This is a genomic window from Streptomyces sp. NPDC090442, from assembly GCF_044769405.1.
Classification (GTDB): Bacteria; Actinomycetota; Actinomycetes; order Streptomycetales; family Streptomycetaceae; genus Streptomyces.
In genome coordinates, this window is sequence record NZ_JBIVXW010000027.1 from 57,672 (window position 1) to 113,901 (window position 56,230).

Consider the following 56,230-nt stretch of genomic DNA (forward strand, 5'->3'; position numbering starts at 1 on the left):
GACGAAGTGGCCCGCGTACGCGGGGTCGTCCCGGGCCGTACCGTCGTCTCGCCGCCTGGGCACCCGGACTGCGCCACCCCAAGGAGCCTGGTGCGGTTCGTCGCGCGACTGCGCGAGCTGTCGGGAGGCAAACCCGTCGGGATCAAGCTGTGCGTCGGATCGCGCCTCGAACTCCTCGCCCTGTGCAAGGCGATGCTCGAAGAGCACTCTGCCCCGGACTTCATCGTGGTCGACGGTGCCGAGGGCGGGACGGGCGCAGCGCCTCTGGAGTTCACCGATTCCGTGGGCATGCCTCTGACGGACGGGCTGACCACCCTGCACAACGCACTCGTGGGCAGCGGTCTGCGTGACGGCATCAAGCTCGGTGCCAGCGGCAAGATCGTCGCCGGAAGCGACATCGTCACCCGCCTCATCCAGGGCGCCGACTTCACCAACTCCGCCCGCGCCATGCTGCTCGCCCTCGGCTGCATCCAGGCACAGCAGTGCCACACCAACAACTGCCCCACCGGAGTTGCCACCCAGGACCCGAGGCGTGCCAGGGCGTTGGACGTCGCGGACAAGGCCCAGCGCGTTCGGCGGTACCAGGAGGCGACGGTGCGCAGTGCCCGGCAGATCATGGCCTCGCTGGGCGCGCAGCACCCCAGTCAGTTGCACACCCTCATGCTCCGCCGCCGACTGCCGAACGGGCTCACCTGCTCCTACAACGAACTCTACGAGTGGCTCCACGAGGGCCAGCTCCTTGCCAACCCGCCGTTCGACTGGGCGGTGGACTGGACCCAGGCCGATCCCGATACCTTCGCCCCCGTTCCCCACCCGCCTGCCCCCACCTACCTCCGTCCGCCCCGCAGCCAGCACGCTGAGGGGGCCTGACCGCCTCACGCCCCGCGACACCCTGGCCCTTCCGCGCGCGGGGAGCAGCCAGGGTGCTCCGCGCACGCGGAGCCGTGCGCACGACCTGATCAGCCGAACAGCCCGGAACCGAGCGGGTGTTGACGATCGAAGCCGGGGAGGATCAGGAATGTCGCGCTGGCGGTCGTGGTGGTGAAGGGCAGCAGCGCGTCGGAGATGTCCATGTAGGCGAGGGTGGCGGTGAAGGTCCGCAGGTCGTTCTGGAAGCTGACGAAGAGCAGGCCGGGGGCGGGCTCGTCGGTGCTGTAGGAGCGGCGGAGCATGAGGCCGACCCCGACCACGTTGGCGTGCGCCCTGCGGGCGTGGGCGTCGGCGGGGATGAGGTAGCGCCCGTCTGGTGTCTTGGCGCCGAGTTCCGGGCCCGAGGCGACGGTGCCGCCGGAGAGGGGGACGCCGCTGGCCCTTCGCCGCCCGAAGACCGCTTCCTGCTCGGCTACGGACAGGGCGGCGAACCGCGGCAGGTCGAGTTCCATGCGCCGCAGTACGGCAAGGGTGCCGCCGGCGACCGCGGGGGGTCCGGCGAGCCACAGGTCGCGCTGCTGTTCGACGGTCGTGTGCGGGCCCACGATGCCGTCGACGAACCCGAGCGGGTTTCGTGGCGCGGTGAGGCCGTTGCCGACGGGCACGTTCGAACCGCGGCGCCCGGACTGCCGCCAGCGTTCGCGGATGCGGTCACCGGCCTGGGCAAGGAGAGCGGCGGAGACGACCGGAAGGAGCAGCGCGTCGCTGGCGCAGATCTGTAACAGCAGGTCACCGCCGCGTGCTTGGGGGGCGATCCGCTCGCGGGAGAATCGCGGGAGGTCGACCGCGCCGGGCAGCGAGGCACCGACCGTGCGCACCAGTCGGGGGCCCACGCCGACGGTCACGGTGAGGTCGCCCGGCGGCAGGCCCAGCAGCCGCGGGTCGGCCCCCGTCGTGAACGCGCCGATGGCCTGGCCGAGTTCGGCCAGTAACGGTCCGGCAGCCACGGAGGCTCCGAGGTCGGCCACCACGGCGAGCAGATGGGGCTGGGCGGGCTGAGGGAGCGTGATGCCCGCCTGATGCCGGCCCGTCGCCACCACCGGCACGGGCGCGGCCGCCGCGGAAGGGGTGTGCCGGCCTGACCGGGCAGATTGCGAGGTGCACCCGGCGGTCAGACCGGCGGCCATCATGGCGCCGGTGACATCGAGGAACGTGCGGCGCGACGGGTGGCGGTCGGCTCGGTGCATGGTGTGCAGAGTGCCACACCTGAATCGCACCTTCATGCCAACTTCCGGATTCTGGCGGGGAATTGGGCGACATGCCAGACTGGGATCATGCCTCGATCAGCTCTTCGCGCGTTGGCGGCGGTACTGGGCACACTGGCACTTGCGGTCGGCTGTAGTGGTGGCGCCGGGGGATCGGGCCATGGCCGGCGACCGGCCGGTGCGCACGTGACGATCCGGGTACCTGCCGATGCCCCGACGATCTCGGATGCGGTGTCGTTGGCCCGGCCCGGTGATCTGGTGCTGGTCGCTGCGGGCGTGTACCACGAGTCGGTGAAGATCAACACGCCTCGCCTCACCCTCCGCGGCGCGTCCCGGGAAAAGGTCGTCATCGACGGGCGGTTGCAGCAGCCGAACGGCGTGGTCGTCGCGGCACCCGGGGTGGCCGTGGAGAACCTGACCGTGCAGAACAACACCCAGAACGGGGTCCTGGTCACCGGTTCGGCGAAGGTCGCCGCCGGGCTGCCGGGGCGTTCCGGGGGCTACGACACCGGCGACGAGCCCGCCACCTTCCTGAAGTCGTTCCTGGTCTCGTACGTGACCGCGACCCGGAACGGCCTGTACGGCATCTACGCGTTCTCCGCGCAGAACGGCGTCATCGAGCACACGTACACCTCCGGCGGCGCCGACTCGGGCATCTACGTCGGGCAGTGCAAACCGTGTCACATCGTGGTGCGGGACAACGTCGCCGAACTCAACGCCGTTGGTTACGAGGGCACCAACGCCAGCAACGACATGTACGTGGTCGGCAACCGCTTCGTCGGCAACCGGGTCGGCCTCACCACCAACTCCGACCACCAGGAGAAGCTGTTGCCGCAGCGGGGTGCCGTGGTCGTCGGCAACCTGATCGCGGCCAACCAGCAGAAGGCCACCCCGGAGCAGGCGGACGGCGGGTGGGGCATCGGCATCGGCGTCGACGGCGGCAGCGACAACCGCTTCATCCGCAACCGGATCTCCGACAACGTCAACGCCGGGCTGGAGATCACCGCGAGGGCCGACATCCCGCCGAACGGCAACCAGGTCGTGGACAACCTCTTCGCCGCCAACGGCCTCGACATCGGCTGGACCTTCCCCGGCGCCACACGAGGAAAGGGCAACTGCCTACAAGGCAACAAGCTGGGAACCACCGCGCCCGCCCAGCTCGCGACGACCGCGCCCTGCCCGGCTTCCGCCAACTCGCCTACCCCGTCCGGCACATGGACGGCGCCGAAGGCGCCCGGCGGCATCCCCTTCACCGAAGTGGCCGCGCCCGGCCCACAGCCGCAGTTCCCGAAGGCCACCGCCACCGGCGCCACCACCGTGCCCGCCGTTCCAGCCCTACCGGACACCGCAGGCATCCCGCTGCCGACGAGGTTACTGCTCGCCGACCACGCCCGGGTGCAGACGCCCTGAGCGCGGCGCCCCGCGCCAAGCGGCGGCTACGGCGGGGGAGCAACTCCCGGCAGCGGCCGCACCGGTGCGTACTTCTGGGTGTCGAAGTCGATGACGACCGGCTGCGGTTCGGAGGCCACACCGGCCTGAACCCGGTACATGGTGCCGTCCGGGCCGATCCAGTAGCGCACGGTGCCCGACGTACCGGCGCCGGCGCCGGTGTGCGGCCCGAGCATGATGTCCACGCCACGGCCGCGCAACTGGCCCTCACCGGCCCAGGCCGCGCCGTTCTGGGGCAGCAGCTCGGCGTTGTCCGGCCGGTTGCTGCCGAGCCCGAGCGCGATGGCCAGCGCGCTGTCCAGCGCACTGCCGGACGGTTGCGACGGACGACCGTACCAACCAGACGCGGGGGGCGATGCCGGCGCCACCGCCGGAGTGTTGGCCATGGGGTGCACGAGCACGGTGCCGGCCTTCCACTGGATCAGCCCGTCACTGGACGTATCGCGCCCCGTGCCGTGCACCACCCCGTAGCCGACGTTGGCGCGGTAGTCGACGGACCCGGCGATCGACAGCCCGCCGGTCGCGCTCGGCACGCGGATCGTCACCGCGCGGCCGTGCGCCTGGTAGTTGCGGAACCTCGTGATCGCCAGTCGGTTCACCTCGTCCGAAGTCAGCGCGCGCGGACCGTTGGGCCCGGAGCCGCCGCCGACGACCAGGAACACGGCCGCACCGACGGCCACAGCACCGATGACGACTGCCACCCAGCCTGGCCGCAGCCAACGGCGTCGGTTGGCAGCACCGCCTGGTTGAGCTTGCTGGATTCTCACGCTCCGCACGCGGCTCGACGCTGACACTCTGCTGTTCCACCCTCTCCAACTGCGCTCTGCCGCAGGGCAGTTGCGGTCACGGCGACACTCGACGGTCCAGCGACAGAACGACGCCAAGGCCGGCCCTCGTGGACCGGCCGAGACGTGATCCGCCCGACCGCGCCATCCGGATCGCGGGCGGGCAGATCACTGTTGTTCGGTTCGTTTCAGTGTTTCTGGGAGCGGTGCTTCCGGCTCATGAACACGATGGCCAGGCCCGCACCCACCAGCAGACCGACGAGGGCGATCGCCCCCGGCAGCCCCGTCATACCGGTGTGCGCCAGTGAACCCGTCCTCCCGCCGGCCGGGGCCGGGTTGGCGGGCGGCGCAGGTGACGGCGGCGTCGAGGCCGGTGGCGAAGTCGGGGAGGGCGTCGGTGTCGGGGTAGGCGTCGGTGTTGCCTTCGGGACGTACACCCCGGCGTCGATGGTGTGATCGACCCCTCCCGGCTTGTCCGGTGCGGTGACCGGCGCGTAACCGTTGCACAACCGCCCGGTGGTCGGTGGGATCACATTGGAGTCATGAGCCCGGTCGCTACCGACATGCGGGCGCGTGAACCGCAGTTCGCTCGCCGCGGGTTGACCCGGCACCTTGCTGGTGTCCGCGGTACAGACGTCGAACTGCACCGTGTACTTCGCACCGGGCGTGAGCTGGTACGCGGCGCCGACGCCACCGAAGTAGTACTCGCCGGCGGCATCGGTCTTGGTCGTGGCGACCTTCTTGCCGTCGGCGTCCAGCAGGTTGATCGTCGCTCCAGGCAGCAGCGGTTTGCCCGGGTCCTGGATCCCGTCGTGGTCGCCGTCGAACCACACGAGGTTCCCGATCTGGACCGGTGCGTTCGCCGCCGCGTACGCGATGTCACCGAGCCCGCCGGCCTTGCCGAAGCCGTTCTGTTCCTGTCCGACGAACTGGTAGGCGTTGGCGGTCGGGTTGTTGCCCGGGCCCCGACCGGTCGTGATGTCGTAGTAGCCGGTCCCGGCGGTCTCGATGTTGACGGTCGGGTCGAACTCCGTGCTCACGACCCACTGTTGCTGCGGAATGTAGGCCACCGAGCCCAGCGCGGTCTCCTGGTGTCCGCCCGCGAAGAAGCCCCCCGGGAAGTATTCGACGACGCTCTTGTCCTTGCCGCCGTCGGTGGCGGGGTCGGCGTGGTTGGGGCAGTTTCCGGTGCCTTCCCACGCGTATCCACCGGTGGGACTGGCGCAGGCCATGGCGATGCCACCGCCGGACATGCCGAGTTCCGGCTCGATGCTCGTCGGGCGGGGGTCCAGCCCCTTCGCGCTGAGCACGTCCATGAACCGGTCGCGGAAACCCAGAATCATCGAACCGTCGCGGGCGAAGGCGAGGGAGGCGAGCTCCGGCTGCGGATCGATGAAGGCGCCGCCCACCTTGCGTTCGTCCCACGTGGCCAGAGAGGTGTTCCACGGGTTCCAGTGGGTGGCCTGGTCGACGTTGCCGGCGCCGACGAAGACCGTGCCGCGCTTACCGGTCAGAGAGTGGGCGAGCACCTTGGTGAACCGCTTGCCGTCGTAGGTGTAGACAACGGCTTTGAGATCCGCGCGCTGCTGCGTGCTCTCCGCGTTGCACACGCCGCCGACGTACAGCGTGTTGTCGTGGGCGGCAACACCGAACGGCCGCCAGTCGCTGGGTTTCGCGCACCCCGGGTCCGGGATCCGCACCGTCGCCTCGGGCGCCGAAGCGGTGGCCCCTGTCGCTTCGAAGCTCACCAGGCTGCGGGTCAGCAGGTTCACCGTGTACAGCGTGGAGCCGTCCTCGGACAGGGCCAGGCCGCCGATGCTCTCCTTGCCCGGTGCGTTGGTGAACCCGGGATCCTTGATCATGTTGGCGGTGTCGTGCGGCGTCACCGAAGCGTTCGGCACCTGCGCGAACAGCCTTGGCGCCCCCGAACCGCTGACCGGCACCGTGTAGATCGCACCGGCGCCCTCGGGCCCGTACGGGGCGAACCGGCGGGCGAACGCGCTCTGGAACAGCCGGCTCCGGTACTTGTCGTACGTTAACCCGAACGTCGTCCCCACCTGGGCCTGGGTGTCCAGCGTGGCCGGGCACGACACATCGGTGGGACAGGTGCCTCGGACCTTCGTCCCGAACGCCACCAACGCCCGGGTGTCGGTCCCCTTGGCGCCGTTTTGAACGGGCACGAAATACCGCGAGTCCGGCAGCGTGTAGTCAGCCGGATTCCACACCCCCGTCACCACTGAGGCGTTCTTTCCGCCCGACACGTCCACGAACGACGTGAAGCTGTCGAAGTGGTTCCCGGCCGTCGACGCAGGCGCCGCCCGCAGATAACCGCTGTACGGTGCCGGGACACTGACGTCGACGCGGTATCGACCGCCGCTCAGCACGGTCGACCGCGACACCACGACCTTTCCCGTGGCATCCGTGACGGCCGTGACCTCGTGCCCGGCGGGGTCGGTGACCTTCACCTTCATGCCCCGCTGCGGCACGTCCATCGTCGTGTTGATCACGCCGGTTCCGAAGAAGTCGCGCAGCACCTCAACCGTCAGCGTGCCGTCGGTGGTTGAAGCGGCGGCCGGTGCGGCCATCGCTCCCACGGTGCCGCCCGCCAGTAAAAGCACAGATATCCCGATGCGCGCCAGCGGTTCCACGGGCCTCCAGGCCAACCGGCGCGAGTCTCTGCCGACTTGGTTCACCGCATCACACTCCACATTTCTCTCGTCGTCAAAACGAAGGCCCCGCTTCTCGCCGCATGTTCACACGCTGGTCGCGGGCGCCGCGGAAAGGAAACGGGTCAACTGCTGTTACGTGGGCCGCTTTGTGGTGATCGCCGAAGGGTATTGCCGGCGAGCTGCAAGCGCTGCAAGCACCAGGAAAAGCGAACGCGCGTTCGCGGCCGCTGCGGGCAGGACTGCCCTGAGTTGCGGTTGCGCGTTTTTGCAGCTCAATCACGGTGCCTTCGCCCCCACTGCCAGCCTCGCCGACCGCCAGCGCGAGCAGCGCGCGATATCCTAGCCGCCGAAGTCTCGCCGCAACCAGCAATCCCTGACATTCATCGGGATCCGCGAAAGTCCCTGGGTGTTCAAGGGATGGTGATCTCAAAGAGAAAGAGCGACAGTGAATTGATTGCCTGATGGGGTGCCTGGGACGCGTGCGTCATGCCCAGGCGTTGCGCAGTCGAGATGGTTCGGTTCGCCTGCTGCACGATTGACGTGGCGTGATATCCGATATGCGGATAGGGGATCCGGAACGGCGATGCGAGAACTGCCGTTGATGATCCAGTGGTTGTCGCGCCAGGCGCCTGTCGGTGTCCGACTCTGCTTTGACTCCACCAAGATCATTCCTGGTGGGGCTTGGTGTCGATGGTCGGGTGGGTGAAGACGGCCACCTGGGATCCTTTTGTTCGTGGATGAGTGCCAGGGGCACACCCAACGGGGGTCGGGAGCACGAGCGCCGGTGACCGATCTGCGCGGAGTCGCAGTCGCGGGGATCGGGTGGCGTGCGACGCCAACGTGGGGGACAGGCGGGAGGAGTGGACCGCCGGGTACAGGCTGGCCACGGTGCTGATGAGCAGCGTCGCGGCGGGGCCCTGCGCCGGTGGCGGCCGCGTCGACGTCGACGCCGACCTTCGCGAGAGTGAGCCCCGCTCAACCTGTTGCACAGATCAATCACGGCGGTGGAGGCTGGAGCCATGGCAGCAACACTGCAGGACCGTCAGGACATTGCCGACCTCATGACCGGCTGGATCCATCGCGACCTCGGTGCCTGGGACCGGCTCCGGGACCTGTTCCATCCGGACGCGCGGATCGCGATCACCTGGTTCGAGGGCCCGGCCCACGAATTCGTCGACGCCTCCGCGAAGATGAGTGCCTCCGACCTCCGCTCCAAGCACCTGATCACCGCCCCGGTAGTGACCTTCTCCGCCGACGGGACGCGCGCGGTCAGCGAGACCAACGCGGTCATCATCGGCGAGAACATCCGAATCGGCCTGGGCTGCAACTGCCACAACCGGTTCATCGACCAACTGGAGCGCCGGGACGGGGTATGGCGCATCGTTGACCGCAAGAGCGTCTACGACTTCGCCTCCTTCACCTTTCCCACAGGCATCGTGGACATCGACCGTGAGGTCATCGCCGCGTACCCGCGTGAATACGCGGCCCTGGCCTACCTGCTCCAGGAGAGCGGATATGCGGTGCGCCGTGCCTTCCCCACCAAAGGCAGCGAACTGGAACGGGAGATCAAGCAGTCCGCCCTGACCTGGCTACGGGGCGCCTGATGCCCGACCCCGCCGTCACCACTCTCACCGGCGTCGCGGTCTTCGACGGCAGCGAACTGCTCACCGGACGCTACGACATGAGCTTCGACGGGAACGCGATCACTCAAGTCGCCCCCGCGGGTGCGAAGGTGGACGTGGCGCGGTTCGAGGTTCGGCTGGCCGTGGAACGAGTGCGGCGTTCGCGTAGCGGGGAGCTTTTGGCGCCGTCTGCAGTCGGTGCCGGTCCCGGCGGGGCGGCGGCGGGTGTCAGACGGCACTTTGGCGGTGCCGCTGGTAGTGGCGGGCGGAGCGGGCGCGATTGCCGCAGCCTGCGGAGCACCATTCCCGGCGGGGATGAGACTTGAGGAAGTAGAGAACACACCCCGGTGCCAGGCATGCTCGCAGTTGGCGACGGATGTCCTGGCTGAACAGCGCGATGGCTTCCCCGGCGATGGCGGAGACGGCGGCGGAGGCCGCCTGTCCACCGCTTCGGGCGTGACGCGACGGCTCCTGGCCGGGCGTCCAGGACAGCACCAACCAGTGCGGGGTGTCGCCTGCGGCCTCGTTCAGCACGGTTACGGCTTCGTCGAGTTCACGGGTGCCGGACCCAACTGCCGGGCGGGGGTCCCCGGTGGCCTCGGCGGCGAGCCTGCGCAACGCGTCGCGCAGGCCGATCAGTCGTCCACGGAGGCGGTCGAGGTCGGGCGTGCTGAGGGCGTCGAGATCGCCCGCTGTTATCAGGTCGGTACGGGTGGAGACGGCACGCAGCCAGGCCCGGGTGCCGTCGGGGTCGCGCAGTGCGTCATGCACGCCGTCCCGGTCGGCCCAGATGGTGTTCATCAGCTCCACGGGTAGCGGCTCGCCGAGCAGGGGGGCGGTGGTGTCCATGCCGCCGAGGCTACCGCACTTCTAACGGTTGCAGGCTCATCTATCCGTTGACAGGGTGAATGGCGAGTGTCATGGTGGCTCTAACGGTTACTGCCGCACCCAAGCGTCAGAACTGGACGAGTCGAAGGAGTGCTGCTCTCATGACCGGATTCGCCCCCGTCGAGCCCGCCACCGCCACCGGCAAGGCCGCCGAACTGCTGGCCGACGTGCAGAAGACCCTCGGCCTGACACCGAACATGACCAAGGCGATGGCCAACAGCCCCGCCCTGCTCAAGGGCTACCTGGCCCTGAGCGGCGCCCTGTCCGGCGGCGCGTTGCCCGCCCCGGTGCGCGAGCGCCTCGCGGTGGCCACCGCCGAGTACAACGGGTGCGAGTACTGCCTGTCCGCGCACACCTACATCGGCGCCAACCTCGCCAAGGTCGACACCCCCGAGCTGGAGGCGGCCCGCGACGCCAAGTCGTCCGACCCGCGCATCCAGGCGCTGCTGACCCTCTCCGATGCCGTCGCCCGCGGCCGGGGACAGGTGGACGACACCGTCCTGCAGGCCGCCCGGGACGCGGGGGCCACCGACGAGGAGATCGGCGAGGTCGTCGGCCACCTGGCCCTGAACGTCCTGACCAACTACTTCAACACCCTCGCCAAGGTCGACAACGACTGGCCCGTGGTTCCGCTGCACGCTGCGGTCTGACCCGGGCCGAGCCCGCTCCGTCGGCCCGGCCCCACCCCCGACCAGGGGCCGGACCGGCGGCCACAACCCCGACCATCCATCGGCGGCACGTCTCCGGCAGCTGTGGAAGGAGCACCATGACGAACCCGGTACGCAACGCTCCCGCGGGCTTCCACGAGGGGGAGCTGGCCGTGCAGCGCCGGGCGGGCGTTGCACGGGACGCGGCCCGCCTCACGGGCATGCTGGCCCCCGCCCGGCTGCACGGCGGCGTGAGCCGGTTCCTGGCGGAGAGGAGTTTCGCGGCGGTCACCGCCCGCGACGGCGACGGCGCGCTGTGGATCTCCCCGCTCGCCGGCCCGCCCGGATTCCTCCAGGTCGCCTCGCCGACCGCACTCGATGTGCGAGCCCTGCCCGCCGTGGGCGATCCGCTTCAGCACCTGGCGGCCCACCAGCCGGTCGGGCTGATCGTGGTCGAATTCGCTACCCGCCGACGGGTGCGGCTCAACGGCATCCTGTCCGCCGTCAGCCGTGACGGGCTGCGCATCGAAGTGGAGCAGGCGTACGGAAACTGCCCCCAGTACATCCAGCGCCGGTACCTCCACGCCACGCCCGTCGGCGCGCACGGCGCCGAGCCGGTGCGACACGGAAACATCCTCACGCGGGACGACATCGACCTGATCGGCCGGTCCGACACCGTCCTGGTCGGCACCACCCACCCCACCCGCGGCAACGACGCCTCACATCGCGGGGGACCGCCGGGATTCGTCCGCGTCGAGGACGGGCACCTGTGGTGGCCCGACTACCAGGGCAACAACATGTTCAACACCCTCGGCAACCTCAACGCCGATCCGACGGCCGCGCTGATCTTCTGCGACTTCGGCACCGGACGGACCCTGCACCTGTCCGGCCGGGCAGTCCTGGAATGGACCCGCACCGGCATCCCCGGCGACGACGACCGCACCGGCCGCCGCGTCCATTTCCTCCCCCGGCACCTGGTGGCCGGCCGCCTCCTGCCGCTGCGGGCCGACACCGTCGCCGCAGCCTCCGACAACCCGCCGCTGACCGACCGGTCCTCCGCACCGTGAAGGACGGTTCCGCCATGACCGACACCCGCCCGCCCTTCCCGGCGCGCTTCGGCTCGGGGGTGCGCTCCAGGATCGGCGCCTTCGCCCCGACCGAACCCGAGCCGGGCCAGCGTCGTCAGCCGGTTTGACGGCACCTTGTCCACCTTCACCCGGCCCAGTGGGAAGGCCGAGATCTCATCCACCCGCCCCAATGCCTTCGCCATGCCGGTGCCCGTCGTCCGGGTCGGTGGCCGGCGCAGGCGCTCCAGCTCCGAGATCCGTAGCGCCATTGCCGGGCGGCACTTTGAGCCGCGTAAGGCGGCAGCCTGCGGGCGCTATACGGGGAAGACCGCCAGCGCGCGGTCGAAGTGGTCGACGGTGTCGGCGTGGCCGAAGAGTCCGGCCAGCCCGCCGGTGTGCCAGAACACGGTCGTGTGCCCGGGGACGACGGTGCCGTCCTTGACCGCGGCGATGAGCCCGGCCATGGCCCGCCCGGTGTAGATGGGGTCGAGTGCGATGCCCTCGGTGCGGGCGGCGAGTTCGAGCGCGGCGGCGCTGGAGTCGGTGAGCTGACCGTAGCCGGGGCCGACCTGGTCGGTGCGGATGCGGAGCCGCTCGGCATCCGTCGTCGCGAGCTCACGGGCCATGGCGGCGACGGCGGCACGGGGATCGGCCATGGCTCCGGTGTCGACGCCCAGTACACGCTCGGGACCCAATGCGGCGACCAGCCCTGCCATGGTGCCGCCCGACCCCAGCGCGACAACGGCCGTGTCCAGCGAGGGAACTTGGTCCAAGAGTTCGTGGCCCGCCCGCTGGTAGCCCCGGGCCCCCGTGGCGTTGGAGCCCCCGAACGGGATCAGCGCCGGACGAGCCCCTCGGCGCTGCAGTAGCTCGGCGACCTCTTGTGCGGCTTCGATGAGTTGGGGCAGGCCGACGTCACCGCTCCAGTGGACCCGGGCGCCGAAGAGCGCATCCAGGGTCAGGTTTCCAGACCGGGATGTGCCCGGCCGGCCTGGGAACACGAGCACCACGTCCAGGCCGAGCTTGGCTCCGGCCGCGGCGGTCAGCCTGGCGTGGTTGGACTGCGGAGCCCCGATGGTGACCAGAGTGTCGGCTCCAGCAGATAGCGCGGCGCCGACGGTGTACTCAAGCTTGCGGACCTTGTTCCCCCCTGCCCCCAGCCCGATCAGGTCGTCCCGCTTGATCCACAGATCGCTCTTCCCCAAGCCGAGCGCGGCAGCCAGGCGAGGCGCCGCCACCAGAGGCGTCGGCCAGTCTCCGAGCGGAACGTGTGGGGCAAGCTCGGTCACGACTCCTCCAACGAGGCCGTTCCTGATCAGTCGACACAGCTTCGGCGACGTCATCGTTCTTTGTCCACCACTTCGCGTGCCGCCCGGTTTCATGGGTGAACCACGAGGCTGTCTTGGGCCCCAGCAGCGGGCCCGCCAGTGCCAGGCGGGCCCGGGCGGCTACGCCGCGGCCGACTCCGTCGGGGTGCGTCGGGCGAAGGCCGGGGCGTGCTCCGGGCGTGGTCCCAACGCGACGAGACGGGAGGGGAGTTGGCGGAAGCCGGGGAGGTACCGGGTGGCGAGGACCAGCGAGGTGGGTGGGCCGAGCCGGCGTCCGGTCAGGACCGGGTTGAAGAGCCCGTCGTGCAGCATCAGTTGCATGCGCTGCAGGATCGCCATGGGCCGCCACCGTCGCCGCTGGACCTTCGCGAGATCGGCGGTGGTCAGCCGGCCCTGGCGCAGTGGTTCGGCGAGCAGTGTGGCCGCCGCGACCGCGTCCTGGATGGCGAGGTTGATGCCCACTCCGCCGGCCGGGGACATCGCGTGGGCGGCGTCGCCGATGAGCAGGAGGCCGTCTGCGTACCAGTGCGGAAGCCGGTTGAGTCGGACGTCGAGCAGGTGGACGTCGTCCATGCTCGGCAACTGGTCGACCCGGTCCGCATATTGCGGCATGAGGCCGGCGATCCGTGTCCGGAAGCCGTCGATGCCTTCGGTGCGTAGACGGGCGTCGGATCCCTTCGCGGTGAAGTAGGCGATCTGGAAGTAGTCGTTCCTGGTGATGCTCAGCGCGAACTCGCCGGCCCGGAACGCGGGGACCAACTGGGGCTCCTGGGCTTGCTCCGTGGCATGCCTGGGCAGCCGGAACCACCAGGTGTCGAACGGGACCGGGAATTCCTGAGGTACCAGTCCGGCGTCCTGGCGTAGCGCGGAGTGGCGTCCGTCGGCCGCGACGGTCAGGGTGGCGCGGATCTCACCCTCCTCGCCGTCCTGAGTGCGGTAGTGGACGCCGACGACCTTGCCGCCCTCCCGGATCAGCCTGGTCGCGGCGGTGTTCATCCGCAGGGTGAACGAGGCCTCTTGCCGGGCCTCTTGGGCGAGCAGGTTGAGCAGGTCCCACTGCGGGATCATCGCGATGTAGTTGTAAGGCGCGGGCAGGGCCTCGAAGTCGGTCAGTCGCGTCTGGCCGCCGTCCGATGTGGGCACCGCCATGTTGCCGAGCTTGCTCTGCGGCAGCGCGGCGAACTTCTGCCCCAGGCCCAGCTCGTCCATCAGTCGCACGGTGGACGCGTGGACGGTGTCGCCGCGGAAGTCGCGCAGGAAGTCCCCGTGCTTCTCCAGCACGGTCACCTCGATTCCGGCCCGCGCCAGCAGCAGGCCCAGCATCACGCCGGCCGGTCCACCCCCGGAGATGACGACGCTCATGGCACTCTCCCCTCACTCCGACTGGAACTCTCATATACAGAGTCTTTGGAACGGTCTCAGATGTCAAGGCGTATCATGTTCCACATGCAGGGACACGAACAGATACAGGATCTGGTGACCGCCGCCCTGGCTGCGGCGAGAGAACGCGGCCGGGACGTCGCGGACGTCCCACTGACGGCAATCGCCGCAGCGGCCGGCGTCTCCCGCAGCACACTGCTGCGCCGGCTGGGGGGATCCCGTGGCGCCCTGGACGAGGCGGTCCGACGGGCAGGCGTCGATCCCGGCGGCCGTCGACCGGTCCGCGAGCGCGCGATCGAGGCAGCCGCGCAGCTCGCCGCCGAGCGGGGGCTCGGCGCCATGACCCTGGACGCCGTCGCGGAGCGAGCCGCGTGCTCGCTGCCCAGCCTGCACACGGTCTTCGACGGCCGGGACGGCCTGCTCGGTGCCGTCTACGAACGCTACGGCCCCTTGCCCGACCTTGAGGCCCTGGCCAACGATCCGCCGGAGCGCCTGGAGGACACCGTGCAGGCGCTCTACCAAGCCGTGATCACGGCGTTCAACCGCGAGCCGCGCGTGCTCCCGACGATCTTCGCGGACCTCTTCAGCCGGCCGGACGGGCCCGCCGCGCGAGCGATGCGGGCGTACCTCCCACGCCTGTACGACAGCCTTGCCCGGCTGCTGCTGCCACACGTGGAGTCGGGCCGGATACGAGCGCTCCCACTCCCGATCCTGGTCCAGCTCCTACTGGGCCCGATAGTCACCCACACCCTCCTGCGCCCCGTCCTCGAACCCGTGCGGGGCGCCGACCTCCCACCCGTGACCGAGGCCTGCCAACTCTTCACCGAGGCCTACCTGCGCGCGGTCACGCGGCGGGAATAAGGACTCATCTCATTTCGGGCGCAGCAGATAACGACGTTGATGGCTATATCGATGGGGAGACGTGCTCGACGTGGGGCTTGGCGGTGCCCATATCCAGGCATTCATTCCGGCACGGGGACAAACGCCCGGATCAGGTGGGAGCCCGTACACCACTTCCGAGGACGCAACCGTCCTACGGCGAGGGATACGCCAATCGAAGCCGCCGCGGCCGTCGCCGTGTCAAAACTGCACTCCACGGCAGAAGTTGACCGCGTGCTCGGCACAGCCGCGGTCACCGGCCGGTTCGCCGACAAGGACCTGCTGTCCAGCCTCGCCTACCAGGCCGTCCACGGTCCGCCCGAGCCCCACTGCCGCTGCGAGGAGCACTCCCCGCAGCCGGGCACCGGCGTCTGGTTCATGCTCGGCCTGCCCGCCACCGCCTCGAACGTTCCCGGGGATGACGAAAGCTTGCCTGTGGGCACCTGCGGCCCGCAAGCACCTCAGGTGCTTGCGGGCCGCAGCGTACACAGCTCACTCCCTTGCAGCCCTGGTTGCGCGATCCAGGTTTCGCCAACCCGGTTGAAGCGCACCGCAGTTCGAGCTCGGTCGGCAGGCGCTGGGCGTCAGTCAAAAAGTGCGGCCACTCGTCAACCGCCCCGGATGGTAGGACGTCCCCTCGCTGCTGGAGCTCCGGTCCGACCGGATGACGGTGCCGGACGTCCGCGACCCGTTGCGCCGCAGCGATCGCCTCTTGCGTAGGCCCCCGGCGCCCGCGCTTCCGAACATCGAGCCGAATGTCATGATGGATACCGCCGCCATTGCTGGCCCTATGACCCCGCATCTCCTCCTCGGCTGCGTCCTGCACGCGTTGCGCGTGGCCGCTCCTTGATCTCGCAACGTACAGACGCGGCGCGGGAGTCAACGGTTTCTCCGTACGTGGACGGCCGCTTCCAGGTGCGTCATCAGCGATCTACGGGGCGGCGGGTGACGCCATTCCGGGGGCGGAGCGGCGCTCGTTTCGCCACAGGTAGACGTGTCAGGCACCGGCCAGTAGTGCGGCCGCGGCCTCGACGTCCGCGGTGAGGTTGCGGTCGGTGACGGACGGGTCCAATACGCGCGCCGCGTGATCGTGGAAGTCGCGGAGTTCGCCGTCGCCCGCCGGGACGAGGCCGCGCATCCGCAACGCGCGGACCGCCGCAAGGAGTTCACAGGCCAGTACGAGCCCGAAGTGCTCCACCGACTCCAGCAATCGGCGTGCGCCGGTGGAGGCGAAGCTCGCATGCTCCTCCACCCCGCGCGATATCACCGCGTGGCCGAGCGTCACCGGCTGTGCCGCGCTGCGCAGTTCGGCGAGGGCGGACTGCGCGGCGTACTCGGTGATCATGATGCCGCTGCTGCCGTCCTCGTCTGCGGCGAGGAAGGGCGGTAGGCCGGTGAAGGCTGGCTCGACCAGGATTCCGAGCCGGGTGGTGGAGAGTTCCGCGGTGCCGAGGAGCCCCAACCGGAGCTGGTCGAGGGCCAGTCCGAGCCGGGCCAGGTGGAAGCCGCCGTGGTGGTGGTAGTCCTCTGCTTCGGCGTTGAGCAGTGGGTTCTCCACGGCGGCGTTGATCTCCACGGAGAGCACCTGGTCCAGCGCGGACCAGGCGTCCAGTGCCGTGCCGTGTACCTGGGGGAGGCAGCGCAGGCCGAAGGGGTCCTGCACCAGCGGCGATTGCCAGTCCGCCGGGGCCAGCAGTTCACGCATCCGCGCCGCGAGCTGCTGTGCGCCCGCATGCGGACGGGCGTCGTGCACATGTTGGGCGTAGGGCTCGGTGGAGCCGCGCACCGCTGTCAGGGTGAGCGCGGCAACCAGCGGGACCTGGTGCAACAGGTGCCCCAAGTCGGTGGTGGCGAGCGCGGATTGGCCGATGGTCAGCGCGCCGCTGGACATCAGCGGCAGCGCGTCCCAGTGGGTCAGCGAGAGTGGTGCGGGAGCGGGACCGGAACCACCGCGCCAGGGCAGCTCACCGGCGAGGGTGAGGCCGAGCTCGCCCAGTGCGGAGAGGTCCCCGGTCCCGATCGCGCCCAGGGCGTGCAGGGTGGGCAGGTGGCCGTGGGTGAGCGCCTCGGCGAGGCGGTCCAGTACGGCGACGTCGATCGCCGAGCCGCCGTGCAGCAGTTGGTTCAGTCGAACGGTGAGCATGGCCCGGGTCTGTTCGTCCGGCACGACCGGGCCGACGCCGCCGCTGTGGCTGCGCAACAGCCGCATCCCGAAGGTCTCCACCGCGGAGTCCGGCACGCTCGCCGTACGGTTGGCGCCGACGCCGGTGGTGTAGCCGTAGACCCGGCGACGCGCGGTGATCCGCTCGGCGGTCTTGCGGGCCTCCCGGGCCTGTTCGCGGGCCTTGGCGTCGAGCAGGGGCCGGGCGTGGCCTCGGGCGACGGAGGAGACCTGGGCGGCGCTGAGCGCGTGCCCGTTGAGGGTGAGGCGCGTGCTGGTCATCAGTGCTGCCAATCTTCGGCGGTGAGGGTGTTGCGGGTCTCCGGTGCCCAGGCCAGGCTGACGGCCGTGCCGAGCAGCAACACCAGCGCCATCCAGCCCATGGACCAGCCCACGCCGAGCTGGGTCAGACTGACCGGCAGGATGAAGGTGCCCACGGCCGAGGCGATCCGGCTGGTGCCGTTGAGGAAGCCGACGCCTGTGCCGCGCAGTGCGGTCGGGAACAGCTCGGGCGGGTAGACCTGGGTGATGTTGGACGCCCCGGCCATCACGAAGGTGTAGATGAGGAACGGGACCATCAGTGCCCAGCCGGAGGCGCCGCTGAGGACCGCCATCGTCGCCAGGCAGACCGTGAGGATCGCGAAGGTGCCGATGGCGAACGGCCGGCGGCCCATCCGCTGCACCGGCCACAGCCCGATGATGCCGCCCAGCAACAGAGCTACGTTGAGGACCAGGTTCTGGGTGTCCGCATCGGATATGTGCAGGGTGCCGAGGATCTGTGACATGAAGGTGTAGATCGCGAAGTACGGCAGTATCTGGGCGCTGTAGAAGATGACGCCGAACCAGGTCCTGGTGGCCTGGCCACGGGCGAAGAGCTGGCCGAAGCGGGCGGCGGGCGGCTGCTCGGCGGCCGCGGCCTGCGCGGACTCGGCGGTCGCGTCGGCCTGGCCGAGGTACCTCCGGCGGATCTCCGCGGCTTCGGCAGCGCGACCGCGGGTGGCCAGCCAACTCGGGGACTCCGGGATGCCGATCCGCAGCAGCAGCACCAGGAGGGCGGGCAGCGCGCCGCTGGCCAGCAGCCAGTGCGCGGCGTTGTCGGTGATCGGGAGGTAGGTGCCGAGGATGTTCGCCGCGACGTAGCCGACGGTCCACAGCACGGTGAGCGAGCCCAACAGGAGGCCGCGCAGCCGCCGCGGGGCGAACTCCGAGAGCAGCGTCGGGCCCACCGCGTAGTCCGCGCCCAGGCCGAAGCCGATCACCAGCCGGAGCAGGAAGAGGACCAGCGGGTCGTGTGCCCAGAGCTGGGCCGCGGAGGCGATCGCGATCAGGACGAAGTTGTAGAGGTACAGCTTCTGGCGCCCGATGACGTCTGCCACCCGCCCGAGCAGGATGCTCCCGAAGAACAGCCCGATCAGTGCGGAGGCGCCGAGCAACCCCTGGCACACTCCGGACAGATGCATCGTCGTGTTGAGCGTGGGCAGGACGGCACCGATGATCCCCAGGGCGTAGCCGTCGGAGAAGTTCGCCCCGAAGGTGGTGGCCGTGACCCGAACGTGGAAGCCGGTGAGCGGCTCCTTGGGCCCGGCTCCTGGGGAAGCCTCTGCCGCACTCTCCTCTGCCGCCGCCGTGTTCGTTGGCATGCGTGCCTCCCGGCATCTCTTGGGTGAGGGGGTGGAGTGGGCGACAGCATGTATGAATTCAAGCCACCAAACAATAGACTGACTGAAAGTTCCTATTCACTGGACGGCTCGCCCAACTGACGGGAGAACATGGGTACTTCAGTGCCATATGTGGCAGTAAGGGGTGAGGTCGTGAGAGTGCGGGTGACCGGGTCGAGCGCGCCGCCGGCCGCGGATTGCGTGTTCGTTCGGCAACCTGCCGCACCGTGCCGGCCGTCCAGATCTCGTACAAACCGTGGCACTGGCCGGGGACTTGGACCGTTCGCCCGAGGAACCGCCACGACGCGGAGGCAGTCTCCCTGCTCAAGGAAGGCCCCGCCGTGAGCCGTTTCGGTGGGAATCTGACACGCTTTTCGTCACCGACATCGGTGTCCGGCTGACGGGCCCCGGACGGTGAACGGCCGCGCCATCCTGGCCTGTTCCTCCGACGGCGTGGTGGCTTCCGACTGCGGCAGAGCGGCTGGTAGTGCTGTGACCGGGAAGGTTCACCGTGATCGGAAGGCGGCTCGTGGGTCGAGCGCACGCGAAACTGCTGGTATTACTGGGGCATGGAGGAAGAGACCGCACGATCCGCGATCGACACGTTCATCTCCGCGTTCAACGCTTCGGACGACAGCTATGTGACTGCCCTGCTCTCCCAGGCCCTGACCTCAGACGTGGTCTTCTGGGGGCCGTTGGGTCGCAGCGAAGGCATCGGGGCGGTCGAGCGGTTCGTGCTGGACATCCGACGCCACCCGGCGGGGACCGGCACGATGGTGCGTTGCTCAGCGGTGGACATGCCTGGCGAATGGGCCCGGTACCAATGGGTCTTCACCACGCCTGACGGCGGCCCCCGCCTGGCGGGAACGGATGTCGTCCATCTGCGACGGAGCCTCATCGACCAGGTCATCGTCTTCGCGGGGGAGATCGAGCCGTTCGCCTCCTGAGTCAGCCTCCTGTCGCTGTCCTTCTCCTGAACTTGCCCCGTCGGCGTTCGGGGGCTGCTGTTCGCGGTTGGCCAGGCCGCGGTGTTGAGGGGGCGTCCGCCCCGGCACGTGCCCCTTTCGCTGCGGGTGCGGGCGCGTTCCTTGCGTTGGGCGGCGAGTACGTCGGGGTGGCGGGCGTTGGTGTCGCGCCAGCGTGACCGCCGTCCCGCACGTACTCCAGGCCCAACGCCTGTTCGGCGAACCCGACTACCTGCTGCGCGTTGCCACCACCGACCTGGCCGCCTTCCAGCAACTCTTCGACCAGCAGCTCGCCGGGCTGCCCGGGGTCCAACGGCTCAACTCCACCCTCGGCATGAAGGACGTCGTCGACGACCGCTCGCTGCCCGAGTAGCCCTCACGAGGTCGGCGGGGCGGCTGGACGGTCCCTGCGCGCAGTCCTTGGCCGGGTTCCCGAGTTCTTGCCTGGGCGCTGACTGCGCTACGCGGAGTTGGGGGCGTAGGCGGGGGTGACGGGCAGGACGAGATCCGCCTCGGCCGCCAGTCGGCGGTCGTGGGTGATCAGGAAGGTGGTCCGGTCGGCGGCGAGTCTCCGCAGGGGTTCGAGCACGCGCTGTGCCGACGCGTCGTCAAGCCCCGTGGTGGGCTCGTCCAGGATCAGCACCGGGGTGTCGCGGACGAGGGCCCGGGCGATGGCCAGGCGTTGGCGTTGTCCGCCGGAGAGCAACCGCCCGTTCGCGCCAACTTCGGTGTCGTAGGCGTCCGGAAGACTGGCGATGAACCCACCCAGGTCGGCGTCCTCCGCGGCGCGTTGGATCTCCTGCTCGGTGGCGCCGGGGCGGCCGTAGGCGATGTTCTCCCGGATGCTGCCGCCGAACACGATGGTCTCCTGCGGAACCAGGGTGACCGCGTCACGCAGGACGGGCAGCGGCAACTCCGCGATGTCCAGCCCGTCCAGGCGGATGGTCCCGCCGGTCGGGTCGTACAGGCGCAACAGGAGCTTGGCGAAGGTGGACTTGCCCGCCCCGCTCGGGCCGTCCACCAGGACGAGTTGGCCCGGCCAGGCGGTGAAGGTGAGGGTGTCCAGGATGGGGCGGCGGGTGCCTGGGTAGCGGAAGCCGACCCGCTCGAAGGAGACCACCCCGCGCGGGCGGGGGCCGGGCGCGGCGGGCGTGATGTCCGTGCGGTGCCTGGCGCTGAGCAGGGCGTGCGGGTCGTGCCGGTCGCGCACCGTGGGCTCGACATCGAGCACTTCGAAGACCCGCTCCGCCGCCGAGGTGCCGGAGGCGAGCGCCATCTGGAGCGAACCCAGTGACTGGATCTGCGGGTAGAGATAACCGAGGTAGGCGGCCAGTGCCAACAGCCCGCCCAGACTGAGCCGCCCGGCGGAGATCTCCCAGGCACCCGCGGCCACCACGCCGAGCACGCAGACCGTCTCCACCAGGGAGGCCAACGACTGGTAGGCGTAGGAGAGTCGGTACTGCCGAATGACGCTGTGCATCCAGTTGACGCTCTCCCGGTGCACCTTCGCGCTCTCGGTCGGCTGGCGGTTGTACGCCTGCACCAAAGGCATGTTGGCGATGCTCTCCGCCAACACCGAGGTGAGCACGCCGTTGCTGTCCCGCTCGGCACGGGAGGCGACCCGGATGCGCCCCGCGAACGCCTTGGTACTCAGCCAGAACAGCGGCGCGGCGGCGAAGCAGATCAGTGCCAGGTCCCAACGGATGTAGAGGGCCGCGCCCGCGAAGAAGACGACGTTGGCGGTCGCGGTGAGCACGGTGACTGGCGTGCCCACGACCAGATGCTCCAACTCGTCCACGTCGGAGGTCAGTCGCTCGACCAGGTCGCCCGTCGGCCGACTTTCGAAGAAGTCGGGGGAGAGCCGCTGGACGTGGTGGAAGAGCCGGTCCCGCACCCGGCGCAGGAAGTGCTCGCCGACCCAACTCTGGGTGTAGCTCGCGACGAAGGTGCCGAGACTGCCCACCACGGACAGCGTCAACCACGCTCCGGCCGGCGCCCATACCCGGCCGAAGTCGCCCGTCACCAGAACGTGGTCGGTGAGGTAGTCGAAAACCTGGATGGTGCCCACCTCGCACGCGGTGGCGAAGAGCGAGGCGGCCAGGACGAGCAGCAGTCGCCAACGCCAGGTGCGGGCCAACGGCCACAGTCGGCGGTACGCGGCACGCGCGGAAAGCCGGGCCCGCGAGCGTCGTCCCGAGGTTTTCTGACGCGGCCCGGAAACCAGGGGAATGAGGAGAGTGTTGTCGCGCATAAGGGCACCGACGATAACCCATAAAAGAGTAGTTCCCTGGTTAATGCAATTCTCATGAAGTTTCACCGAGTCTCATGGAGTGGGTGCGTTCGACGGTCTTCTGTGAAGGTCGCATGAGGGAGATGTGGTCATGTTGATGCAGGTCATGGCCATGTACGTGCCCATCCGGGCCTTCGTGGATTCACAGGTTCGCGACTCCGACGCACAGCCTGCTCATATATTTCCTGGTGAGAGCGATGCGACCGACGCGCTTTTCTGTGAACCGGTCAGAGTGCGCGGTGACCGTGGTCGAATTCCCTTGCGGAGGGCTTGTAGTGTCCTTCTCGTTGCTGGAAATCGGCAACGACGAAAAGCACGGCGCAGATCCTGCGCCGCGAGAAAGAAGGAGCCAGTTATGGCATTTCTCAAGCTGAACCCGCTCGCCCTCCGCGACCACCGTCGCCCGCAGCCGAAGAAGGACGAGTGCAAGAAGCACCACCCGAAGCACCACCACGGCCGGCACCACGAGTTCGGTCTGCCGAAGAAGCAGGACCGCTAAGCAGCACCACTGACACCGCACCGCCTCGCGGGCACGTCACAGACAACTCGTAGGCGTCTCACAGGTGCTGCAAGGCGGGGCTGTCAGGAACACAGACAGGGCGGGGACGTCACATCCGGCGGCGTCCCCGCCCTGACGCGTTCCATACGCGGAGCGGTGCCTGGCAGCGCGGCGTGGCTCATTTGCCACTCTCCCCGTGATCCCTACCAACAAGTAGCGTGCCTCGGCACAAGGTTCGCCAGGCACGGGGGAGTGAGGGAGGAATCGCTGCGGTGCTCTACGCGTTCGTCAGGGCCGTGCTGTTGGTGCCGTTGTTCCGTTGGCTCTTCCGACTGCGGGTCGAGGGGATGGAGCACATCCCGCAGACAGGGCCGGCAGTCATCGCGGGAAACCACCTGTCGTTCTGTGATCAGTTCCTGACGGTGACGGTGACCCGACGCAAGATCACCTACCTGTGCAAGAAGGAGTACTTCACCGGACGGGGCCTCAAAGGCGCACTGACCCGCGGCTTCTTCCGCGGCTGCGGACAGATCCCGGTGGACCGCTCGGGCAAGGAAGCGGGACAGGCCGGGGTCGAGGCCGGCCTACAGGTGCTGCGCTCGGGCGAGTTGCTCGGCATCTTCCCGGAGGGGACGCGCTCGCACGACGGACGGATGTACAAGGGCAAGGTCGGAGTGGCCATGATGGCGCTCGAATCGGGCGCGCCCGTGATCCCCTGCGCGGTGATCGGCACGTTCGAAGCGCAGCCGGCCGGGCGACGGTTGCCCCGACCGGCACCGCTCACGATCCGCTTCGGGGCACCACTGGACTTCTCCCGGTACGCGGGGATGGAGGAGTCCCGCGAGGTGCTCCGGGCGGTCACGGACCAGATCATGTACGCGATCATGAAACTGTCGGAGCAGGAGTACATCGACAGGTACGCGGCCGAGGCGAAGGCCGAAGCGACCGCCGGAGCACAGACACAGAGCACGACGACGCGGGAGAGCGACCCAACGACGGCTCCTCGCAAGCCAGTTGCCGCCAACCAGCCGAACTGACCCTTCCGGCCATTTCCGTAGCACCGGGCCCGCGAGCCCGCCCGCTACCCCCGGCGTGGCGCGCACCGCATTGCGCACGTCACCGCGCGCCACGCCGGGACCGTCCCCACGATCCACAGCCGACGGCGAACCGGCCGGGGCTCAATTACGCCCTAATGGCGGCTGGTTGCCCTCACTACGGTGCCGTGCGTGGCCAACTCATACGCCGCGCTCTCGCGGCACTACGACCTCATCATGACCTCGGGCTACTACGACTACAGCGCCTACGCCCGCGACCTCGTCACCGAACTCGGCGACCACAGACGCGTCCTCGAACTCGGCGTCGGCACCGGACTGGTCTGCGAAAGCCTGCTGGAACTGAGCGGAGCCGACCTGCGGCTCACCGGGATCGACCACACCGAGAGCATGCTCGCCCAGGCCCGGGCCCGACTCGGAAACCGCGTGCAACTGATCCGACAGGACATCGTGGAAATGGCGGCGCCGTCGGTTTTCGACGCCGCCTACTCCGTGGGCGGCGTCTGGTACGGGACCCGGAACCCGGAGGGCAGCACACTGTGCAGCCACCTACTGCGGGAGGACGACGACATCAGGGCACTCAAGAACGTGTCCGCAGCCGTCCGCCCCGGCGGACCGCTGCTCCTGGCCGTCCAACAGGCCCACCAGAACTACGAACGCCCCTTGCCCGGCGGCCTGGTGTACGCCCAGGAAGTCCGCCCCGAAGGCGACCGGTTCGTGAAGGACTACTTCGTCCGCAAGGCGGACGAGGTCGTCGCCCACCAGCGCTGCGAGTTCCGCGCCTACCCACAGGACCGCGCCGACCGCCTGCTGGCCCAGTGCGGCTTCCACTTCGAGCGTGCCACCGAAGACGGACTACTGCGGCGTTACGTGCGGGAATAGGCGACCGGCGGACGCAACGGAACCGCTCGCCCAGCCGCTTCACCACGTGAGCCGATCGCCCGACGAAGAGACATGATGCGGACGGCGCGGACACTGCGCCAGGGGTTCGTCGCGGAATTCCCCCGACCCAGAACCTCTCAACTCAAGGCCCGGGCAGCGCATATGGGCAGAGCCCTCGTCGATGACAGCGGCTGCGTAAGGAGACGTTGAACGGGGCCCTCGGCACGCACGTGCACCCCATACGTAGTCAACGGGTCCGCCATCCTGTGCGGGCACGCGCAACACCTCCTCCCGGCGTGCGCCATGGCGGCGCAGTGGGTCGGTTGACCTCCGTGCGGCCCGGGTGGGCCGGGCCGCACGGATCAGACCGGAGCCGAGGACAGGGAGCGGGCGATGGCCGACGCGATCCGCTCGGTCGCCGCCCTGCTCGTCCGGCTGAGGGCGGTGAACCCGACGAAGCCGTGCACGAGGCCGCCCTCACGCAGAACCCGGGTCGGCACTCCGACTTCGAGAAGCCTGGTGGTGTATGCGAGGCCCTCGTCGCGCAACGGATCGAAGCCGGCGACGGACACCACGGCGGGAGGCAGACCGGCGAGGTCACCGAGGAGCGGGGAGACCCTGGGGTCCGTGACGTCGGTGCCGGGTGGAAGGTAGTGGTCGGTGAACCAGCGGAGCTGCTTGGCGGTCAGGGCAGGGGAGTCGGCGAACTCCTTGTGCGACGGCCGCTTCACCGACGCGTCCAGGGCCGGATACATCAGGACTTGCAGCGCTGGCCGGATCGCGCCTCCGCGCAGCTGCTGACAGAGGACCGCGGCGAGATTGCCCCCCGCGCTGTCACCGGCGACGACGATACGGCGAGGATCGATGCCCCATCGTGGTGCCTGGTCGACCGCGAACTTCCACGCGGCCATCGCGTCGTGGTGCGCGGCGGGGAACGGGTGCTCCGGTGCGAGGCGGTAGTCGACGGAGAGGACGTCGGCGCCGGTCCGACGGGCGATCAGCCTCGCGACGGGTGCGTAGCCGGCCCGGCTGCCGAGCACGAAACCACCGCCGTGGAAGAACAGGATGAGACCACTGGACGAGCCTCCCGCGGAATGGCGGGTGGCACGCAGCCCTCCCGGGACCTCCAGGTCCTCCTCTACGAGGAGGGGCGGGATCCGGTCGCCGAACAGCACGGCGTCCGCATCGGTCACCTCACGGGCGTGACTCGGCGCGAGAACGCTGTAGTCGCCGGCCTTGGCCGCGGCTCTCATCAGCAGGGCGATCTCGGGCGCCATCTGCTCGCCGTCGGCGTTGACCGGGACCCGTACGAGCCGCCGGAGGACGGCGGGCGGGATGCGGCCGGGGAGGATGCCCACGGCGCGCTGCAGGCGCTGCGCGAAGGAGAGCGCCGACGTGGCGGAGGCCATGGTCTCACTCCGTTCCGGTCGCCGCGGCGGGGTTTCGGCGCGAGCCGCCGTCGCGCTCCCTGCCTGGGAACCTGTCCTCGGGGGATGCCCCCTGCGATATCGCCGTGCGGTTCCCGAACTGCAACTGCTCGTCGTACAGAGGGCCCTTGAGCAGCTTCGCGTCCTGGCTGTACGAGGTCAGCAACCGCCAGGGCAGCGCGGCGCCTTGACGTGGAAGCTGGTTCACGGCCCGCTTCACGTAGCCGGCGGTGAGGTCGAGCAAGGGCCTGGTCGGCATGCCGGGCGTGGCGACGGGCACGACCCGGTCGTGCCCTTGCGCGTCCATGTGCCGGATCAGGTCGCACAGATAGCGACTGAGCAGGCCGATCTTCAGGGTCCAGGAGGACGACTTCGTATAGCCGGCCAGCATGGCCCAGTTGGGAACCCCCGAGACCAACAACCCCCGGTACGTCACCGCGTCCCCGATCTCGACCGGCTCCCCGTCGACGCTCTGGTGGATACCGCCGAAGAACCGCAGGTTGAGACCGGTCGCCGTCACGATGAGGTCGGCTTCCAGCTCCCGCCCCGAGGCCAGCAGGATCCCCTTCTTCGTGAAGCGCGCGATGCGGTCCGTGGCCACGGACGCCTTCCCGTCGCTGATCGCCTTGTAGAAGTCGCCGTCCGGGGCGACGCACAGACGCTGGTCCCACGGGTCGTAGGGCGGATTGAAGTGGGTGTCGACGTCGAAGCCCGCCGGGAGCAACTTCTTGGCGGACCTCCGCAGGACGGCGCGACCGGCGCGAGGGAACTTCTGCAGCGCTCCGACGATGGTCTGCTCCAGCCAGATGTTCTTCCACCTCGTGAGCGCGTATCCGCGGTCGACTCCGAAGAGCTTGGTCAAGACGGTGGCGATCGTGTCGACGCGGGGCAGCGACATGATGTACGTGGGCGTCCGCTGGAGCATCGTGACGTGGGCTGCCGCGTCCGGACCCGAGACCAGGGACGGGATCAGGGTGACGGCGGTGGCGCCGCTGCCGATGACGACGACCTTCTTGCCGGAGTAGTCGTAGCTCTCGGGCCAGTGCTGCGGGTGGACGATGTCCCCGCCGAAGTCGTCACGCCCCTCGAAGTGGGGTGTGAAGCCCTCGTCGTAGCGGTAGTAGCCGGTACCGGCCACCACCCATCGGGTCTTGACGGTCAGGAGCCTGGTGGTTCCGTCCTCATCGGTTGCCCGGACCTCAAGGCTCCACCGGGCCTCCTCGCTCGACCAGTCGGCGGAGAGCACCTCGTGGCCCAGCCGAAGCCGTTCGGCCAGGCCGAACTCGTCGACCGTCTCTCGCAGATACTCGCGAATGAGGTGTCCGTCGGCGATGGTCGACTCGTGCAGCCAGGGCTTGAACTCGTAGCCGTAGGTGTTCACGTCCGAGTCCGAGCGAATCCCGGGGTACCGGAACAGGTCCCAGGTTCCTCCGACGCCGGCACGTCCTTCGAGCAGCAGCTGCTTCTTGTCCGGGAACTCCCGGGCCAGGTAACAAGCGGCCCCGACCCCCGAGATGCCGGCGCCGATCACGACGATGTCGACGACCTCTGTGCGGGTGGTGGCGTCTGCCATGCCGCGCTCCCTTGCTTCGTGGTCTGGTCTGATGCCGACCATCATGAGAGGAGGATTCTGGTGCGTTCTACGCATTCCTGGCGCACGTTTGCCGCACCGAGGGTGCACTCTGCACACCCTCGACGCGCGCCGGGAGCGGGGGAGTCAGCTCCCCAACTCGCCGTCCTGCCGCAGCTCCACGAGCATCAACGCCGCCGCCACGCTGACGGGGTCCTGCTCAAGGGGCCGCGGCAGCAGGGCCCGCGCCCGGGCAAGCCTGCGATCGATCGTGTTGCGGTGCGCGAAGAGCTTCTCCGCGGCGTGGGACACGTTGAAGCCCACGCTCAGGAAGGTGCTGACGGTATGTCGCAGGACGGGGTCGGCCGTCGACAACTCGCCGAGCGTCGTGGACACGAACTGGTCGGCCTGTCCCAGGTCGGCGGTCAGCAGATCCACGAGGTGGACGTCCTCGTAGCGCACCGCGGTACGGGGTGAGCGAACGCGCGCCAGAAGCCGTTGCGCGGCCGCCGCGTCGAGGTGGCTGGAACGGAAGCCTTCGACGCCGCGGGCCGGCCGCCCGAAGGTCACCCTGACTCCCGGGGTCATCTTCAGGACCTCGTCGATCGTCGCGAGGGCAGGGATCACGCTCGCGGGCATCCACAACCACAGGGCCGCCGTACTCGTCACCAGCGTGAGGCGTCGCGTTGCCCCACAGGCCCGCATCACATGCTCCGCCGCCCGTTCCAGAAGGTGGGCATCCTCCCCCGCCGTGACCCAGACGATCGCCGCGACGTGGTGGCCGCCCAAGGAGTAGCCGAGTTGTTCCTCGGCCCGAGCGCGGCTCATGCGGGAACCCCCAAGCAGCAACTGGACGGTGGCGTGCCGCTCGGCGTGCGCACCGAGGCCGAGCTCGGAGCGGACCTCGTCCACATACGTACCCACAGCGGCGATCAGGTCGTCGACGTATGTCGTCATGGAGTTGCCCGAGACCTCGACCAACTCACGGAGTTCGTCGAGGTCTTCGGTGACGGTGAAGCACGCGCGGGTCCACCGTGCCCACCACGCCTGCTGCGCGGACCGCCATGACGCGAGCTCGTCGGTGTTCAGGCCGCGCAGAACCAGGTCCCGTGCACAGATCAGCAGTTCGGGGTCCCGGGCCAGCTGAACCCGCCGTCCTGGCAGGTCCAGGTTCGCGACCAGCCAGTGCGTCATGATCGTCTTGTTGAGACGCCGGTCGGCCTCGGCGAGCACGGGATCCTCGACGTACTCCTGTTGCCGGGCACTGCGCTGCGACGCCTGCCAGAGCATGTCGACGATGTCGTCCGGCAAGGGCAACATCTGCTCTGCCAGAGCTCTGATCAGCTCACATACCCGAGCGGACGGGGTCGGCCACAGTTCTTCCATGCTGCCCGGATGGTATCGGCGTGCGCCCCGAACCGGAGTCGGTCGTACCGGTCGCGCCGATGCGGCGACGGTCGACGGAGCACGGCCACGGCGCACGGTCCGGCTCAGAGCCCGAGGTGGTCGGCGAGTTCGCTGTAGTCGACCTGCCAGAGACCGGCGCTCCCCTTCGGGTACTGCGACCGGAACCCGATGAGCCCCTGCACCCGCGGGGACAGCGTCTTGACCAGGTCCCGGTCGACCAGGAAGGGGTACGCCTCCTCGCCGGTCAGGTAGCCGGGGTTGAGCGCGAAGGCCAGAGCGCGCCGGTACTCGTCGGTCGTCTGGTTGGCTCCGCCGCCGTGCGCGGTCTTCCCGCTGAAGAACAGCGCGTCCCCGATGTGCATCTCGGCCGGTACGGTCTGCTCCGGGGTGCCGCGGTCCTCGAAGTCCGCCCAGTGGTTGCTGCCGGGGATGACGCGCGTGGCCCCGTTCTCCTCGGTGAACTCGGTCATCGCGATCAGGAAGTTGACGGCCGCTTCCGGCCCGGCCGGTCCCATGCCGACGAACGGGAACCAGTTCTCAAGGTCCCGGTGCAGGAACTGCGCCGCGTTACCCGGGCCGATCTCGATGGCCTGCGTCGTGGTCATCCAGTAGGTCCCCGACTCCTCCAGGAACACCGCGTCGGCGAGCGCGTGGACCAGGTCGTCGTCGATGACCTCGTTCCGGAACGTCGCGCTGAGGGAGACCAGGTTCGTCAGCCGCTTGGTGTTCTTGCCGTGGAACTCGGCGACGAACGCGTCCTCGTGCGTGGACCCGGCCTGCTGCCCCCGCATCGCCGGCTCGATCTCGCGGTTGACCCGCTCGACCTGCTCCACGCTGAGCAGACCCTCGATGATGACGCCGCCGTCCTCGCGGAACGCCGTCAGGATGTCCTCGACCGGTGTGGCGCGCGGCACCCTGCGCAGCCGGGCGGTTCCGGTTGCCGACTTTGTCATGGCTCTCCTCCTGGGGCTGTGGCATACGGCCAGAGCGTGTGCTCGTGCTGAACTCGGCCTCCATGTTTCCGCCGTCGGCCCGCGCGGATCTACGGCACGATTGCGCGTGATGCCGCGGATGCAGGTGCAGTTCGCACCATTCGGTCGCGCTGCGGCCGCGGGTGCGTGGTGCGCACCATGATCGGAGACCTTCGACGCGACGCCATGTGCCGCTTCCTGGACCGCCTCGCGCGCCACTTCGACACAAGGTGCACCTCGTCCTGGACGGACACTGGGCCCGCCGCTCCCGGAAGGTCCGCGCCCGGCTCGCCGATCAGCCCGACCGGACCGAGCTGCGCTTCCTGCCGTCCTACTCGCCCGAGCTGAACCCCGATGAGCTGGTCAAGGTCGGCTTCAAGCGAAGTCTGCCCATGCATAACTGAGCCCGGAAACAGGCTCAACTCGCCGCCGAAACCCGCAGCTTCTTCCACCGCCGTCAACGTCAGCCGCTCACGATCCGGCTACTTCAGGGCGGTCCACACGTCCGCCACGCCATCGAAGAGAACCCTTTGAGTCTCGGACAAATATGAGGTGCGCGGGAATTGAGCGCCGGCGTGCCGTTTCGGAGGCTGCACAGGGCGCCATACCGGTCGGTCGAATTCGGCAGACGCCGCCAACCGAAGGTTTTCCCTCTCTCGCATGGGAATGTTGCGGTGTCTGTTGCTTGCGAATTGAGGTCGGTTGACATGGTGGAGCGTGAGTCGAGCAGCAAGTCGCGAGGAGGATGGCTGCGATGAAGGTGTTGCTGGTCACGCATGGCACACGGGGTGATGTCCAGCCGTATCTGGCGCTGGCCCGCGGCTTGATGACGGCCGGACACGAAGTGACGCTGATGGGACCCCAGTCCTATGCGGCGCTGGCCGGCTCGGCGGGGGTGCCCTACGTTCCCCTGGTGGACGGGCCTCTTGAGGTCCTGACTGATCCTGTCGTCCTGAGAGCGAACGAGGATCGCCGCGGACTTCGCGGCATTGTGCGTGGAGCGCGCTGGCTTGGGAGAAACCGGCCGTATTGCGTGAAGCTTTTCGGCGACCTGATTGCCAAGACCAAAGGACAACCTCGCCCTGATGTCGTGGCGTTCACGCCCTGGGTGTCGGCGCATCACCTCGCCGAGTGGCTGCAGGTACCCGCTGTGCCGGTGTGCTTCCAGCCTGGTTGGGTACCCACGCCCGACTTGGTCAATCCGTTGCTATCCGTGCGCCTGCCCTCTTCACTGAGCCGGGCATCCTATGCCTGTACGGAGTGGTCAATTCGCACGTTGTACGGTTCGGCAGTGGTGCGCCGGCGACGTCAAGCGCTGGATCTTCCGGGTCGCGACCTCGGCATTCTCTCCCGTCCCGATGGGCGGCCGGCTACCGTATTGCAGGCATTCGACCCCAGCGTGCTGCCCGGTGCTCCTCGCTATCCCGCCACCACTCACACCACGGGTTTCTGGCATCTACCGACGAACACGGATTGGCACATGCCTCCGAGCCTGCGCTCGTTTCTGGAGGCCGGCGAGCGACCTGTGTACATCGGGTTCGGCAGCATGGTCGGAAGCCGTCCCACTGTGACGAGCAGAGCCGTTCTCGCCGCTGTGCGCAAGGCCCGGGTTCGCGCTGTGATGGGCGTTGGCCGGGGTGGAGTGATGGCCCCTGAGTTGGAACGGCGCCAAGCCGGTGACGATGTGTTCTTCGTCGACGAGGCGCCACACGAACGACTTTTCCCTCACATGGCTGCGATCGCTCACCACGGTGGCGCCGGAACCACGGCGTCGGCCCTGCGATCAGGCCGCCCGCAAATCGTGTGCCCTTTCATGTTCGACCAGCCCTTCTGGGCCCAGCGCATGCACGCCCTCGGCCTCGCACCCCAGCCTTTGCCGCAGTACGACCTCACCGTCGACCGTCTGGCCGAATCACTGCATCACGCAGTCCGCGACACCAAATTGGCCGAGCGGGCCCATCAATTCGGGCTCCGCACTACCGGCAGAGACGGAGTAGCACATGCCGTTGAGGTCCTTGAGACGGTTGTGAACTCCTCCTGACAAGTCCCCGATGGAGAACCCGTCGCTGCACGGCCAGCCCTGGAACGCCCCACCGACCTCGCACCCCGCTGGCGCCGAGCAGGAGGGCGGTCAGCGACGGGCACGGAAGGGTGTGAAGTTCCCGCGACTCCCCAAATCCGTTATGGTGCCGCCGACTTGTCCGTGCGGGTGTCATACGCGGCGCGGGCGTCGTCGATCCGGGTGAGGTGCGCGACGCTCCAATCGAGCAGGGGCAAGGTGGCCTCGCGCAGGGTGAGGCCCATTTCGGTGAGCTCGTAGCTGACGTGCGGCGGCATCACGTCGTGCACGGTGCGGGTCAGGATGCCGTCCCGCTCCAGGCTGCGCAGCGTCACGGTGAGCATGCGCTGGCTGATGCCGTCGATGGACCTTTTGAGTTCGGTGAAACGGCGCGGCCCGTTCCTGAGGTTGCGCACGACCAGCAGCGACCATTTGTTGCCGACGATGTCGAGCACGACCCGGGTTCGGCACTCGTCGCTGGGCTGCGCCACCGGCCGCGGATCGCCATGTGCATCGTCATCTGCATCGCCACGTCCCGAGACCATCGTTACCTCCAGGGAACCGGGGCACCGAAAAGTGCCTTATTGCCTGTGGTGCGTCGCGTGCACCAGCATGTTCTTGGTACTCAAACAGTACCGAGGCACGAATCGTAACCATCGGCCAGAGCCGTGAACTTCCGCCCTGCGCAGGGTCGTTCCCTTCTGCTCTGCTGTCCTGCTCTGCTTCTGCCTCCGCTTCCGCGATGAAGGATTGACTCACTCATGTCTACGTTCCTGTTGGTACACGGTGCTTGGCACGGCGGATGGTGTTGGGAGCGGGTGGTACCGCTGCTGGAGGCGGCAGGGCACCGGGTGTTCGCACCGTCCCTGACCGGCTACGGCGACAAGGTGCACCTAGCCGGTCCCGAGGTGGGGCTCGATACCCACGTCGACGACGTGGCCCGGCTGATCACCGCGGAGAACCTCAACGACGTCATACTCGTCGGCCACAGCTACGCGGGACTGGTCATCTCCTCCGCGGCCAACCGGATTTCGCAACGCATCGCGCACCTGGTCTACCTCGACGCGATGGTCCCGAAGGACGGCGAGTCCGCGGCCGACGTCCAACCCGCGGTACGGCAACTGATCGAGCTCGCCGAGACGTCCGAGAGTGGCTGGCGTGTGCCACCGATGCCCGAACAGCCCGCACCCTTCGGCCTGTTCGGGGTCACGGAACCGGCGGATGTTGCCTGGTTGCGCGGGATGCTGTCAGACCAACCGGTGCGCTGTCTGCAGCAACCGGTACGGCTCGACAATCCAGCCGCGAACGCGATCCCACGCACGCACATCCACAATGTCGGCGCCACCCCAGCAGGCATCCCCCGTCGCCCCGTCCCCGCGATCCAACCCAACGGCACTCCCGCGCAAGTCTGGGAGCTGCCGACCGGCCACGACTGCATGATCACCATGCCGACCGAGCTCAGCGAACTGCTGCTCAAACTCGCCTAGGTTGCGCCTTCCCCGGCCACCCGGCAGCACCACCGCCCCGCGCCGGTCGCATGGCGGCGCGGGCCGCGGCGAACACCGCCTGCCCCGCACCCGTCGGGGCGGGCTCATCACCGGCAGCGGCCGTCTCGGCTTCTATGCGACGGCAAGCCGCGCACAGCCGCTCGTCGTCCACCGGCCGGAACAGCAGCGGTTGGAGATGCTGCGCACCGGCGCATTCCCGCATCGCGGCCACCCGCGGCACCGCGGGTGCTCCGGCCGCCGCCTGTTCGGCGAACGACGGTGCTTCCGGCATCTTCCGCAGCAGCCGATCACGCACCAGGGCTGCCGGACTGTGCACGATGTCCGGTAGCCCGGTGGTCAACGCTTCCCGCATGTCCCGGTCCGTGGCCCCGCGTTGTAGCCATTCGGCCGCCAACGGTGCGAGGCTCCGCGCCTCGTGCCCACCGAGCCATAACCGCCGCTCGGCGTGCGAGACGGCTGCCAGGGCATGAACGCCGCGCTCCATCAGTTCACGCGGCACGGTGGGTACGGCAGGTACGGGCGGTACGGCGGGTACTGGAGCACGATCGTCGTTCGCGGAGGCGCCGCCCTCCCGTTCGCTGGCCATTGCCGCGCGGTCCGGGCCTCTGCCGTGCCGCCCGCCGGGGGAGGGCGGTTGGGATGTGTTCTCGTCGTTGTTCTTCTGGGAACGGCCGACCGCCCGACCCGTCGGTTCACCGGCGGCCGGAATCGCGACCGCCGGTCGACCGTCACGCACCCCGGCGGCCTCGGCCGCGCCGAGCGGCACGTTGGAGACGAGCTGCACGGTCGACCAACGGCCGCCCGACCCCTGCCGCCGCCACTCGTGCAGATACCCCTCGTCGCACAACTCCCGCTTCGCGCGGATGAACGCCGTCTTCCTGATCCCGGCCCGCTGCGCCGTCACCGACAACGGCTCGTTCGCCCCGCTCGGGAGCGACAGTTGCCAGGTCAGCAGCCGCACGGCGTCCGACGACAGGCGTGGGTGACGAATGATGTCGTTGGGCACCTGCGAGAAGAAACGCGCAGGCGCGATAGCATGCCTAAGCATCCCAGGGAGCTCCTACTCCGTGGAGGTGTAGGCCCTCGGAATGGTGCGCCAACACCGCCGGGGGCCGCTTCGTTTTCGGCACGAAGCCACCGATTCACCGCCACCGTACCTCACAACAAAACGCGCCGGGACGACATGGGAAGAGCGGCCTGCCGCCTGGTCAATTCCCGACGGCGGTTGCACAGTTGGCTCACCCCTCGACCCCCGTACTCACCCCGAGGAGGACGCCATGACCACCCATCAGGTCTCGACCACCGATTACCACACCGCCGGTGAACCCTTCCGCATCGTTCCCGAACCGCCGGTCGCCATCGAAGGCGCCACGGTCGCCGAGCGTCGCATGTTCGCCATCAACAATCCCGAGGTGGACAACCTGCGCAAGCTGCTGTGTTGCGAACCGCGCGGACACGCAGACATGTACGGAGGCTTCCTCACCGAACCCGACGACGACGTAGCCCACTTCGGGGTGTTGTTCTGGCACAAGGACGGATTCTCGACCGCCTGCGGACACGGATCCATCGCGCTCGCGGTCTGGGCCGTGCAGACCGGTCGGGTCGCCCGCGACCCCACCGGCGTCACCACCGTCGTCATCGACGTCCCCTCGGGCCGGGTCACCCTACGCGTGCGCTCCGACGGCGAACGCATCACCGGCGTCGACTTCCTCAACGTTCCCAGCTACCGGCTGGCCGAACGCGTCGCCGTCGCCACCTCCCGCGGGGAGGTCGTCGTCGACATCGGCTACGGCGGTGCCCTTTACGCCCAACTGAACGTCGGCAGCATCGGGTTGGCCGTCACGCCCGCTCACTACACCGACCTCATCGCGATCGGACGCGAGGTGAAGTGTGCACTCAACGGCACCGAGTACGCGCGTCACCCCGTCGACGACCGCCTCAGCGGCATCTACGGCACCATCCTCTACGCCGACCTCGGCTGCGACGAGAACGGCAACCCGCACCAGCGCAACGTCACCGTCTTCGCCGACGGGCAGGTCGACCGGTCCCCGTGCGGCTCCGGCACGTGCGCACGCCTCGCGACACTCGCGGCGGCCGGTCGCCTCACGCCAGAGCAGGCCCTGGTCCACGACTCGATCGTCGGCACCCGCTTCCATGCCCGGATCGCCGGGCAACTGATCGCCGACGGCTACCCCGCCGTCGTCCCGCAGGTCGCGGGGATGGCGTACCGAACCGGCGAGCACCGCTTCGAGCTCGACCCCGCAGACGAACTGGGCACCGGCTTCGTCCTGCGGTAGCCGACCCACTGGCCGACAGAGGCGCCGCTGACCTGCGGGAACGTATTTAACTGGAGTTGACAACTCCAGATATATGGTAGGCGCATGAACGGAACGGAACCACCCGCACCCCGTGGCCCACGACGCCTGAGGCGTGATGCCGAGGCCAATCGGCAGCGCGTGCTCCAGGCCGCTCGGGAGGTGTTCGCCGAACGAGGGCTGGGGGTGAACCTCGACGACATCGCGCGCCACGCCGGTGTCGGAGTGGCGACCTCCTACCGGCTCTTCGGCAACAAGCAGGCGCTGATCAACGAGCTGTTCCAAGCGCGCGTCGACGCCCTGGTGGCGTTCGCCGAGCAGGCCCTGACGAACGACGACCCGTGGGAGGGGTTCGTCGAGCTGACGACCATGACGTTGGAGGAGATGGCCAACGATCGCGGACTGCGGGAGGTCGTCTTCTCCGAGGTCGGGGGCCGTCCCGAGGTGGCACAGGCGCGCCGCAAGTTCGTTCCCGCAGCCGACGCGGTGATGCGTCGCGCACAGGACGCGGGCCTGCTGCGCCCGGACCTGGCGACGACCGACCTGCCCCTCATCTTCCAGATGCTGAGCCGCGCGATCCACCACACCCAGCCCGTCTCCGGCGCGGTGTGGAGGCGCTACCTGACGATCGTCCTGGACGGTCTGCACGCCCGCCCCGGACTGACGGACATGCCGGTGGACGCCCTCACGACAGCCGAGGAAGAGCAGGTGGCCGGCGTGAATCCCACCCGTTCCTGAGCCTTTCCGCAGACCTCCGAGGTGTCCCTCGCGGGTCCCCACCTTCGAAAACAATCACGCAAAGGACGGCATCCCATGAAACCGACAACTCTTGAGGTCGACTACCTGATCGTTGGGGCCGGGGCCATGGGCATGGCCTTCGCCGACACCCTCATCACCGAAACCAACGCCACGGTGGCGATCGTCGACCGCTACGACCAGCCCGGCGGGCACTGGACGGTCTCCTACCCCTTCGTGCGCCTGCACCAGCCGTCGGCCTTCTACGGCGTCAACTCCCGCGAGTTGGGCAGCGGCACGGTGGACCAGCACGGTTGGAACGCCGGCATGCACGAGCTGGCCTCGGCCAGCGAGATCCTGGCCTACTTCAACCACGTGATGTACAAGACGCTGCTGCCCACCGGGCGCGTCTCCTACCACCCCAAGTCGTACTACGACGGCCCGGACCCGCAGCGGCCGGACGTCCAGCGCTTCCACTCCATCGTCAGCGGGGACCGCTTCGAGGTCACCGTCAAACGACGGACCGTGGACGCCACCTACATGAACGTCACGGTGCCGGCCATGGTGCCGCCCGCGTACGAGGTCGCCCCCGACGTCCGCGTGATCACCCCCAACCAACTGCCCGCCCTCCAGGACCGGCCCTCCCACTACACCGTCGTCGGAGCGGGAAAGACCGGCATCGACACCTGCCTGTGGCTGCTCAGCCGCGGCACCGATCCCTCCGACATCACCTGGATCATGCCGCGCGACTCCTGGCTCCTCGACCGCGCCCACTGGCAGCCCGGACGGTCCGAGACCGAAACGCAAGCGGCCCGGCTCAAGGCGGTGGCCGACGCCAACACCGTCCAGGACCTGTTCGCACGGCTTGAGGACAGTGGCGTACTGCTGCGACTGTCACCCGACGTCGAGCCGACCGCCTTCCGCTGCGCGACGGTCGCCCGCGCCGAACTCGATCAGCTACGCCGCATCGACAACGTCGTCCGCCACGGCAGGGTCAAGCGCATCGACGCGCACGCGATCGAACTCGACCAGGCCACCATCCCCGCGCAGGCCGGAACCCTCTACATCAACTGCACCGCCGACGGCCTGGAGCGACGGCCGACGGTGCCGGTGTTCGACGGCCCGCGCATCACGTTGCAGGCGGTCGTTCCCTGCCAGCAGGTGTTCAGCGCCGCACTCGTCGCCCACGTCGAGGCGAGTTACTCCGACGACGTCATCAAGAACGTCCAGTGCCCGCCTGCGCAGCACCCCAACTCCGCCCTGGACTGGATACAGTTCTTCGGCGACATCCAGGAGCGGGTCTTGCGATGGACCGCCGACCCCGCACTCCTCGAATGGCTCCGGGACTGCCGGCTCATGGGACGCAAGCTCCCCGAGTTCACCCCCGAGCAGCGGACCGCGCTCCTCCCCACGTTCCAGGCCCAGAAGGCGAAGCTGGGGGAGTTCCGCAACCAGGCAAAAGCACTCGCGGCGGTGAACTGACCGCCGCTACGACCCCGCACGCCGACACCCATGCTGACGACTCCGAGCACAGGTGTCGGCGTGCGGCACGAGCGGACCGGCCACGAACCCTTCATGCTCAAGGACTCGCGCACTCCTCCGTGTTGGCTTCGCCGCCCTCGGGACGGTGGAGCCTGATGCGGGCTTCCTGGGGCCTGGTGCCGTGGGAGAGAGCGACGGCGTCGGCGGTGGTACAGACGAGTTGGCGCAGGGCGGTGGGGTTGGCCGTCCAGTGGGGCGGGACGTAGACGTCGGCCAGGTCGCGTTCCCGGGTGACGGCCGCCGGTGCGGGGGTGCCTGGCGGGATGAAGCTGACCAGGCCCCGGCTGCGCTCGGCCGGGTCGGGACCCGCCACGAGCCGGTCCACGGCGGCCTGGAGGGTGTCCGGGCCGCGATAGGGGCGGGAGACACGTTCGAGGCCGAGGGGGGAGGAGAAGTAGACGTGCACGGCGGCCGCCGGATGGCCGCCCGGCGCGGGGAGTCCGGAGGCGGGAGCCCCGGCGTTGATCGGGCCGGTGCTGTCGATGCCGCACGCGGTGAGGGACGACGCCAGACAGAGAACGAGCAGGGCCGGGAGCGCTCCGAGCGCAAAGCGGGGCCTCACGCCTCCGGCTCCTGGGGCAGGGTGAGGGTGAACACCGCACCTCCGCCTGGTGCGTTGGCGGCGGTGAGCGTGCCACCGTGCAGACGGGCGTTCTCCGCCGCGATGGCGAGACCGAGGCCGCTGCCCTCGCTGCGGGTACGGGCCGCGTCCCCCTTGGTGAAGCGGTCGAAGACATGCGGCAGCACGTCGTCCGGGATGCCCGGCCCACCGTCGGTGACGGTGAGGACCAGCCGGTCATCAGCGGTCCGGGCCCGTACGTCGACCGGTACGGACGCACCGCCGTGCCGCAGGGCGTTGCCGACGAGGTTGGCGAGGATGACGTCGACGCGTCGGGGATCGAGACGGGCACGCAGTCCGGGCGGGACGTCCAGCGAGACCCGGTCCTGCCAGTGCCGCAACGCGAGCGTCTTGCGGACGAGTTCACCGACATCGATCTCGTCCAGGTCCAGGACGGCGGCGCCCGCGTCGAAACGGGAGATCTCCATGAGGTCCTCGACCATGCGCACCAACTTGTTGGTCTCGCCGGCGACCAGTTCCAACGCCTCGGAGGTCTCCGGATCCAGCCGCCCGGAAGCCGCGTCCTTGTCCAGGATCCCCGTCACGGCGGTCATCGCGGCGAGCGGCGTGCGCAGCTCATGGGAGACGTCCGAGGCGAACCGGCGGGCCCGGGCCTCCATGGCGCGCAGCCTGGTGGCGTCAGCCTGGAGGGTTGAGGCCATCGTGTTGAACGTGCGGCCCAGGTCGGCGAGTTCGTCATTGCCCGTGACGTGGATCCGGGTGTCGAGGGCACCCTCGGACATGCTCTCGGCGGCCGTGCGCAGTTGCCGTACGGGACGCAGGACACGGCGCGCCGCCAGCAACGCCGGGATGATCGACAACACCACCACGGGCAACGCGCCGGCACGCGCCGCGGAGACCAGGGCGGCGACGTCCTGCTCCTCGTGGGCGAGCGAGAAGGAGGCGTAGACGACCAGCCCGGACGGCTCGGACGGTTGGCCTTCGCGGGTGACTGGCAAGGCCACCGCCAACCAAGGTTCCCCGCCATGATGGAAGCGTTGGACAACGGCGGTGCGCGCCGAGGCGGCGTCGGTCCGCAGACCCTCAGGCAGGACGGGAGCGGTGCTCGCGGCGGAGACGAGGGCACCGTCACGGTAGGCGGCCGCCGTGCGCCAACCGCGGGAGCCCCCGGCCCGGTCGACCTGGAGCGCGAGGGCACGCAGGTCCGCCGCGGCGGGCGCGTACGGCAAGTCCGGGGCGAGCGAGCCCACTTGGGCACGCAGATCGTGCACGGCGCTGTCCCGGGCACGGTCCAGGATGGCCGACCGCGCCTGGCGGAAGGTGAGGGCGGCGGCACACAGCGCACTGAGCGCGGAGACCAGGAGGAACGCGACGACGAGCCGGGTGCGCAGGCCCTGCGGCAGGCGGCGACGCCCCACACGACGGCGTCTCACAGCGGCCCGAAACGGTAGCCGAAGCCCCGCACCGTCTGGACGTAGCGCGGGCTGCGCTGGTCGTCCTCGATCTTGGCGCGCAGCCGCTTCACACAGGCATCGACGAGCCGCGCGTCGGCGTAGTAGCTGTGCTCCCAGACCTGTTCGAGGAGCTGCTGGCGGCTGTACGTACGACCGGGGGACGCGGACAGGAAGAGCAACAGCTTCAGTTCGGACGGGGCGAGCGTGAGTTCCTGGCCGCGCTTGTGCACGCGCATCGAGGCGCCGTTGATCTCCAGGTCACCGTGGACCAGGAGTTGGCCGGAGGCGTCTCCGTCCGGCTGCGCGGGGGCGACGCGGCGCAGCACCGAGCGCATCCGCGCCTCGATGACCTCCCCGCTCGCGGGCTTGATGATGTAGTCGTCGGCGCCGGCCTCCAACCCCACCACGACGTCGATGTCGTCGTCCCGGGCGGAGAGGATCACGATGGGCAGTTGACTGGTCTCGCGGATCCGACGGCACACCTCCAACCCGCTCATGCCAGGCAGCATCAGGTCGAGCAGCACGATGTCCGGCGCGAACGGCCCGAGCGACTCCAGGCCGTCCTCACCGGTGGCCACCGCCTCCGTCTCGTGGCCGCTGCGGCGCAGCCCCAGCTCGACGCCGCGCCGCACGGCGGGATCGTCCTCGATCAACAGGACGCGTGTCATGGACCGGTCCTCTCCTTTCGCTCGTCGACGCATCCGCTACCCCGGAGCAACTCACGAAGGGGCGCAATCGGCGGATTCACGGCGAAGATACACAGACGGTGCGAGTGGCACCGGGAGTTCGGGGCGTCAGCGACTCGCGCGCGGCGCCCCCACCGGGACGGCCGCGCCCGTCTCGTCACAGGTGACCGTCCACGGCTCCCCAGGCAGTCCGGACTCATAGACCTGCACGACGACGTCCGTGGACGGCCTGCCACCCGGAACCCCCGGCGCCGCAGCGGCCGTACACACCAACTGGTTCACCGCCGAACGATCCAACTCCGATACCAGCCACGGCAGTTGCAACGTCACCGTCCCAGGCGACGCCGCCTCGGCCCGGACCCGATGCGTGCCGGCCGGCAGCGCCGTACTGAGCCCGCGCTCCCGCTCGTCACGGGTCGGCCCCGCCAACAACTCGTCCAACGCCCGCTGCGGACCGGCACCGGCCGGCGCGGCGCGGGCGACGGGCCAGGTGCCGTTCGGGGCCGCGAAATACACCCGCACCCAATGGTCGGCATTGCCGGCCCGCCCCCCTCGGGCCGGCGCGCCGGCCGCCTCCGGCCCGGCATCGGAGACACCACAGCCGGCGAGCACCGAGCCGACGAGCAGCACGGCCGCGACAACGCAGGCCGGCCGCAGGCCGGGCTGGGACGACGCCCTCCGCGCCGCGCTCCACCGAGCCACGCCGGCACTACGCTTCCCGTGCGTAACCTTCATCCTGTCCACCGGCCATGGCCCCTTCCTCCCGTACGTGCCCAGTCTCCCCGCCGGTCGTCCGGGCGCCGGGCACCTCCGCCTCACGGCGCCGTCAACCGCCCCACGTCCACCGACCCCGCTCCCGGATTCGGCTGCGGAACGGCCACCCAGACACCGACCGCCACACCGACGGCAGCGACGACCGCGAACAGACCCCGACGCCCGGTCGCCCACCGCACCCGGAACCGAACCGGATCCTCCACCCACACCTTTGTCAGCCAGGCAGCCAACAGCGACACACCGACGGCGAAGGCGGTGCGTCCCCACCCGCCGACCCCCAACACCGTCTGCGGCAACAGCAGATACACCGGCCAGTGCCACAGATACAGGCTGTACGACAACTCACCGAGACGGCGCGGCACCACACTGCCGGCCAGTCGACCCGCGCGCCCGTCCGGCGCCTGAGCGAGCAGCGCGATCAACAGCGCGGCCGCCAAGGAGTGCACGAACAGCCCGCCCCGGAAGAGCCCCGGCGCATTCTGACCATCCGTCAACACCCACGCCGCGCCGATCCCACACACCAACACCGCGCACACCCCGTCCGCGACACGCCGGGGTATACGGGCCACCAGGCTCCGAACCGGCGCCGTGGCCGCCAGCGCGCCCAACAGCAGGGAGAACGCCCGGGTATCGGTGCCCTCGTACGCCCGCGTCGTGTCCACCGCACCGCCGAAGTGCAGCATCAGCGCGAGCGACACCAGCGCCCCGCCGCCCGCGAGGACCGCGACCCGCCGGTGCCCACCCCGCCCCCTTCCGACGCACGCCACCACCAACGGCCAGACCAGATAGAACTGCCACTCGACGCCGATGCTCCACAGGTGCGCGAAGACCCTGGAGCCGGAGGCGTTCCAGTACCCGATCTGCTCGATGATGAAGTGCCAGTTCGCCGCCTGGGCCGCCACCCACGGCGCGTCTTCGAGGGCGAAGAGCAGCGCGGACGGCGACCCGAACGCCCAGGTGAGCAACAGCGTGCCGACTCCGACGACGGCGAGCGCGGGCAACAACCGCCGCGCCCGCCGCCCCCAGAACGCCACCAGACCGACCCGCCCCCGATCCGCCGCCTCGCGCAGCAGCAACCCCGTGATCAAGAAGCCGGACAGCACGAAGAACAGGTCAACGCCGAGGAAGCCACCACTCAGGTGCCCGGCGTGAAAGAGGAGCACGGCGAACACGGCCAGCCCGCGCAGCCCGTCGAGCGGGGCGATGTGGGCGGCCCGAGGGCGCCCGTGGACGCGCCCGCGACGCGGACGACGGTGCGAGCCCGACGGGTATGGGAGCTGGGACGGAGGCGAAGTCGATGACGACATGAAGGTCCAGAACGAGTGGAGGAGAGGAGTGGGGGAGGGGCGGAGGGGCCAGACGCTGCTCGACCCGGCTCAGCGGCAGCCGAGCTTGCCGTACCGCGCATCGCCGGTCCACGAGCCGTTCGCCCACTTCTCCGGGGCGGCCGGCGCGAAGTCGTAGACCTTGCCGAGCTGATCCGTGAACCACTTGGCGAACGCGGCCGAACCCTGCTGACACGAGTGGATACCGTCGGACGCCCGCTGGGCCTTCCCGCCCTTGGCATCGGTACCCCACAGCGCGGAGGCGTCCAGGAACCGGACCTTGCCGCCGCTGCGGTCGGCGACCTCCTTGGCCGCCTTCGGCGCGCTGGCGATCGCACCCTCGAACTTCTTGTAGAAGTCGTCGATCCTGAACGGCGGGGCCGAGACGAGTACCAACTCGGCACCCGCCTGCTCTGCGGTCTTCGCCAGCTTCTCGTACGAGGCCCGCTGCTGGTCCTGCGTGCCCCAGTCGTAGGTGGTGATCTGGTAAGCGATCACATCCGGATGGAACTCCCCGACGTTCTTCGCCACGTCCTTCCAGGTGTCCGCCGCGATCGGCGCGGCCATCTTGTCGCCCTCGACGACCGTGCCGCCTCCGTCGGATGCCGCGTTCTTGAACGCCACACCGCTCGCCTTCAGCGCGGCCTCCAACGGCGGCGCCTCGGCACCGGCGATGGAGTCCCCCATCCACAGCACCTTCTTGTTCTTCTGCACCGCCTCGGTGGCATCCGCCTTCCCGGCACCGTCCCCACCGCTGGGCTTCCCACAGGCGGTCAGCACGACGCCAGTCACAGCCGTGACGGCGACGAGGGCGGCAAGGACGCTCCGCCGCCGACCGGGACGCCGACTGCGGCTGGCGCTCGGACTGTGACCGTGACTGCGACTGCGCGGGGACTGGCGGGCGTGGTGGTCGTCGTTGGCGTGATCGTTCCGTCGCGGGGTGAAGCCGTTGTCGTTGTTCATGCGCCCAGACAAACAGCGCCCCAGGCCGCCAAGCCCGGCGGTCACCTTCCGGTCACACAACGGGAAAGGGGCAGTCATACGGCGAGGGCGCCGCCTCACGTCCGGCCGCCACTCTCGCGGAATCCGGGGCGGCCGGCTCGTCACTGCCGGGAAAGACCGGACGCGGGGTGTCGTGGCGTCGAGAGGTCAGGCGCGGAGCAGGTCGGTCGAGACCGCCCAGAGTCGCTCGGCGGCACCGGGATCGAGCGCCCATTCCTTGACACCGTGCGGGTGTTGCGCGAGGTCGGCGTCGTTCGGCACGGTGTAGGCCTCCTGCGAGTCATCGAGGTAGTGGCCGCCGGAGTGGGCGAACTGGGGGGCGACGGCCGCGACCATGGTGGTGGCGGCTCCCTGCTGGACCGTTTTGTACGTGAAGACTCCGGCGGCCTCGGCTGCGTCGAGTGAACTCTTCTGCTGCGCGGTGAAGTTCCGCTGCAGCCCCGTCGCGACGCCGCCGGGGTTCACCGCATTGGCGACGATGCCGTCGGACGCCCACAGACGGGTCGCCTCGACGGCGAACAGGGAGTTCGCCGTCTTCGACTGGGCGTAGGCGATCTGTGGGTCGTAGCCGCGCCGTTCGAAGTGGAGGTCGTCGAAGTCGATGCCGGAACGCATGTGCGCCGTCGAACTGACGGAGACGATCCGTGCTCCGTCTCGTTCTGACGCTCCGTGGGCCAGGGCGTCGTGCAGGCCGACGGCGAGTGCGAGGTGGCCCAGATGGTTCGTCGCGAACTGCAACTCCCAGCCCTCGCGGGTCCGTTCGAGGCCGCCGGTGACCACGCCCGCGTTGTTGACCAACAGGTGGAGCGGGCCGCTCCACGCGTCGACGAACGACGTGACGGTGGCCCTGTCAGCGAGGTCCAGCCGGACGACTCGGGGGCGGATCCCTCCGGTCGAGCTCTCGATCGTTCCGGCGACGGCGTCCCCCGCAGCCGTGTTCCGCACGGCGAGCGTCACCTGCGCCCCAGCCGCGGTCAACGCGCGAGCCGTCTCGACCCCGATTCCGGAGGAAGCTCCCGTCACGATCGCGCGGATGCCGGTGAGGTCGACGGTCCGCACCACCTCGTCCGCCGTGCTGGAAGCGGTGAAGGACGTGGAGAGAGTTTCGCGAGCCGTCATGACAGCGAGGCTATACACACTAGACTGAACTTGTATAGTTGGTTTCTCGCTCCTATGCTCGCCCCATGAGCAGCCCCGAGGCCCACCCCCTGCCGTCGCCGACCACCGATACAGACCGTCGGACCACGGTTCTGGACTCCGCTCTGGCCACGTTCGCGCGATTCGGCTACCGGAAGACCTCGATGGAGGAAGTGGCGCGGGCGGCCCGCATCTCCCGCCCCGGGCTCTACTTCCTCTTCTCCTCGAAGGAGGCTCTGTTCCGCGCCGCGGTCACCCAGACCTTGGAACGCGACATCGCAGCGGTCGAACACGTCCTGGACGATGTCGACCGCCCTCTTCCGGAGCGCCTGGCCGAAGCCTTCGACCGATGGGCGGGCCGCTATGTAGGCCCGCTGGCGCGCGAGGCCGCCGTGGTCATCGAGGACAATCCCGACCTCCTCGGGGAGATCGCAGAGACCACTCGGCGACGTTTCGAGGAACTGATCACGGACGCGATCGCCGTCGAGTCAGGGCAAGAGGCGGCCACCCCCGTCGCACAGACGATGATCAGCGCATCGATCGGCCTCAAGTACCAGGCCGCATCGCGGGAGTTCTACCTCGAACGCCTGAAGGTCGCCATCGAACTCCTGGTGCCCTGAAGACACGGCGCGAATCCGCACGGGAATCCGGCCGCCCCGGGGTCCGTGGTCTCGAATGGGCACAGGGGCCGCCACCCGCGCCACAGTGACGGTCCCGGGCGCCGCGTATGCCGGTAACCGGCCAGCCCTGGCGCAGAATTCGCCCCCTGGGCCAGGCGGCAGCAAGGTGCCGCGCAGCGCGTCCCCCTACCATCACGGCCCGGTGAGACCGTGTCGCCACACGTCATTGCGGACGTCCTCAGCTCATCAGCTCAGGCGCGAAGTAGTCACGCAGTCGAGCGATCTTCTCGTCGCGGAGGCGAAAGATCTGTACCAGCGAGACAGTTGCGTCGGTTCCATCCCCGTCGAAGACCGTGTCGATCTCGGCGATGAACACATCGGGATCGGAGGTGGTGTGCAGCACGTGTCCCGACTTCTCAAGGTTCGGAGAGCGATCGCCCTCCACCTGTTGCTCGTAGTACGCCGCCATCACGCTACGGATCTCCTCGCGCCCCACCATCCTCCTGGGGAACGCAGCGCCGACAGGCATGAGCGGTGCCTCGAAGAGAGCGTCCTCGGTGAAGTTCTCGGCAAGGGCATCGGCATTCCGGGTCAGGGCACCGGCGTATACGTAGCTCTCGAAGATCTCCTGCGGCGTTCGGGACACGGCGGCCTCTCTCGACTCGGATGCGGGAGGGCCACTTCATCACAGCGAGACTTCTGGAAAGGCGCTTTCCGGAAACGATCACGTTCCGCTGGTTCGGCTGACCTTCCCTTTCCGACTCCACGTCGCGTGGCCAAGTTCCAACTGACGTGTCACGGCTCACGGTCAGCCGGTCCTCATTACATGACGCGGCCACGGACCGAGGGCTGGTGACGGGCTGTCTCGCCGTACGACGGTTGCCGCGGCAGGCAGACGCGGGAGGGGGTGCGGCGCCCGTTGCCAGGAAGCCTGGGTCAGGAATGGTGTGACTGGGGTTTCGTGGCGGTCGAGAGGGTGAGGCTCTCTGGGAGGGCTGAGCAGGTCGCGCGCAGGTGGGTGGCCAGAGTGCTGCGGGTGGCGGTTTCCGGTAGGGCCGTCCAACTGTCCAGTGCGCAGTGGAAGGAGGCGACGAGCATGTCGATGGCCAGACGTGGGCGCGGGTCCTGCGCGGTGACGAGGCCGAGCCGTCGGTGGAGGACGTCGAGTGCGGTGCGGGTGGTGTCGCGACAGAAGCGCAGGCCGTGCGCTTCCATGGACGGAGTCTGCTCGGCCAACTGACGGTTGAGCAGAACGCGTTGGGGCCACTGGTCGGCGGGCATGCGGTCCAGTGCGTTGAGCAGGGCCTCTTGCAGCAGGTCCAGGAGCGGGCCGCCGTCGGGCTCGCGGGTTTCCAAGTCGTCCAGGAAGGCCCGCCACAGGTCGTGCAGCGGTGTCATGGCGACGTCTTCCTTGCTGCTGAAGTGCCGGAAGAAGGTGCGCTTGGAGGTGTCCACCGCATCGCAGAGTTCGTCGAGGGTCACGCCCTGGAAGCCTCGCTCGGTGAACAGTTCCAGGGCGGTGTCGACCAGGGTTTCGCGCGTGCGCTGCTTCTTGCGTTCACGCAGCGGCAGTCGGCCTGCGGGTTCGGGTGACGGACGCGGATTCCCCATGAAGGGAAGCGTACCCGAGAGGTGAATGCCACTTGCAGGCATGTGCCACTCAGTGGCATAACTGTGCTTCCTGTCGTCTCGCGAGAGGTGCACCGCCATGCGTGCTCTGGTTGTCGACCGTTTTGCCCCTGCCGGGCTTCGCCTCGGCGAGGTCGCCGATCCCGATCCCGCCCCGCATCAAGCCCTGGTGCGGGTCGAGGCGACCTCCCTCAACTACGGCGAGGTGCGGATCGGCCTCCAGGAAGCCGCTGACGGCACGGTCCTGGGGTGGGACGCGGCCGGAGTAGTCGAACGCGCGGCAGCCGACGGTTCCGGTCCGGCTGCCGGTACCCGCGTGGTGACCATGGGTCCGACCGGCGGATGGGCCGAACTCCGAGCCGTGGATACCGACTTGATGGGGGTCGTGCCGACCGACGCTGACCTCGGAGCCGTCAGTACGATTCCCATCGCCGGCACCACCGCACTGCGTGCCCTGCACCGCCTCGGCCCCATCCTGGGCAGGCGCGTCCTGATCACCGGCGCCACCGGCGGCACGGGTCGCTACGCGGTGCAACTCGCCCGCCGCGGCGGGGCCCACGTGACGGCCTCCACCGGGAACCCGCAACGGCACGGCGACAGCCTGCGCGCGCTGGGCGCCCACGACATCGTGGCCGAACCGCTCGATGTCACGGAACCTGTGGATGGGGTGGTGGATCTCGTGGGAGGACGGCAACTCGTCGACGCCTACGGCAGGTTGGCCGAAGGCGGCTCACTGGTCGCGGTCGGGCACTCCGCCCACGAAGACGAAACCTTCCCCTACGGCGCCCTCTACGGCGACCAAGGACGGCACGACCGATCCCTGACCACGTTCTTCCTGCTCGCCTGCACCGGACTCGCCCGCGACCTGACGTGGCTCGCCCACCAGGTCGCCACCAGCGAACTCACCCCGCACATCTCCTGGCGCGGCACCTGGGATGAGGCCGCTGACGCCATCGACGCCCTGCTCGGCCGCCGACTCCACGGCAAGGCTGTCCTGGACATCACCTGACACCCAACACCTCATGAGCTTCCGGGCAGCAGGCACCGCGTTCCACACGCGTGCCAGCTGTGACAGCTCTTGCACGACGAGACGGTCCGACACCAGCCTTCGGTCCGCGGCCGCGCTACGCGGCCGCGGACCGGCTGGCCGTGAGCGTTGCCGCAGATCGAGCCGGAGACCGTTGACTCTTCCGCGACGCCACCACAAGGCGCAATACAGTCAGGTCACCCTGACGACACCGTGCCTACAAGTTCCGTAACCAGTCAAGGCACCCTTCGCGCCACGAGCCGCACACGCGCGCAGTCGACGGTCACACCTCGACCTTCTCGCCGGGCAAGAGACGCCGGATATCGGTACCGGCCCTGTCAGCCTCCATGGACAGGACACTGTCGAGGACCTTCTGCCCCCACTCGTTGATGAGCCCATCGTGAATGGCATAGGCGCGCAGTGGTGCGATACGGCGCAGGTAGTCGATCATGTCCGGCGTCGTCAGCCATGGGGCTTGACCAGGCAGCAAGAGCGTCGGTGCGTCGACCACCGTCAGTGCGTCACCTGGGTGGAAGACCTCCGCGTCGATCAGGAATCCGACGTTGTCGACCGGAGGCGTATCCGGGTGACTGAAGTGGTGCTTCTCGCCCACCACCGACACCTCGAAGCCCGCGACCGTGAACTCGTCGCCGTCATGGACGACATGCACGCGCTCGCCAAGTCCCTCCAGATGACGGGCAACCCCCGCGCAGGTGTAGATGGCTGACTCGATGCCACGCAAGCGTTCCGGATCGAAGTGATCAAAGTGTTCATGAGTGATGAGGACAGCCTCCACGCCTGCGGTTGCGGCGAGTTCCGGTGTCATCACACCCGGGTCGATGACGATCGCGCGGTCGTTCTTCTCCACCCGCACGCAAGCGTGACCGTACTTGGTGATCTTCATGGGTCGCATTCTGCCAACGTCCCGGCGCGCCCACACCAACGTTCGCGACCGGCCTGCCACTTGCCGAAAACTGACAGCTGGGAAGAGCACAGCGTCCCTGATCGGCAGCGCACCCCGGATGCGGCGCGGACGACGGAGGCACGCGATGGGCTGTCGCTGAATCGAGTCGTTGATCAATGTCCGTTGTGCTGCATCGTCTGCTCGCGGAGGGCGTGAATGAGCGCGGTGACGTGGGGTCCCCGGCGCGCTCGGCGAAGCGGCGGAGGTATGCCTCGGTCTTCAGGCAGCCGAGCACCCAGGGTTCTGCTGCCAGATCGATGAGGCCAAACGCGTCGTGGTTGGCGAGTCGGGTGCCCCTGCGGCAAGCCGGATCGCGTCGAGCGCCGTGGTCCAGGAGCTGCGGCCAGTCTCCAGCGCGGCGACGATCGAGCGTGGCCAGCCTGGGATCATGTGGTGCTCGGCCTGGCCGCGGCCATAGGTGTGGCAGCAGGAGCGGGCTGGACAGGTCGCGGCGTCCGGCCGTAGCCGCGGTGCGGCATCGACCGCTGGAACCCAAGTTCGGCACGGACGGGGTGGTCCGTCGTTCAGCTTGAGGCCGGGCGGTCAGGTACGGAGTCCGCCCAGTCGGCGAGCAGTTGCTCGTACTCGGCCTGTTCCTCCGGGGACAGTGCCCGGCTGGCACGGGCGGCCATGAACGCGCGTATCCGCTCGTTGGCCTCGGAGGCGGCGTCTGGGACGGATTTGGGCGCCATGTCCAAGATGGTATAGCCATGTCGTTCTATGGCCATTGCCATACTTAGCTGACCTTTACGCGGCACAGCTCTGAGGCCCCTCGCGCACGCTCGATCAACGGGAGGCCGGCGACGTGGCGACGGCGTCCACGAGGTGGTCGTCGAGATCGGCAACCCGCTGTTCACGATGCCAGGGCCGCAGTCCGGCGCGAGCCTGTCGCAACCGCGTCGTACCGACTGACCCTGCCGGTGGCAGAAGCTGCTTTCGCCGTGTACGCGGCGCGGTGTATATCCCCGGACGACGACGTAGTCAGCTCGTTCAACATCGGTCGGGGAAGCCTTGGGACGGTCCCATAGCGGGCCGACCTGGAAGGTCCATCGAACGCATCCGTGTCCCGCGTACGGCCGGTGGTCATCCGCGCACGCGCCTTGATCACCTGGGTGGCGACGGGGCGTACCCGTCCCGCTGGCACCGCCGGTATCCGCGGCGTCGGCAGATCAAGTACACCGTTCCCGATGGTGAGGATCGGCGGGCCAACCGCCAACGCCGCGGTAGCGCGGGCGGCCGGCCCCTCGGCGTCGACCAACGATCTACAAGCCCGCGCCGTAGCCCCGCGCTTCGGCAGAAGAGCGTATGGCTTCCATGGCGCGGTGGCCTGTGCGGCTATTCGCCTGTGGCGTCGCTCGGGATCCGCACCCTGCGATGTCTGGCGGTCGGACCCCGAGCCGGGTGGTTTTGACGTGGATTAATGGACCATGTTCCACATCTGGTACCGGTTGGTGTGGTTGTAGCAGGTGGTCTTGGCGACCTGGGCGCCCTGGGGGTGGCCTTGATCCCACAGCAACTGATTCCGGTGTCCGTCCTGCCCGCGATCAAGGCAGAGCACCCTGTTGAGATTCCAGTCCGCCTGGTAGTTGGCGAACTGCCAACTGTTGCGAGGGTTGCCGGAGTTGTTACCGACCCAGGTCATGTTCCACTGGTCGTGGTAGTCGCTTGAGTTGCACCCGGCCGCGCGGGTTGCGTACCAGTCGCCGGTCTGGATGTCATGCGACCACTGGACTCGCAGGCAGTTGCCCTCTTTGCGGTGGACGATCTCCACCCGGTCGTAGTAGCCGCCGACGTTGCCGTCGTAGGACACGACGTTCCACCGCTGCCATGGATTACCGGGCTGGCACGGATTGGTGTAGACATCGCCGCCGTTGGAGTCCAGGCAGCGGCCGGTGGCGTAGTCCTGGAGCATCACGTTGTACTGGTAGGTGTTCGCTTGGGCGGTGCCCGTGGTTCCCGCCACTGCCGCGGCCGTCAGTGCGCCGGCCACCAGTGCCGATCTCACCTTTAGGTTCACCGAGAGTCCTCTCTCCCCGTGTCTCAGTGGTACGGGGAGAACCCTGGCAGGCAAGCGAACGGGCGGATAGGGCACGGGAGTTCAAGAAACGGTTCATTCCGCTCTTGGTGCCCGCGTGCTCAACCCGCCGGGAACTCCGGGTCTTGACCGCGTGCGGTGAAGCGCCGATGGAGGGCCTGTCCTGCCTCGTTCAGGGGTCCGTCGGAGTGTCTGGGATCGGTGTCGCGTGATCCGGCGAAGCTCGGGCGGCATCGGTATTGCGCTTATGCGGCTCGCTGGGTCGGGCGTGGAACTCCCCACCGTATGCAGGCGGGAGGGGGCTTGTTGGCCTGCTCGGCCTCCCGTTCCCGAAGACCGCTTCGTCGGCCTGCTGTTGCTCCTCTGTGCCCAGTGGCCCGCCGCGATCTCCCGCCTTACTGCCAACCACATCGCGGACGTGACCCTTTGCCCAGGCGGCCAGTCAGCTGGTGTAACCACCGTTGGCCCACGCTTCGCGTCCGATGCCATGGAGTCGGTCAGCGGAGCCAGGCGCGGGTGAGGGCCTGGACGGCGGAGCCATCGAGGTCGGCGATCGTGGTGCCGACGAACTCGCGGGCCCACTTTGAGGTCTGGACGCGGAAGGCCGGGTGGTCACCGGTCAGGGCCTCGATGATCGGGACGGCGGCCTGGGCGGGGGACTGGGCGTTGCCGAAGGATTCCCGGGTGCGGGCGATGTACGCCTTGAGGGCCGGGGCGTAAGGCCCGGCCTCGGCGAGCTGGGCGGGGATGTCGAGGCCGAGGTTGGCGACGAACTCACTTGCCACCGCGCCCGGTTCGACCACGGTGACATCGACGCCCACGGTGGCGGCGACGGGTGCCAGGGACTCCATGAAGCCCTCGACGGCGAACTTGGCCGCGCAGTACGCCTCGTTGAACGGCTGGCCGACCACGCCGCCGACACTGGTCACGGTGATCACCCGGCCCTGGGCGGCGCGCAGGTGGGGCAGGGCGGCGCGGGTGGTGGCCACCACGCCGAAGAAGTTGACCTCCATGGTGGTGCGGACGTCGTCGAGGGGCATCAGTTCGATGGTGCCGATCTGGGCCGCGCCGGCGTTGTTGACGAGTGCGTCGAGGCGGCCGTGCTCGGCGATCACCTCGTCCAGGCAGGCGGTGATGCTCTCGGGGTCGACCACGTCCAGGCGCTTGACGTGGATACGGTCGGCGACCCCGTTCTCGGCGGCGGCCTGGAGTAGGGCCTGGGCCTTGTCGGTGTCGCGCATGGTGGCGATGGTGGTCCAGCCGGCCTGGGCCGTGGCCAGGGCGGTGGCCAGGCCGATGCCGGAGGACGTGCCGGTGATCAGGACGGTTTTCTCGCTGGCCATGACGGTCTCCTTGTTCCTCGAACTTCGACTCAAGAGCTAACCGGGGGATTCCCCACTTAGTCGCCAACGTTAAACGGGGAACTCCCCGGTTGTCCAGATAGACTGGTCTCCCGACGAAGGGAACAGCCTTGACCAGTCAGCCGAGCCCGCTGCGGGCCGATGCCCGGCGCAACCGGGAGCGCATCCTCGAAGCGGCCGTGCGGGCCTTCTCCGAGGAGGGTGCGGACGTTCCGATTGACACGATCGCCAGAGCCGCGGGCGTCGGCTCGGCCACGCTCTACCGTCACTTCCCCACGCGCGAGGCGCTGGTCGAGGCGGCCTACCGCAATGAACTGGCCCGCGTCTGCGACGGCGCCGCACAACTGCTGGCCGACTTCCCTCCGGACCGGGCGTTGCGTCTGTGGATGGACAAGTTCATCGACTACCTGGCCGCCAAGCAAGGCATGGCAGACGCCCTGCGAGCCGCGGTTGCCTCCGGCGCGGACCCCTTCGCCGAGTCTCTCGACAAACTCCGCACCGCGATCGACGCCCTCCTGCACGCCGGCGTCGAAGCCGGTGTCCTGCGCTCGGACGTCGACTCCCTCGACGTCGGCTTCAGCCTCGCCGGCGTCTCACTGATCACAAGCGCCCCCAACCAACGTGAACGAGCCGGCCGCCTCCTCGACCTGATCCTCGACGGGCTCCGTTACGGGACAGGCCAGTAGTCTTCAGCTGTACGGAAGAGCGCGGCATGGGGCCGCCAGCCGCCAGCCTGGACCGGGCATCGGCTCGTCTTGGCGCCAGACTCCGTGTCCGCACTCCTATCCGGCCCCGCACCCCACCATTCCGCGCACGCTCTTCAAGCCATCGGACGCGCCCAAGCTCCCGATCCGCCTCATCGGCCACGACCGGTGAGGTGTTCGGGATGGACGCGGGCGTGGTCCCGGGCCGTGGTGAGGAACGCGGCGATGAGGGGGTGCGGTGCGGGGCGGGAGAAGACCTCCAGGGTGCGGCGGTGGCGGGGGACGAGGTGGAGGACGGCGCCGGGGAAGTCGGGGGTGAGGATGTTGGCGGGGACGACGGCGACGCCCAGGCCGGCGGCGACGAGACGCGGGAGGGCCGCGGTCTGGGTGGAGCGGATGGCGGCACGGGGGGTGAACCCGGCCTCGGCACACAGGCGGCTGACGGTTGCCGACAGGCCGTGCGACGGTCCGTACAACACCCAGCGACGGTCGGCGAGTTGGGCGGCGCGGACGGTGCGGCGTCCGGTCAGCGGGTCGCCGGGCGGGGCGATCACCACGAACTCCTCGGCGCCCAGCGGGTGATGGGGACCGTCCCAGTCTGCCGGCAGCGGCCCGATCGCGACGTCGGCGATGGCGCCGGCGATGGACGCGGCGAACCCGTCGAGATCGCCGTACTCGTGCAGCACGACATCGACGTGCGGGTGACGGTCGTGCCAGGCGGCCAGGACGGAGGGGACCACGCCGAGCGCGACGGACAGGACCGTGGCCAGGTGCAGCTCCCCGTGGATCATGCCGGCGACGGCGCGCGCGGCTCCCGTAGCGCGCTCGGCCCCCGCGAGGGAGTGGCGGGCGCCGGGCAGGAAGGCACGGCCCGCGGGGGTGAGGTGGGCGCCGCGCGGGGTGCGCTCCAAGAGTGGGGTGCCCACGGTGCGCTCCAGAGCCTTGAGTTGCTGGGACAGGGTGGGCTGGCTGATACGCAGGTGGGCGGCGGCCTCGGTGATGGAACCGTGGTCGACGACGGCCAGGAAGTATTCGAGCTGCCGGAGGGTCGCGGACATAGCCCAAGACTAGACATAGCGCAAGACTATGGCTTTATTTGAAATTTCTTCTTTGCTCTATGTCTGGGGTGCTCCTAGCGTGGAGGGCGTCTCTGCACGAACGGGATGAGAAGGAACCCCGATCGCCATGAACACCACCCCCCGACTGCACCGCGGATTCGACCATTTCGCCCTCCGCGCCGCCGACTTCGAGGCTACCGTCCGCTTCTACCGCGAGGCCCTCGGCTTCACGGTCGCCTACGAATGGACCTCGCCGGGCGCCGTGCGCCGCTCCGCCTTCCTCGACGCCGGCAACGGAAGCTACCTGGAGCTGTTCGACGCCACCACCGCCGTCCCCGGCGGCCCGGCCCACCCCGACCACGCCGCCCCCGCCCCCAGCGACGAGGCGCGCGCCGCCCACAACGCGCTGCTGCACATCGCACTGCGCACCGACGACGTGGACGCCGCATACGCCCACGCCCTCGCGCACGGCGCCCGCGCACTGCAGGCCCCCGCCGACCTGACCCAGACCGGCCAGAACGGACACCCGGACGGCACCATCCGCATAGCGTTCGTCTACGGACTGGACGGCGAGGTCATCGAGTTCATCCGCCGCGCCGACTTCCCAGGCACCGCCCGGTGAGCGCCGCCGCACCCCGACGTCCGGTACTGGCGGTGGTCACCTCCACCGGCCAGGCACTGCGGTTCTTCGACGGCCTCACCTACGAGCCGCTCGGCGACCTGCCCGTGATCGCGCAGCCGCACGAGATCGCCGCCGACCCGGACCAGGGCCTGCTGTACGTCTCACACACCTACCGCTCCGGCGTCTACACCGCGCCCGGCGCCAAGGCCCACGAGATCTCCGTCATCGACCCCTACCGCCGCGAACTGCTCGACGTCATCCCCCTCGACCCCGAACACGCTCCGCACGGCCTCGCCCTCGACACCTCCCACGGCCTCCTCTACGCCACCGTGGAGGCGGGCGAGAACGGCGGCGGGGCGGTCCTCGCGATCGACACCGCCACCCGCAAGATCACCGCGCGCGTCCCGGTCGGTGCGTCCGGCCCGCACTGGCTCGCCGTCACCCCGGACGGAACCAAGGCGTACACCGCCAACAAGGAAGCCCCGTTCGTATCCGTCCTGGACCTGGAACGCGGCACGCTCACCGGGCGCATCCCCATGCCGCACGGTACCGAGGAGATCGCCCTCGCCCCCGACGGCAGGTGGCTCTACGCCACCGCCGCAATGATCAACTACGCCGGCGGGGACGCCGATCAGCCGCCGGCCGCGCTGAAGGTCATCGACACCGAACGCGACCAGGTGACCGCCACGCTCCCGCTCCCGCACCCCCCGTCCGCCGTCCACGTCACCCGCGACGGCCAGGTCCTGACCGGCCTCGTCCGCTTCAGCGCACCAGGCACCCCCGCCGACGGCCAACTCGCCGTCCACCGCCCCGAAGGCACCCCCGGCACACTGGCACCCCACGTCACCACCGACGTCGGCAAGGTGCCCCTGACCATCCGCAGCACCCCCGACGGCGAACGGGCCTTCGTCGCCAACCTCCGCTCCGGCACCCTGCACGTCATCGACCTACGGACCGGAACCCCGCTGCACGTCCTCGACATCGACCCCGGCGACACCGCCCAACTACAAGGCGCCCACGGCATCGCCTACCTCTGACCCAACCCCGAACACCCGTAGCGCAACCGGCAAGACCGATCCCCACACCCCAAGGAACACCGCGTGATCCTCATCGCCGTCAAGTACCGCATACGCCCCGAGCACAGCGCCAACTGGCTCACCCGCGTCGACGACTTCACCAAGGCCACCCGTGCCGAGCAAGGCAACGTCTTCTTCGAGTGGTCCCGCAGCGCCGACGACCCCCACGGGTTCGTCCTCCTGGAGGCGTTCGCCGGCCCCGACGCGTACTTGGGTCTGCACGGCGGCCGGCCGCGCCGAGGGGGACGAGGTCATCTGCCCGTCCCGCCAGCGCCGGCTGTCGTAG

The 56,230-nt window shown here is 69.1% G+C and carries 52 protein-coding genes and 2 pseudogenes (2 of these 54 only partly in view); 23 read left to right on the top strand and 31 right to left on the bottom strand.

Annotated features, from left to right (window positions below; all coding sequences use genetic code 11):
- Positions 1 to 870, top strand: the 3' portion of a protein-coding gene (locus ACIQU6_RS20165; protein ID WP_403483005.1) for an FMN-binding glutamate synthase family protein. 795 nt of this gene lie to the left of the window's left edge; the window shows 870 of its 1,665 coding nt (coding positions 796-1,665); its start codon lies off the left edge, out of view; it ends in the stop codon at positions 868 to 870.
- Between the two features lie 89 nt (positions 871 to 959).
- Here ACIQU6_RS20165 and ACIQU6_RS20170 read toward each other — a convergent pair whose 3' ends face one another.
- Complete coding sequence (locus tag ACIQU6_RS20170) at positions 960 to 2,117, bottom strand: Dyp-type peroxidase (RefSeq protein WP_403483006.1); 1,158 nt, start codon at positions 2,115 to 2,117, stop codon at positions 960 to 962.
- 87 nt (positions 2,118 to 2,204) lie between these two features.
- Here ACIQU6_RS20170 and ACIQU6_RS20175 point away from each other — a divergent pair, with 87 nt between their 5' ends.
- Positions 2,205 to 3,545, top strand: coding sequence for a right-handed parallel beta-helix repeat-containing protein (locus ACIQU6_RS20175; RefSeq protein ID WP_403483007.1), 1,341 nt, complete (start codon positions 2,205 to 2,207; stop codon positions 3,543 to 3,545).
- Between the two features lie 26 nt (positions 3,546 to 3,571).
- Here ACIQU6_RS20175 and ACIQU6_RS20180 read toward each other — a convergent pair whose 3' ends face one another.
- A complete protein-coding gene (locus ACIQU6_RS20180; RefSeq protein WP_403483008.1) occupies positions 3,572 to 4,285 on the bottom strand; it encodes a hypothetical protein in 714 nt (237 codons plus the stop codon).
- 272 nt (positions 4,286 to 4,557) lie between these two features.
- A complete protein-coding gene (locus tag ACIQU6_RS20185; protein WP_403483061.1) occupies positions 4,558 to 6,954 on the bottom strand; it encodes an SdrD B-like domain-containing protein in 2,397 nt (798 codons plus the stop codon).
- 1,103 nt (positions 6,955 to 8,057) lie between these two features.
- Between ACIQU6_RS20185 and ACIQU6_RS20190 the strand changes: the two genes are divergently transcribed.
- On the top strand, positions 8,058 to 8,642 hold the full coding sequence (locus ACIQU6_RS20190) for a nuclear transport factor 2 family protein (RefSeq protein WP_403483009.1): 585 nt from the start codon (positions 8,058 to 8,060) through the stop codon (positions 8,640 to 8,642).
- Positions 8,643 to 8,888: 246 nt separating this feature from the next.
- Here ACIQU6_RS20190 and ACIQU6_RS20195 read toward each other — a convergent pair whose 3' ends face one another.
- Complete coding sequence (locus ACIQU6_RS20195) at positions 8,889 to 9,509, bottom strand: CGNR zinc finger domain-containing protein (RefSeq protein WP_403483010.1); 621 nt, start codon at positions 9,507 to 9,509, stop codon at positions 8,889 to 8,891.
- A gap of 140 nt (positions 9,510 to 9,649) precedes the next feature.
- On the opposite strand from ACIQU6_RS20195, the gene ACIQU6_RS20200 reads away from it, so the two are divergent.
- Positions 9,650 to 10,198: a carboxymuconolactone decarboxylase family protein gene (locus ACIQU6_RS20200; RefSeq protein WP_403483011.1), complete on the top strand. Its 549-nt coding sequence runs from the start codon at positions 9,650 to 9,652 to the stop codon at positions 10,196 to 10,198.
- A 116-nt stretch (positions 10,199 to 10,314) separates the two neighbouring features.
- Entirely contained in the window at positions 10,315 to 11,262 is a 948-nt protein-coding gene (locus ACIQU6_RS20205; protein WP_403483012.1) for a pyridoxamine 5'-phosphate oxidase family protein, read from the top strand.
- 314 nt (positions 11,263 to 11,576) lie between these two features.
- Here ACIQU6_RS20205 and ACIQU6_RS20210 read toward each other — a convergent pair whose 3' ends face one another.
- Positions 11,577 to 12,551: a D-cysteine desulfhydrase family protein gene (locus ACIQU6_RS20210; RefSeq protein ID WP_403483013.1), complete on the bottom strand. Its 975-nt coding sequence runs from the start codon at positions 12,549 to 12,551 to the stop codon at positions 11,577 to 11,579.
- Between the two features lie 159 nt (positions 12,552 to 12,710).
- On the bottom strand, positions 12,711 to 13,952 hold the full coding sequence (locus tag ACIQU6_RS20215; protein ID WP_403483014.1) for an FAD-dependent oxidoreductase: 1,242 nt from the start codon (positions 13,950 to 13,952) through the stop codon (positions 12,711 to 12,713).
- Between the two features lie 84 nt (positions 13,953 to 14,036).
- Here ACIQU6_RS20215 and ACIQU6_RS20220 point away from each other — a divergent pair, with 84 nt between their 5' ends.
- Positions 14,037 to 14,831 (top strand): TetR/AcrR family transcriptional regulator, encoded by a 795-nt coding sequence (locus ACIQU6_RS20220; protein ID WP_403483015.1) that lies wholly within the window; start codon positions 14,037 to 14,039, stop codon positions 14,829 to 14,831.
- A 1,015-nt stretch (positions 14,832 to 15,846) separates the two neighbouring features.
- Here ACIQU6_RS20220 and ACIQU6_RS20225 read toward each other — a convergent pair.
- Both ACIQU6_RS20225 and ACIQU6_RS20230 read right to left on the bottom strand, forming a co-directional pair.
- Positions 15,847 to 17,292, bottom strand: coding sequence for an aromatic amino acid ammonia-lyase (locus tag ACIQU6_RS20225; protein ID WP_403483016.1), 1,446 nt, complete (start codon positions 17,290 to 17,292; stop codon positions 15,847 to 15,849).
- Positions 17,292 to 18,650 (bottom strand): MFS transporter, encoded by a 1,359-nt coding sequence (locus ACIQU6_RS20230; protein WP_403483017.1) that lies wholly within the window; start codon positions 18,648 to 18,650, stop codon positions 17,292 to 17,294. The genes ACIQU6_RS20225 and ACIQU6_RS20230 overlap by 1 nt, the downstream gene beginning before the upstream one ends.
- Before the next feature lie 587 nt (positions 18,651 to 19,237).
- Here ACIQU6_RS20230 and ACIQU6_RS20235 point away from each other — a divergent pair.
- Positions 19,238 to 19,615, top strand: a complete 378-nt coding sequence (locus ACIQU6_RS20235) for a nuclear transport factor 2 family protein (RefSeq protein WP_403483018.1) — start codon at positions 19,238 to 19,240, stop codon at positions 19,613 to 19,615.
- 74 nt (positions 19,616 to 19,689) lie between these two features.
- Here the strand turns inward: ACIQU6_RS20235 and ACIQU6_RS20240 are convergent.
- Positions 19,690 to 19,809, bottom strand: a pseudogene (locus ACIQU6_RS20240) (IS630 family transposase); the annotation flags it as partial.
- Between ACIQU6_RS20240 and ACIQU6_RS20245 the strand changes: the two are divergent.
- Positions 19,806 to 20,006, top strand: a pseudogene (locus tag ACIQU6_RS20245) (Lrp/AsnC ligand binding domain-containing protein); the annotation flags it as partial. The pseudogenes ACIQU6_RS20240 and ACIQU6_RS20245 overlap by 4 nt on opposite strands.
- Positions 20,007 to 20,093: 87 nt before the next feature.
- On the opposite strand, the gene ACIQU6_RS20250 reads toward ACIQU6_RS20245, so the two are convergent.
- Positions 20,094 to 21,770, bottom strand: a complete 1,677-nt coding sequence (locus ACIQU6_RS20250) for an ABC transporter ATP-binding protein (protein ID WP_403483019.1) — start codon at positions 21,768 to 21,770, stop codon at positions 20,094 to 20,096.
- A 508-nt stretch (positions 21,771 to 22,278) separates the two neighbouring features.
- On the opposite strand from ACIQU6_RS20250, the gene ACIQU6_RS20255 reads away from it, so the two are divergent.
- The 3 genes from ACIQU6_RS20255 (at position 22,279) to ACIQU6_RS20265 (ending at position 24,356) form a co-directional block, all read left to right on the top strand.
- On the top strand, positions 22,279 to 22,422 hold the full coding sequence (locus ACIQU6_RS20255; protein ID WP_403483020.1) for a hypothetical protein: 144 nt from the start codon (positions 22,279 to 22,281) through the stop codon (positions 22,420 to 22,422).
- 272 nt (positions 22,423 to 22,694) lie between these two features.
- Entirely contained in the window at positions 22,695 to 23,459 is a 765-nt protein-coding gene (locus ACIQU6_RS20260; RefSeq protein ID WP_403483021.1) for a lysophospholipid acyltransferase family protein, read from the top strand.
- A 189-nt stretch (positions 23,460 to 23,648) separates the two neighbouring features.
- Complete coding sequence (locus ACIQU6_RS20265) at positions 23,649 to 24,356, top strand: class I SAM-dependent methyltransferase (protein ID WP_403483022.1); 708 nt, start codon at positions 23,649 to 23,651, stop codon at positions 24,354 to 24,356.
- 362 nt (positions 24,357 to 24,718) lie between these two features.
- On the opposite strand, the gene ACIQU6_RS20270 is transcribed toward ACIQU6_RS20265, so the two are convergent.
- The 4 genes from ACIQU6_RS20270 to ACIQU6_RS20285 all read right to left on the bottom strand — a co-directional run bounded on the left by ACIQU6_RS20270 (position 24,719) and on the right by ACIQU6_RS20285 (position 29,713).
- Positions 24,719 to 25,765 carry an alpha/beta hydrolase gene (locus ACIQU6_RS20270; RefSeq protein ID WP_403483023.1) on the bottom strand — a complete coding sequence of 349 codons (1,047 nt, stop codon included), beginning with the start codon at positions 25,763 to 25,765 and terminating at the stop codon, positions 24,719 to 24,721.
- A 4-nt stretch (positions 25,766 to 25,769) separates the two neighbouring features.
- Positions 25,770 to 27,356, bottom strand: a complete 1,587-nt coding sequence (locus ACIQU6_RS20275; RefSeq protein ID WP_403483024.1) for a flavin-containing monooxygenase — start codon at positions 27,354 to 27,356, stop codon at positions 25,770 to 25,772.
- A 144-nt stretch (positions 27,357 to 27,500) separates the two neighbouring features.
- Positions 27,501 to 28,739, bottom strand: a complete 1,239-nt coding sequence (locus tag ACIQU6_RS20280) for a PucR family transcriptional regulator (protein ID WP_403483025.1) — start codon at positions 28,737 to 28,739, stop codon at positions 27,501 to 27,503.
- 104 nt (positions 28,740 to 28,843) lie between these two features.
- Positions 28,844 to 29,713, bottom strand: coding sequence for a phytanoyl-CoA dioxygenase family protein (locus ACIQU6_RS20285; RefSeq protein WP_403483026.1), 870 nt, complete (start codon positions 29,711 to 29,713; stop codon positions 28,844 to 28,846).
- A 248-nt stretch (positions 29,714 to 29,961) separates the two neighbouring features.
- On the opposite strand from ACIQU6_RS20285, the gene ACIQU6_RS20290 reads away from it, so the two are divergent.
- Positions 29,962 to 30,135 (top strand): transposase, encoded by a 174-nt coding sequence (locus tag ACIQU6_RS20290; RefSeq protein ID WP_403483027.1) that lies wholly within the window; start codon positions 29,962 to 29,964, stop codon positions 30,133 to 30,135.
- 350 nt (positions 30,136 to 30,485) lie between these two features.
- Entirely contained in the window at positions 30,486 to 31,772 is a 1,287-nt protein-coding gene (locus ACIQU6_RS20295) for a glycosyltransferase (protein ID WP_403483028.1), read from the top strand.
- A 140-nt stretch (positions 31,773 to 31,912) separates the two neighbouring features.
- Here the strand turns inward: ACIQU6_RS20295 and ACIQU6_RS20300 are convergent, their stop codons facing one another.
- Positions 31,913 to 32,335 (bottom strand): winged helix-turn-helix transcriptional regulator, encoded by a 423-nt coding sequence (locus ACIQU6_RS20300; protein ID WP_403483029.1) that lies wholly within the window; start codon positions 32,333 to 32,335, stop codon positions 31,913 to 31,915.
- A 216-nt stretch (positions 32,336 to 32,551) separates the two neighbouring features.
- Here ACIQU6_RS20300 and ACIQU6_RS20305 point away from each other — a divergent pair, with 216 nt between their 5' ends.
- A complete protein-coding gene (locus ACIQU6_RS20305) occupies positions 32,552 to 33,277 on the top strand; it encodes an alpha/beta fold hydrolase (protein WP_403483030.1) in 726 nt (241 codons plus the stop codon).
- Here the strand turns inward: ACIQU6_RS20305 and ACIQU6_RS20310 are convergent.
- Positions 33,264 to 34,304, bottom strand: a complete 1,041-nt coding sequence (locus ACIQU6_RS20310) for a hypothetical protein (protein ID WP_403483031.1) — start codon at positions 34,302 to 34,304, stop codon at positions 33,264 to 33,266. The two genes, ACIQU6_RS20305 and ACIQU6_RS20310, sit on opposite strands and share 14 nt — an antisense overlap.
- Before the next feature lie 271 nt (positions 34,305 to 34,575).
- Here ACIQU6_RS20310 and ACIQU6_RS20315 point away from each other — a divergent pair, with 271 nt between their 5' ends.
- From ACIQU6_RS20315 to ACIQU6_RS20325, 3 genes are all read left to right on the top strand, one after another.
- Positions 34,576 to 35,595, top strand: a complete 1,020-nt coding sequence (locus ACIQU6_RS20315; protein ID WP_403483032.1) for a proline racemase family protein — start codon at positions 34,576 to 34,578, stop codon at positions 35,593 to 35,595.
- Positions 35,596 to 35,754: 159 nt separating this feature from the next.
- A complete protein-coding gene (locus tag ACIQU6_RS20320) occupies positions 35,755 to 36,351 on the top strand; it encodes a TetR/AcrR family transcriptional regulator (protein ID WP_403483033.1) in 597 nt (198 codons plus the stop codon).
- Positions 36,352 to 36,426: 75 nt separating this feature from the next.
- Complete coding sequence (locus ACIQU6_RS20325; RefSeq protein WP_403483034.1) at positions 36,427 to 37,830, top strand: NAD(P)-binding protein; 1,404 nt, start codon at positions 36,427 to 36,429, stop codon at positions 37,828 to 37,830.
- 97 nt (positions 37,831 to 37,927) lie between these two features.
- Here the strand turns inward: ACIQU6_RS20325 and ACIQU6_RS20330 are convergent, their stop codons facing one another.
- The 7 genes from ACIQU6_RS20330 to ACIQU6_RS20360 form a co-directional block, all read right to left on the bottom strand.
- Positions 37,928 to 38,452, bottom strand: a complete 525-nt coding sequence (locus ACIQU6_RS20330) for a GerMN domain-containing protein (RefSeq protein WP_403483035.1) — start codon at positions 38,450 to 38,452, stop codon at positions 37,928 to 37,930.
- Entirely contained in the window at positions 38,449 to 39,903 is a 1,455-nt protein-coding gene (locus tag ACIQU6_RS20335; RefSeq protein WP_403483036.1) for an ATP-binding protein, read from the bottom strand. The genes ACIQU6_RS20330 and ACIQU6_RS20335 overlap by 4 nt, the downstream gene beginning before the upstream one ends.
- On the bottom strand, positions 39,900 to 40,592 hold the full coding sequence (locus ACIQU6_RS20340) for a response regulator (RefSeq protein WP_403483037.1): 693 nt from the start codon (positions 40,590 to 40,592) through the stop codon (positions 39,900 to 39,902). The genes ACIQU6_RS20335 and ACIQU6_RS20340 overlap by 4 nt, the downstream gene beginning before the upstream one ends.
- A 126-nt stretch (positions 40,593 to 40,718) precedes the next feature.
- Positions 40,719 to 41,312 (bottom strand): GerMN domain-containing protein, encoded by a 594-nt coding sequence (locus ACIQU6_RS20345; protein WP_403483038.1) that lies wholly within the window; start codon positions 41,310 to 41,312, stop codon positions 40,719 to 40,721.
- Positions 41,313 to 41,425: 113 nt separating this feature from the next.
- Entirely contained in the window at positions 41,426 to 42,691 is a 1,266-nt protein-coding gene (locus ACIQU6_RS20350) for an acyltransferase family protein (RefSeq protein WP_403483039.1), read from the bottom strand.
- A gap of 69 nt (positions 42,692 to 42,760) precedes the next feature.
- Positions 42,761 to 43,672: an SGNH/GDSL hydrolase family protein gene (locus tag ACIQU6_RS20355; RefSeq protein ID WP_403483040.1), complete on the bottom strand. Its 912-nt coding sequence runs from the start codon at positions 43,670 to 43,672 to the stop codon at positions 42,761 to 42,763.
- 186 nt (positions 43,673 to 43,858) lie between these two features.
- A complete protein-coding gene (locus ACIQU6_RS20360; protein WP_403483041.1) occupies positions 43,859 to 44,830 on the bottom strand; it encodes an SDR family NAD(P)-dependent oxidoreductase in 972 nt (323 codons plus the stop codon).
- A 65-nt stretch (positions 44,831 to 44,895) separates the two neighbouring features.
- On the opposite strand from ACIQU6_RS20360, the gene ACIQU6_RS20365 reads away from it, so the two are divergent.
- Positions 44,896 to 45,468 (top strand): TetR/AcrR family transcriptional regulator, encoded by a 573-nt coding sequence (locus tag ACIQU6_RS20365; RefSeq protein WP_403483042.1) that lies wholly within the window; start codon positions 44,896 to 44,898, stop codon positions 45,466 to 45,468.
- A 238-nt stretch (positions 45,469 to 45,706) separates the two neighbouring features.
- Here the strand turns inward: ACIQU6_RS20365 and ACIQU6_RS20370 are convergent, their stop codons facing one another.
- A complete protein-coding gene (locus ACIQU6_RS20370; protein ID WP_403483043.1) occupies positions 45,707 to 46,114 on the bottom strand; it encodes a nuclear transport factor 2 family protein in 408 nt (135 codons plus the stop codon).
- Between the two features lie 290 nt (positions 46,115 to 46,404).
- Positions 46,405 to 47,079 carry a TetR/AcrR family transcriptional regulator gene (locus ACIQU6_RS20375; protein WP_403483044.1) on the bottom strand — a complete coding sequence of 225 codons (675 nt, stop codon included), beginning with the start codon at positions 47,077 to 47,079 and terminating at the stop codon, positions 46,405 to 46,407.
- A gap of 97 nt (positions 47,080 to 47,176) precedes the next feature.
- Here ACIQU6_RS20375 and ACIQU6_RS20380 point away from each other — a divergent pair, with 97 nt between their 5' ends.
- Positions 47,177 to 48,106: a zinc-binding dehydrogenase gene (locus tag ACIQU6_RS20380; RefSeq protein WP_403483045.1), complete on the top strand. Its 930-nt coding sequence runs from the start codon at positions 47,177 to 47,179 to the stop codon at positions 48,104 to 48,106.
- A 301-nt stretch (positions 48,107 to 48,407) separates the two neighbouring features.
- Here the strand turns inward: ACIQU6_RS20380 and ACIQU6_RS20385 are convergent, their stop codons facing one another.
- From ACIQU6_RS20385 to ACIQU6_RS20405, 5 genes are all read right to left on the bottom strand, one after another.
- Entirely contained in the window at positions 48,408 to 49,028 is a 621-nt protein-coding gene (locus ACIQU6_RS20385) for an MBL fold metallo-hydrolase (RefSeq protein ID WP_403483046.1), read from the bottom strand.
- Positions 49,029 to 49,307: 279 nt separating this feature from the next.
- Positions 49,308 to 49,616, bottom strand: coding sequence for a transposase (locus ACIQU6_RS20390; protein WP_403483062.1), 309 nt, complete (start codon positions 49,614 to 49,616; stop codon positions 49,308 to 49,310).
- Positions 49,613 to 49,780, bottom strand: a complete 168-nt coding sequence (locus tag ACIQU6_RS20395) for a hypothetical protein (protein WP_403483047.1) — start codon at positions 49,778 to 49,780, stop codon at positions 49,613 to 49,615. The genes ACIQU6_RS20390 and ACIQU6_RS20395 overlap by 4 nt, the downstream gene beginning before the upstream one ends.
- Positions 49,781 to 50,505: 725 nt before the next feature.
- Positions 50,506 to 51,105, bottom strand: coding sequence for a hypothetical protein (locus ACIQU6_RS20400; protein WP_403483048.1), 600 nt, complete (start codon positions 51,103 to 51,105; stop codon positions 50,506 to 50,508).
- A gap of 515 nt (positions 51,106 to 51,620) precedes the next feature.
- The gene (locus ACIQU6_RS20405; protein WP_403483049.1) at positions 51,621 to 52,466 is read right to left on the bottom strand and encodes an SDR family oxidoreductase; all 846 of its coding nucleotides are present in this window, start codon (positions 52,464 to 52,466) and stop codon (positions 51,621 to 51,623) included.
- A gap of 128 nt (positions 52,467 to 52,594) precedes the next feature.
- On the opposite strand from ACIQU6_RS20405, the gene ACIQU6_RS20410 reads away from it, so the two are divergent.
- Positions 52,595 to 53,170, top strand: a complete 576-nt coding sequence (locus ACIQU6_RS20410) for a TetR/AcrR family transcriptional regulator (RefSeq protein WP_403483050.1) — start codon at positions 52,595 to 52,597, stop codon at positions 53,168 to 53,170.
- Between the two features lie 170 nt (positions 53,171 to 53,340).
- Here the strand turns inward: ACIQU6_RS20410 and ACIQU6_RS20415 are convergent, their stop codons facing one another.
- Positions 53,341 to 54,246 carry a LysR family transcriptional regulator gene (locus tag ACIQU6_RS20415; protein ID WP_403483051.1) on the bottom strand — a complete coding sequence of 302 codons (906 nt, stop codon included), beginning with the start codon at positions 54,244 to 54,246 and terminating at the stop codon, positions 53,341 to 53,343.
- Positions 54,247 to 54,373: 127 nt separating this feature from the next.
- Between ACIQU6_RS20415 and ACIQU6_RS20420 the strand changes: the two genes are divergently transcribed.
- The 3 genes from ACIQU6_RS20420 to ACIQU6_RS20430 form a co-directional block, all read left to right on the top strand.
- Positions 54,374 to 54,868 carry a VOC family protein gene (locus ACIQU6_RS20420; protein WP_403483052.1) on the top strand — a complete coding sequence of 165 codons (495 nt, stop codon included), beginning with the start codon at positions 54,374 to 54,376 and terminating at the stop codon, positions 54,866 to 54,868.
- Positions 54,865 to 55,905 (top strand): YncE family protein, encoded by a 1,041-nt coding sequence (locus ACIQU6_RS20425; protein ID WP_403483053.1) that lies wholly within the window; start codon positions 54,865 to 54,867, stop codon positions 55,903 to 55,905. Before ACIQU6_RS20420 ends, ACIQU6_RS20425 begins: the two co-directional genes overlap by 4 nt.
- A gap of 63 nt (positions 55,906 to 55,968) precedes the next feature.
- On the top strand, positions 55,969 to 56,230 hold the 5' portion of the coding sequence (locus tag ACIQU6_RS20430; RefSeq protein WP_403483054.1) for a putative quinol monooxygenase. 149 nt of this gene lie beyond the right edge of the window; the window shows 262 of its 411 coding nt (coding positions 1-262); the start codon lies at positions 55,969 to 55,971; its stop codon lies beyond the right edge, outside the window.

Excerpts from the sequence above, each read along its gene's own strand:
- ACIQU6_RS20360 (WP_403483041.1), bottom strand. The coding sequence starts at position 44,830 with ATGACGGCTCGCGAAACTCTCTCCACGTCCTTCACCGCTTCCAGCACG.
- ACIQU6_RS20270 (WP_403483023.1), bottom strand. The coding sequence starts at position 25,765 with ATGGCCTCCGCCACGTCGGCGCTCTCCTTCGCGCAGCGCCTGCAGCGC.
- ACIQU6_RS20355 (WP_403483040.1), bottom strand. The coding sequence starts at position 43,672 with ATGAACAACGACAACGGCTTCACCCCGCGACGGAACGATCACGCCAAC.
- ACIQU6_RS20405 (WP_403483049.1), bottom strand. The coding sequence starts at position 52,466 with ATGGCCAGCGAGAAAACCGTCCTGATCACCGGCACGTCCTCCGGCATC.
- ACIQU6_RS20315 (WP_403483032.1), top strand. The coding sequence starts at position 34,576 with ATGACCACCCATCAGGTCTCGACCACCGATTACCACACCGCCGGTGAA.
- ACIQU6_RS20325 (WP_403483034.1), top strand. The coding sequence starts at position 36,427 with ATGAAACCGACAACTCTTGAGGTCGACTACCTGATCGTTGGGGCCGGG.
- ACIQU6_RS20305 (WP_403483030.1), top strand. The coding sequence starts at position 32,552 with ATGTCTACGTTCCTGTTGGTACACGGTGCTTGGCACGGCGGATGGTGT.
- ACIQU6_RS20175 (WP_403483007.1), top strand. The coding sequence starts at position 2,205 with ATGCCTCGATCAGCTCTTCGCGCGTTGGCGGCGGTACTGGGCACACTG.
- ACIQU6_RS20300 (WP_403483029.1), bottom strand. The coding sequence starts at position 32,335 with ATGGTCTCGGGACGTGGCGATGCAGATGACGATGCACATGGCGATCCG.
- ACIQU6_RS20235 (WP_403483018.1), top strand. The coding sequence starts at position 19,238 with ATGGAGGAAGAGACCGCACGATCCGCGATCGACACGTTCATCTCCGCG.
- ACIQU6_RS20225 (WP_403483016.1), bottom strand. The coding sequence starts at position 17,292 with ATGACCAGCACGCGCCTCACCCTCAACGGGCACGCGCTCAGCGCCGCC.
- ACIQU6_RS20365 (WP_403483042.1), top strand. The coding sequence starts at position 44,896 with ATGAGCAGCCCCGAGGCCCACCCCCTGCCGTCGCCGACCACCGATACA.
- ACIQU6_RS20220 (WP_403483015.1), top strand. The coding sequence starts at position 14,037 with ATGCAGGGACACGAACAGATACAGGATCTGGTGACCGCCGCCCTGGCT.
- ACIQU6_RS20280 (WP_403483025.1), bottom strand. The coding sequence starts at position 28,739 with ATGGAAGAACTGTGGCCGACCCCGTCCGCTCGGGTATGTGAGCTGATC.
- ACIQU6_RS20415 (WP_403483051.1), bottom strand. The coding sequence starts at position 54,246 with ATGTCCGCGACCCTCCGGCAGCTCGAATACTTCCTGGCCGTCGTCGAC.
- ACIQU6_RS20230 (WP_403483017.1), bottom strand. The coding sequence starts at position 18,650 with ATGCCAACGAACACGGCGGCGGCAGAGGAGAGTGCGGCAGAGGCTTCC.
- ACIQU6_RS20275 (WP_403483024.1), bottom strand. The coding sequence starts at position 27,356 with ATGGCAGACGCCACCACCCGCACAGAGGTCGTCGACATCGTCGTGATC.
- ACIQU6_RS20350 (WP_403483039.1), bottom strand. The coding sequence starts at position 42,691 with ATGTCGTCATCGACTTCGCCTCCGTCCCAGCTCCCATACCCGTCGGGC.
- ACIQU6_RS20340 (WP_403483037.1), bottom strand. The coding sequence starts at position 40,592 with ATGACACGCGTCCTGTTGATCGAGGACGATCCCGCCGTGCGGCGCGGC.
- ACIQU6_RS20190 (WP_403483009.1), top strand. The coding sequence starts at position 8,058 with ATGGCAGCAACACTGCAGGACCGTCAGGACATTGCCGACCTCATGACC.
- ACIQU6_RS20200 (WP_403483011.1), top strand. The coding sequence starts at position 9,650 with ATGACCGGATTCGCCCCCGTCGAGCCCGCCACCGCCACCGGCAAGGCC.
- ACIQU6_RS20170 (WP_403483006.1), bottom strand. The coding sequence starts at position 2,117 with ATGCACCGAGCCGACCGCCACCCGTCGCGCCGCACGTTCCTCGATGTC.
- ACIQU6_RS20255 (WP_403483020.1), top strand. The coding sequence starts at position 22,279 with ATGGCATTTCTCAAGCTGAACCCGCTCGCCCTCCGCGACCACCGTCGC.
- ACIQU6_RS20195 (WP_403483010.1), bottom strand. The coding sequence starts at position 9,509 with ATGGACACCACCGCCCCCCTGCTCGGCGAGCCGCTACCCGTGGAGCTG.
- ACIQU6_RS20395 (WP_403483047.1), bottom strand. The coding sequence starts at position 49,780 with ATGGCGCCCAAATCCGTCCCAGACGCCGCCTCCGAGGCCAACGAGCGG.
- ACIQU6_RS20380 (WP_403483045.1), top strand. The coding sequence starts at position 47,177 with ATGCGTGCTCTGGTTGTCGACCGTTTTGCCCCTGCCGGGCTTCGCCTC.
- ACIQU6_RS20295 (WP_403483028.1), top strand. The coding sequence starts at position 30,486 with ATGAAGGTGTTGCTGGTCACGCATGGCACACGGGGTGATGTCCAGCCG.
- ACIQU6_RS20420 (WP_403483052.1), top strand. The coding sequence starts at position 54,374 with ATGAACACCACCCCCCGACTGCACCGCGGATTCGACCATTTCGCCCTC.
- ACIQU6_RS20185 (WP_403483061.1), bottom strand. The coding sequence starts at position 6,954 with ATGGCCGCACCGGCCGCCGCTTCAACCACCGACGGCACGCTGACGGTT.
- ACIQU6_RS20375 (WP_403483044.1), bottom strand. The coding sequence starts at position 47,079 with ATGGGGAATCCGCGTCCGTCACCCGAACCCGCAGGCCGACTGCCGCTG.
- ACIQU6_RS20285 (WP_403483026.1), bottom strand. The coding sequence starts at position 29,713 with ATGACAAAGTCGGCAACCGGAACCGCCCGGCTGCGCAGGGTGCCGCGC.
- ACIQU6_RS20385 (WP_403483046.1), bottom strand. The coding sequence starts at position 49,028 with ATGAAGATCACCAAGTACGGTCACGCTTGCGTGCGGGTGGAGAAGAAC.
- ACIQU6_RS20215 (WP_403483014.1), bottom strand. The coding sequence starts at position 13,952 with ATGAGCGTCGTCATCTCCGGGGGTGGACCGGCCGGCGTGATGCTGGGC.
- ACIQU6_RS20205 (WP_403483012.1), top strand. The coding sequence starts at position 10,315 with ATGACGAACCCGGTACGCAACGCTCCCGCGGGCTTCCACGAGGGGGAG.